The sequence below is a fragment of the Streptomyces sp. OZ13 genome, from assembly GCF_052068155.1.
Lineage (GTDB): Bacteria > Actinomycetota > Actinomycetes > Streptomycetales > Streptomycetaceae > Streptomyces.
In genome coordinates this window covers 1-57,671 of sequence record NZ_JBQHCZ010000024.1, presented here as the reverse complement: position 1 = coordinate 57,671, position 57,671 = coordinate 1, and the positions used below count along the sequence as shown (strand labels likewise).

Sequence of the window (57,671 nt, the reverse complement as noted above, 5' to 3'; positions counted from 1 at the left end):
TGGAACCGCCGCTCACCCTCGGCGAGCGGGACCTGCGCGACCGGAAGGTCGACGTGCTGCGATCGGTGCGGCTGCTGACCGACTACGACCTCGTGCAGCGCACGCGCCGCGCCCGCTACTCCTCCGGCCGGGTCGGCGACCACGACGTGCCCGCCTATGTCGACGAGGACGGTGTCGACGCGCGGCGCCGCACCGAGACCTTCGCCGAGATCGTGCTGGAACTCGACAACTGGCGCTGGGCGGGCACCCGGTTCCGACTGCGGAGCGGCAAGGCCCTCGGCAAGGACCGCAAGGAGGTCGCGGTGCGCTTCCGTTCCGTTCCTCACCTGCCCTTCGGGCAGGACAAGGACATCCGGCCCAACGTGCTGCGCTTCGGACTGGAACCCGAGAGCCTGACCATGGACATGACCGCGACCGGCTCGCGTGCCGAGACCCTCACACCGCTGTCACTGACCGCCGAGATGGACGCCCCCGAACTGCCGGCCTACGGCCGTCTCCTGCTGGACGTCCTCGACGGCAACCCCGCCCTGTCCATCCGCGGCGACGAGGCCGAGGAGTCCTGGCGCGTCGTCGAGCCGGTCCTGTCCGCCTGGGAAAGGGACCTGGTACCCCTGGAGGAGTATCCGGCCGGCTCGGAAGGGCCCCCTCCCCGCCACATCAGCCCTGAGCGGCGGGACGACTTGCTGCACGAGGGCACGGTCGTGCCGGCCGACTCCTGACAGCGCACCCACGACCGCCGTGCCGTACCGGTCACCGCACACCGGTACGGGAGGAGAGCCGATGACCCACCCTGCTGAGAGCCGTCCTCCGTGTGTCGTGGTCACCGGGGTGTCCGGGGCCGGCAAGTCGACGGTCGCCCGGCTGCTCGCCGCGCGCCTGGGGGTGCCATTCGCCGAGGCGGACGACTTCCACTCTCCCGACAACATCCGCAAGATGGCCTCGGGCGTTCCGCTGGACGACGGGGACCGCCGGTCGTGGCTGGAGTCCGTCGGACGCTGGCTGGGCGACCACGACGCCACCGGCAGTGGGGGAGTGGCGGCCTGCTCCGCCCTGCGGCGACGCTACCGGGACGTCCTGAGCTCGGCCTGCCCCGCCGTGTTCTTCTTCCAGCTCACGGCCGACCGCGAGGTGCTCGCGGAAAGGCTCGGCGGGCGCAGCGGCCACTTCATGCCCGAGACCCTGCTCGACTCCCAGCTGGCGACGCTCGAACCGCTCGAACCGGACGAGAGGGGAGCCTCCCTGGACGCCGCACCGCCTCCCGAGGACATCGTCCGAACGGCCACGCAACTGCTTCCCCGACGATGACCGGCCGGCTTCCGGCGGCCCCCGGCCGGTCAGGAGCCTTCACCGGCGACGCCCGGCCGCCACTGCCGGGCGACGCGGCCGCCGATCCCTCTTTCCCGCTCGGCGCCCCGCCCCTCCTACCGGTCCGCGTCCGTCGGTTGCGGAACGAGGGCGATGGGCGCGTCGGCGAAGTGGAGGGCCGCGTGGGCGACATGCCCCACATAGCGGCTTCGGGGTTCGGCGCGGCGCCCCACCACGAGGAGCTGAGCCGCCGCCGCCAAGGACACCAGCATCTCCGCCGTCGGACCCGCCTGGACATGTTCCACCACCGGGACCTGCGGATACCGCTCGCGCCACGGCGCCAGAAGGTCCGCGAGGTCATGACGGTGGACCTCCTCCCACCCACCGTGCTCGTCCGCGCGGCGCACCAGCTCGGGCTCGTAGGTGAACATGGCAGGCAGGTTCCAGGCGCGCGCCGCGCGCAGCGGGACACCGCGCGCGGCGGCCGCCCGGAAGGCGAAGTCCAGGACTGCGTCGGCCTCCTCCTCGCGGGGAACACCCGCCACGATCTCGCCGCCCCGCGGACGCCGGCCGGCCGTGCCGCCGCGGATCATGACCACGGGACAGACGGCCCGGCTCAGTACACGAAGTCCGACCGACCCGAGGAAGAAGCCCGTCACCGGCCCCGGCCGGCGGGAGCCGAGCACGATCGTCCGCGCGTCCCTGCCGCGCTCGACGAGCAACTCCGCCTCCGGCTGCACCACCAGGTCACCGCTCACCTCGACGTCGTCGAAGTGTTCCCGCACCCACGCCAGGGCGTCGTCGAGCAGTTGCCGCGCCGCGCGGCGCTCGTGGTCGATGTCGCCGGCGAGGACCCGGTAGAACCCCGGCTGCGGAACATGACCGTGAAGCAGCACCAGCGGCGCCCCGTGCCGTCGTGCCTCGCCGGCCGCCCAGCCCGCAGCGATCAGACTGTCGGAGGTGCCGTCCACCCCGGCGATGACGGGCCGTTGCATGAAGCGTCTCCTTGCGTGAGGGCCGGCTGGATCCGGGTGGTCCCAGGGCGAAGAAGCCGACGAAGGGCCCGGCCGCGCCCCCCTTCGGTCACAGCGGCACCGGGCACCGCCGGCCTCCGGGCCCGGTCCTTGGCCGGCGGGCCGGCGCCGGCGACATCCCGGCGGCCACCCCGTCGAGGACGGCGAAGCCGGCCGCCCGCAAGCCCCGACCGGCCGGACAACGGCGGATGGCCCGCCGGCCCGGCTCCCTGTGCTCCTCCGTGTCAGGCACCACCCGCACGACCCTATATCGAATCATCCCCATAACGGACTTTTGGGGTGTTGTGGGTGGGCTGCCTCGCCGGCCACGACCGCGTCCGCCCTCACTCGCCCCACCGCCCAACAGCCCTGCGACAAGCACCCGAAACCCTCGCGACGCCCCTCGCGACGTCCCAGCACAAGGGCCCGGACCGCCGACGCGGTCCGGGCCCTTGTGCGCGGGTGGCCGGGATCAGAGGTCCAGCGACTTCAGATACGCCCCGAACGACAGCAGGCCCGGGTGCTCGGCCCGCAGCGCGGGGATGTCCGCCCGGTAGCCGTGCTCCTGGAACCACTCGAACATCAACGCGATCTCCGGCGCGTTGGGGATGTACGGGTTCGCCGCCACCGCGTCCAGCGGCAGCTCCTCGAACCGGGCCGGCAGGCCCGTCCGCGCGGCGAACGCCTCGGCGACCTCCGTCGCGCTCAGCTCGTCGCCCGCCAGCTCCACCGCACGGCCCACGTACTCCGCCGGCCGCTCGAAGGCCTCGGCGGCGAAGAAACCGATGTCCTCCACCGCGATGAACTGCACACGGGTGTCCGGCTTCAGCGCCAGCTGCACCACCAGCGTCCCGTCGAGGTTCTGCGGACCGTGCGCGGCGAAATTGTCCATGAAGAACGACGGACGCAGCACCGTCACCGGCACGGAAAGCTCCTGCAGATACCGCTCGATGTGCCGCTTGGACTCGAAGTGCGGTACGCCGCTGTGCCGTTCCGCGCCACCCACCGAGCTGTACACGACATGCGCCACGCCGGCGGCCTTCGCCGCCCGCGCCACCGCGCGGCCCTGGCGGACCTCACCGCCCAGGCCCTTGGGCGTCATGAACGTCTGCACGGAGAACACCCCGTGCACACCCTCCATCGCCGAACGCAGCGACGCCTCGTCGTCCAGGTCGCCCCGTACCAGCGTCACGCCCAGGTCGGCCAGCGCGCGGGCAGCCTCGGAGGCCGGGTCGCGCACCAGCGCCGCCACCGGGCGCCCACGGCGCACCAGTTCACGCGCGGTCGCCCCGCCCTGAAGGCCCGTCGCACCGGTCACCAGGACCGTACCGCCGCCCTCGGTGCTCACACCATCACCTCCTCGGCGGCGAACAGCGCCGCGTTCGCCTCGGCCCACGCCCGGTAGCTGCGCGGCTCACGGCCGGTCAGCAGCCGCACCGCCGGCGTCGGCCGGGACCACGGAACCTCGGGGCTGTGCAGGGCGGCCACATTGGTCACCGCGGCCGGCCGGTCGCCGGTGATGCCCGCGAAGACCTCCACGACCTCCTCCTGCGGCGCGACCGAGAAGTCCAGCTCACGGCCCAGCACCTCGCCCAGGATGCGGGCCTGCTCCTTCGAGGTCAGCACCTCGGAGCCGGTCAGCACATACGCCTTGCCCCGGTGGCGCTCGTCGGTGAGCGCGGCCACCGCAGAGGAGGCGATGTCGTACTCGTCGATCGGCGCACCCGGGTTGTTGCCGATCCAGCAGCGCACCGCGCCGCTCTCCCGCACGGTCCTGATCCACCACGAGGTATTCGCGTGGAACGGGCCGGGCCGCAGGAACGTCGTGTCGACGCCCGACGCGGTGATGGCCTCCTCCGCCGCCCGGTGCTCGTCCGCGATGCCGTGCGGCAGCGGATGCAGCACGCTCGCCGACGACAGGAACACCAGGTGCCCCACGCCCGACGCCGCCGCGGCCGCGGCGACGTTGCGGGCCTCGCCCGCCACATCGCCGGACAGCACCACCAGCGCCGAACTCACCCCCGCGAACGCGGCCGCCAGCGACGCCGGGTCGGCGGGAGAGCCCGCCACCACCTCGATGCCGGCCGGCAGGTTGGCCTCCTCGGGGGTACGGCTCAGGGCCCGCACCCGGTGGCCCGCCGCGGCGAGCTGCGTAGCGGCCTCACGGCCCACCTTGCCGGTCGCTCCGGTGACGAGAATCATGACTCAGTCCCTCCAGCCGTTCGGCTCCGGCCACGGCGACCCGAGCTGCCGGTAGGTGCCCTGGTAGTCCGGCCAGTCACGGTGGTCACGGATCTTGCCGTCGACCAGACGGAGCAGATGAATCTGCTCCCCGGAGAAACGGCGCCCGGTCGGCGCCATGCCCACCAGGTTGCCGACATGACGGCCGTACAGGACCAGGTTGGCGCGCACCCAGTCGCCCCGCTCCTCGATGAGGACCTCCTCGAGGTACGCCTCCTCCGAGAAGGTCATCTTCAGCCACTTCACGGCCATCGCGAACGAGTCCGGACCCCGCAGGTCCATGTGCTCCATCGTCGCCGGATTCAGATAATCCGGGTGGATGAATTCCGCGACGTCATCGGTCTTTCCCGTGTTGTACGCCTCCACCATGCGGCGCACCGCCGCTATATGACTGCTCATCGCATTCCCTTTCGCCGGGCGCCCAGCAGAAATTCAGGACACTGGCCGACATTGTGCGGTGGCCGAAGAGGCCGGGCAAGCGGCGAATTGCCGCCGTCGACCGGCTCTCGATGGGCCCTCCACCACCACCCGGCCGGAAAGCCGCAGCATTCACCCTGAACAGATCCATGCCGCCACCACCCCCGGAGCTGACCGTGGACACCGCGACCACCTACAAGACGAAAGTCACCGCCGCCTTCAACAAGGCCGCTGCGGCCTACGACCGGCTCGGGGTCGAGTTCTTCACCCCCATGGGCCGCCGGCTCGTCGAGCACGCCCGCCCGCAGCCCGGACAGCGGCTCCTCGACGTCGGCTGCGGCCTGGGCGCCACCCTGCTGCCCGCCGCCGCCCGGGTCGGCCCCACCGGCCACGCGCTGGGCATCGACATCGCCGAGGCCATGATCGAACAGGCCGGCCAGGAGGCGCGGCGCCAGGGCATCGACAACGTCGAACTGCGGGTCATGGACGGCGAACACCCCGACCTGCCCGCCCGGTCCTTCGACCTCGTCATGGGCAGCTACAGCGTCATCTTCCTCCCCGACGCCCGCGCCGCCCTCGCCCGCTACGCCGGCCTGCTGCGCGACGGCGGCCGGATCGCCTTCACCAGCCCCGTCTTCCGCAAGGACGACTTCCCCTTCCTGCCGCCGCTGTTCAGCCGCTGGATCCCCATGTCGCTGCTCCAGCACCTGCCGCCCGCCTGGCACCCCGAGCAGCTGCGGCGCCAGCTGCACTCCTGGCTCGAGGACCCCGCCGACCTCGAAGCCGCCCTGCGGCAGGCCGGATTCACCGACACCGTCATCACCGACGAGGTGGTCGAGATGACCGCCGCGAGCGGCGAGGACTGGGTCGAGTGGTCCCACACGCAGGGCATGCGGCTGCTGTGGCAGCACCTGCCCGCCGACGAGGCCGCCACCCTGCGCGCCCGCCTGACCGGCGAACTCGACGCCCTGCGCGACACCGACGGCCTCATCCGCATCGACGTCCCGGTCCGCTACGTCACCGCCACCGTCGCCCGCTGACACCCTGCGGCCCTGCCGGCAACACAGCCCGCAGGGCTGCTCGGCAGGGCGGCGGTTTGCCCGCACGCCGGTGGTCCGCCCGCCCCGGCGGCGGTTGGCCCGCCCCGGCGGCGGACCGAGCGCACGTTGGTGGTCCGCCCGTACCGGCGGTCGTTTGCCCGCACGTTGCCGGTTCGTCCGCGCGCCACTGGCGGTCCGCCCACGAGGCGGCGGGCCGAGCAACGTTGGTGGGCGCACGGCGGCGGGCCGAAACGCACGTCGGTGGTCTGCCCGTACCGGCGGTCGTCTGCCCGCAGGTTGGCGGTTCGCCCGCGCACCTGGCAGCCCGCCCGCGCCAGCGGCGGTCTGCCCGCACGGGCGGTGGACCGAACGCACGTCGGCGGTGCGTCCGTACCGGCGGCGGTCTGCCCGAACGGGCGGCGGACCGAACGCAGGTTGGCGGGCCGCCTCACGGCGGCGGGAGCCGTACCTGAAGCGGCCCCCGGGGGAGATTTCCCGGGGGCCGCTTCAGGTGGGCGTGGTGGGCGTCAGGTCACCGACAGGGCGCCGTCCACCGCCACGACCGTGCCGTTGGCGTACCCGGCCTCCGGACGGGTCAACTGGACGATCCACCAGGCGATGTCCTCCGGCCGGCCCACCCGGCCCGCCGGGATCCGCTCCGCCATCTGCGTGAGGAACGCCTCGTACGCCTCCGCCGGCATCCCGGCCCGCACCCCCACACCGGTGTCCACGACACCGGGCGCGACACCGACCGAGCGGATGCCGCGCGGTGCGAGCTCGACGGCCCAGGTGCGGGTCAGGAAGTCGAGCGCCACCTTCGCCATCCCGTACACCGAGTTCTCCGGCCAGGCGCGGCGGCCCAGCGAACCCGCGGAGCTGACGTTCACCACGACCCCGCCGGCGGCCTCGAGCGCGTCCAGGGCCGCCTGCGTCAAAAAGACCGGCGCGAGCAGATTCGTGCCCAACTGCTCCCGCACACCGTCGCGTTCCAGAGCGTCCAGGGGCGCGAATGCGGTGACCGCCGCATTGTTCACGAGAACATCGAGACGGCCGAATTCTTCGAGCGCCGTCCGGACAATCAGAGCGGGCGCATCGTGGTCGTGGACATCGGCGACCAGAATGCGAATTCGGTCGTGCCCGTCCGCTGTTTCCTTCAGCGTCGATTCACTGCGTCCGACAATGAGCACATGCGCGCCGTCGTCCGCGAAAGCGCGGGCCGTGGCGGCGCCGATTCCCGTGCCGCCGCCGGTGACGACGACCGATTTCCTCACCTGGTCCGTCATCGCGGCCTCAGGAGCACAGGGCGGTGTTGACACCGCGGATGACGGCCTGCTCGGCCTCCGGGCCGAAGTCCTTGTCGCCGATCGTGAACGACAGCTGCACCCGGGCCGACCGGTCGCGGGTGGTGGCCGCGAACGTGGCGTAGCCGGGGATGCCGGCGCCGTGGCCCCACAGGTCCAGGTCGTCGTCGTTCTCCAGCTTCATGATGCCCAGGCCGTAGCCGATGCCCATCGGCAGGTTCTCGATCATCTCCGGCGGCAGCGGCGTCGTCATCTCGGTGAACTCCGGCTCGTTCAGCAGCGTCCCGTCGAACAGGGCGCAGAAGAACCGGTCCAGGTCCGCCGTGGTGGAGATGATCTCGCCCGCGCAGCCGGCCTCCGAGGGGTTCATCAGCGTCACGTCGACCGGCTCGCCGCCGATCTGCATGTAGCCGCGGGCGTGCGGGCCGGGGATGTTCGGGTCGTCGCCCGGCAGCGTCGTCTCCGTCAGCCCCAGCGGCTCGAGGACCCGCTCGGTGATCTCCTCGCGGTAGGAGCGGCCGGTGATCTTCTTGATGAGCAGGCCGACGATGAAGTAGTTGGTGTTGCAGTACGCGAACTTCGTGCCCGGCTCGAACTCCAGCGGCTTGGCCGCCGCGATGGCGATCAGGTCCTCGGGCTCGTAGTGCTTGTAGCGGTCGCGCAGGAACCGGTCGCCCGGCTTCTGGAACGAGTCCATGTAGTTGTACAGGCCGCTGGTGTGCTGCATCAGGTTCCGGACGGTGATCTTCTCGCCGTACGGGAGCAGCCCCGGCAGGTAGGACTCCACACTCCGGTCCAGGTCCAGGCGGCCCTCGGCGACCAGCTGCAGCACCACCACGGCCACGAACGGCTTGGTGATGCACGAGATACGGAACCGGCCGTCCGCGGGAACCGGCCGGTCCGAGCCCAGCTCCGCGATCCCGGAGGTGACGACGAAGGAGTTGTCCCCCCGGGTGACCCGGAACTGCACGCCGGCCGCGCCGGCCTGGACCAGCCGGTCCGCCGCTCCCTGCACGGCCTGCTGAAGAGCCGAGACCCCCGGCCGGTCGATCGTCGTCTGCGTCATGCGTGAAACCCCCATCGGGTGGCGAATCGGTCCGTGCGCGGGGCCCGGAGTGTCCGGCTGCGGCGCCGTCCGCCGCAAGGGCGGCACTTCGCGACACGACCCGGCTCCTGCGCAGGCAATGACGTACGCGGCCCAACGTGGCCGCCCGCGATGGAGGCCCGCCCGCACGCCGCTGGAGCGTTGCTCGCGCACCGGGCCCGCCCCGCCCCGTGCCGCTGGTGCCCCGGCGCCGTCCGCGCCTTGCCGAGAGACCGTCGAGCGGACTTCCACGGTTTCTCGAGCGCGGCGGCACAGCGTGGCATGCGACACCCGACCGGTGCCTGCCGGCGCTGGTGCCCTCCCGGCAGGCACAGCCGGTCGCGGCATCACGCCACCCGGAGGAGGACCACGCCGTGCCGCGATTCACGTATCCGGAACTGCCCCTGGACGGACTGCTGCGCCAGGCCGCCGTCCGGGATCCCGACGGCACCGCCCTGGCCCGCGGGCCGCACACCCTCACCTACGCCGAACTCGACGCCCGCGCGGACCGCGTCGCCCACTACCTCCTGCGCGCCGCGCCCCGGCCCACCACCGTCGGCGTGGCGAACACCCTCGACACCGCGTTCGCCGCCACCTACTACGGCACCAGCCGCAGCGGCCACACCATCGCCCTGGTCAACCCGCTCATCGGGGAGGCGGCGCTGCGGCACGTGTTCACCACAGCCGCGATCGAGATCGCGTTCGTGCCCCGCGCCACCGCCGAACTGCTCACCAAGATGCGCGAGGAACTGCCCCGCCTGCACACCCTCGTCGTCACCGACGCCGACGACGGCGTGGTCCCCGCCGACGCGACTCCCCTCCACGTCGCCCTGGACGGCGCCGGCGACGGGCCGGCCGCCCCCGCCCACGGGCCGGCCGACCCGTCCTCGACCGTGTGCCTGCAGTTCACCACCGGCACCACCGGCCGCCCCAAGGGGGTGCGCCTGACCCACCGCAACCTGGTCGCCAACGCCCACCAGATCGCCCTCGCCCACGGCCTCGGCCCGGCGTCCGTCACCCTCAACCACCTGCCGCTGTTCCACGTGATGCACCTCAACTCGGCCGTGTGCGCCGGCGCCGCGCAGGTGCTGTGCACCGACGGCGACCCCCTCGCCTCCCTCACCCTGGCCGCCCGCACCGGCGCCACCCACTACTACGGGCTCCCCGCCCGCCTGCACCGCCTCGCCGCCGACCCGCGCCTCACCGCCCCGGCCGCCGTGCCCGCCCTGCCCCGGCTCACCGCCGTCATGTCCGGCGGCACCGCCCTCGCGCCCGCCGCCGCCCGCCGGCTGAGCCGGGCGCTCGGCGTCCCCGTCGTCCAGGGCTACGGCATGGCCGAACTCTCCCCGCTCAGCCACAACCAGCGCCTCACCGACGACCCCCGCCCCGGCGCCGTCGGCCACCCCCTGCCCGGCACCGAGAGCCGCATCGTCGGCCTCGACTCCCGCAGGCCCGCCGAGCCGTGGACCACCGGCGAAGTACAGGTCCGCGGACCCCAGCTGATGGCCGGCTACCTCGACGACGACGAACCCTCCCGCATCGACGCCGACGGCTGGTTCTCCACCGGCGACATCGGCTACCAGGACACCGACGGCGCCCTGTTCCTCGTCGACCGGCTCGGCGACGTCTTCAAGTACGACAACGAACTCGTCTCACCCACCGCCGTCGAACGGATCATCGCCGATGACCCCCGCGTCGCCGAATGCGTCGTCGTCGGCTGGCCCGACGCCGTCCACGGCGCCGTCGTCTGGGCCGGCATCGTCCTGCGCGAGACACCCCGCCCCCCGCACCACGCCCCCCACGCCGTCCTCGACGTCCTCGACGCGATCACCGAGAAGGCCAACTCCCGCCTGGCCCACTTCGAACGCATCCGCCGCGTCGAAGCCCTCGAGACCGTCCCGCGCACCCCCACCGGCAAACCCCGCCGCACCGAACTGCGCACCCGGCTGCGCGCCCGCGCCACCGCAGAAGCAGCCGCCTGACCCCACCCCTTACCGACCTGTCGCAGGAGGCAGACCATGGTGACCTTCGTCAACAAGCTGACCGTGCACGGCGACCACGACACCTTCCTCGCCGTCCGCGCCCGCCTCACCGCCTACATGACCGCCCAGCCCGGCTACATCAGCCACCAGAACCTGCGCGCCGTGGGCCAGGACAACGTCCACCTCGAGATCGCCGTGTGGGACAGCCCCCAGGCCCACCGCGCCGCCGTCACCAGCGCCGGCTTCGCCGCCATCGTCGCCGACCTGAGGCCCCTGGTGACCGCCGAACCCGCCCTGTACACCGACGAGAGCGCCGACGCCCCGCTGGAGGCGGCCGGTGTCCGATGACCTGCGCCCCCACGTCCTGATCGCCGGCGCCGGCCCGGTCGGCCTGAGCGCCGCCCACGAACTGGCCCGCCGGGGCCTGCGCGTGCGCCTCGTCGACGCCGCCGCCGGCCCCGCCCGCACCAGCCGCGCCGTCGCCGTCCACCCGCGCACCCTGGAAACCCTCGACCAGATGGGCACCCTCGCCCCCGTCGTCGAAGCCGGCCGCACCAACCGGGCCTTCACCATGTACGCCTCGGGCCGCCGCCTGGTGCGCCTGGAGGCCGACTACCGCAGCATGCCCACCCGCCACCCCTACACCGTCATCATCGAACAGACCCGCACCGAAGCCGTCCTGCGCGACGCCGTCACCGCCCTCGGCGTCGACATCGAATGGGGCGTCCGCCTGACCGGCTTCGAACAGGACACCACCACGGTACGAGCCACCCTGCGCCACACCGACGGCACCGAGGAAACCTCCGAGACCGCCTGGCTCATCGGCTGCGACGGCGGCCACAGCACCGTACGCAAACACCTCGGCCTGCCCCTGATCGGCGAGAGCAGCGACACCTGGATCCTCGCCGACGCACCCGTGCGCACCGACCTCGAACCCGACAGCATCTACTGGGTCCACACCGGCAAACAGGCCCTGATGATGGTGCCCTACGCCCGCAGCGGCCACTGGCGGCTGCTCGACACCGCACCCGACAGCGCCGACGCGACCGGCGCCGCCGACCGCTTCGCCGCCCGCCTCACCAAGGGTCTGGGCCGCCCCGTCCACGTCGGCGACCCCGCATGGACCTCCGTCTTCACCTTCCAGCAGCGCATGGTGCCCCGCATGCACACCGGCCGCGTCTTCGTCGCCGGCGACGCCGCCCACGTGCACAGCCCCGCCTCCGGACAAGGCATGAACACCGGCATCCAGGAGGCCTACAACCTCGCCTGGAAACTCGCCATGGTCCACCACGGCCACGCCCGCCCCGCACTGCTGGACACCTACAGCACCGAACGGGTCCCCATCGGCAGGGCACTGCTCGGCTCCACCCGCACCGCCACCTTCCTCGTCGCCCTCAAGAACGCCCTCGCCTCCCTCGCCCTGCCCGTCGTCTTCACCGCCGTACGCAACCTGCCCCCGCTGCGCCGCGCCATCCAGCGCAAGGTCCTCGGCGGCATGTCCGGACTGCGCATCGACTACGCCGACAGTCCGCTGACCACCGGCGCCCGGCACGAGTACGTCCCCGTCGCCGACCCGCTCGCCGTGCCCGTCCCCATACCCCGGCGCCGCCACGTCCCCGGCCCCGGCGAACGCGCCGCCACCGCCACCGCCCGCCGGCCCGACTCGCCCGGCCCCCTTGCCCTCGCCGACGAACTGCGCGACGTCCGCTTCACCCTGATCCTCACCCCCGGCGACCGCACCACCACCTCCGAGCGCACCGCCGCCGACGCCGCCGCCCGCCACGGCACCTGGCTGTCCGTCCGCACCGTCACCGACACCGACACCGACACCGACACCGACACCGCAGGAACCCACGCCGACGCCGGCGCGGGCCCCCGCCCGCTGCCCGACCCCGACGGCGCCCTGCGCCAGGCCCTGGGCCTGGCCCCCGGCGCCTGGGTGCTGATCCGCCCCGACGGCTACCTCGCCGCCCGCGGCGGCCTGCTCACCCCCCGCGCCCTCGACGAGGCCCTGCGCCCGCTGTCCCTCGCCCCGCACCAGCCGCGCACCGCCCGCAGCCGCCGCGCCGACGCCGTTCTCCAGCAGCCCTCCTGCGGCCGTCGAGCGGACTTGGACACCGTCGGGACCACCGTCGGCACCACCGTCGTCGGCGCACCGCACAAGGAGGCAGCACGATGACGCCACCGCCCCCTCCACCGACACCGCCGGCCGCGTCGGTCGCCCTGGTCACCGGAGCCACCAGCGGCATCGGCCTCGCCGTGGCCCGCGACCTCGGCCGCCGCGGCCTGCGCGTCTTCATCTGCGCCCGCACCGCACAAGAGGTCAAACAGACCGTCGAGGACCTGCGCGACGAAGGCCTGGAAGTCGAAGGCACCGCCGCCGACGTCCGCTCCCGGGAGTCCGTCGCCGCCCTGGTGCGCACCGTCCTGGACACCTACGGACCCGTCTCCGTCCTCGTCAACAACGTCGGACGCAGCGGCGGCGGTCCCACCGCCGACATCGCCGACGACCTCTGGTACGACGTCATCGACACCAACCTCAACAGCGTCTTCCTGCTGACCCGCGAAGTCCTCAAGAACGGCGGCCTCGCCGACGCCTCCTGGGGCCGCATCATCAACATCGCCTCCACCGCGGGAAAGCAGGGCGTCCTGCTCGGCGCCCCCTACACCGCCTCCAAGCACGGCGTCGTCGGCTTCACCAAGGCCCTCGGCAAGGAACTCGCCCCCGCCGGCATCACCGTCAACGCGGTGTGCCCCGGCTACGTCGAGACCCCGCTGGCCGAACGCGTCCGCCAGGGCTACGCCGCGGCCTGGGACACCACCGAGGAATACGTGCAGGAGCAGTTCGAGGCCAAGATCCCCCTCGGCCGCTACACCACCCCCGAAGAGGTCGCCGCCCTGGTCGGCTACCTCACCACCGAACACGCCGCCTCCATCACCGCCCAGGCACTCAACGTCTGCGGCGGACTGGGCAACTTCTGAAAGAGGATGAGAGATGTCCGCTGAGCGAGTGCACGCAACGACGCACGAGGTGAACGTGGCCGCGCCCGCCGGCGTGGTCTACGGCCTGATCTCGGACGCCGTGCAGTGGCCGCTGTTCTTCCCGCCCAACGTCCATGTGGAGAGGCTCGAGTTCGACGGCGCCGGCGAGCGTCTGCGCATGTGGGCGACCGCCAACGGACAAGTCAAGTCCTGGACCTCCCGGCGGGTCCTGGACCCCGAGCGGCGCCGCGTCGAGTTCCGCCAGGAACTGCCCGCCCAGCCCGTCAAGTCCATGGGCGGCACCTGGATCGTCGACTCGCTGGGCGCCGAGAGCTGCAAGCTGACCCTCCTGCACGACTTCACCGTCGCCGACGACGCCCCCGACGACGTCGCCTGGGTCGAGCGCGCCACCGACACCAACAGCCGCGCCGAGCTGGCCAACCTCCGACAGCTCGCCGAACGCTGGAACCGGCTCGACGACCTCGTCCTGTCCTTCGAGGACTCCGTCCGCGTCGACGGCCCCGCAGAACTCGTCTACGACTTCCTCTACCGGGTGGGCGACTGGCCCGAACTCGTCCCCCACGTCTCGCGCCTGGACCTGACCGAGGACCAGCCCGGCGTGCAGGTCATGGCCATGGACACCGTCACCGCCGACGGCTCCACCCACACCACCGAATCCGTCCGCGTCTGCTTCCCCCACGCCCAGCGCATCGTCTACAAGCAGACCGCCACCCCGCTGCTGATGTCCGCCCACACCGGCGAGTGGTCTGTCGTCCCCGACGAGACGGGCGTCACCGTCACCTCGCAGCACTCCGTCGTCCTGCGCCCGGAGAACATCGAGCCCGTCCTCGGCCCCGACGCCGACGTCCAGACCGCCCGCCGCTACGTCCGCGAGGCCCTGGGCCGCAACAGCACCGCCACGCTCAACCTCGCCAAGAAGCACGCGGAAAGCGCGGTCCGCGTCCTTTGACACCGCCCGCACCGCACCGCCCGCACCGCACCCGCCCGGCCCCGCCGGGCGGGCCGCGCTGCGTCGGGGACCGGACCGCACGACGGACCACCGCTCCGCACACAGCTGCGGACTAAGAAACCGCTTGCGCGGTATGTAATTGAGGCTCGCTCGAGCCGTCGCAGCTTAGGGTGGGCGGGCGGGGGAGGTGATCAAGGCCCCCGAAAAAGCTTGTCAGGCAAGGGAAGTAGATGTTCCGCAGGTGGCGGGCGGTGCACGGGAAACAGGGCGGACGGTCCTATATTGACAAACCGTCCGCCCTGTTTTTTACTCGTTGCGCTGGAGGAGTACTCGCATACATGCGCGAACAGGGGAGACGGCGTGGATATCGAGGTGCTGGGGGAGTTCGGGGTGCGGGTGAACGGGGTGTCGGTGACGCCGACGGCACCCAAGCCGCGTCAGGTGCTGGCGCTGCTGGCGCTGCACGCGGACCGGGTGGTTCCGGTGGCGTCGCTGACGGAGGAACTGTGGGGACAGTGCCCGCCGCGCAGTGCCCGCACGACACTGCAGACATATGTGCTGCAGCTGCGGGACCTGATCTCAGGGGCGCTGGCGTCGGCCGGTGACGGCAGAACCGGCGACGGCGCGCCCGGCGGGGGAGGGTCGGCGAAAGAGGTGCTGGTGACGTCCCCGGGCGGCTACGTGCTGGTGTCGGGGGGCGGGACCAGCGACGTGGGGGAGTTCGAACTGCTGGCGGGGCGCGGCTACCGGGCGATGGACGCCGGGGACTTCGCGGGGGCGGCGCGGGTGCTGCGCCAGTCCCTGGAGCTGTGGACGGGCGGGGTGCTGGCCGATGTGCAGGCGGGGGCGCTGCTGCAGATGCATGTGCGGCGGCTGGAGGAGAGCCGGCTGTGCGCGCTGGACCAGCGGATCGAGGCGGATCTGCGGCTGGGCCGGCACCGGGAGGTGCTGGGCGAGCTGACGGTCCTGGTGAGCCGGTACCGCACGCACGAGAACCTGCACGGTCAGCTGATGCTGGCGCTGCACCGGTCGGGCCGGCGCAGCGAGGCGCTGGAGGTGTACCAGCGGCTGCGGGGGACGCTGGTACGGGAGCTGGGACTGGAACCGTCGGCCGCCCTGCGCCGCCTGCAGCGGTCCATCCTGACCGCCCAGGCCGACACCGTCCCCGACAACCCCGCCACCCGCACGGGTGAGCGGTTGTCCCGTGTGGCCGGCTGAGGCCCGGCCAGGACGTGCAGGGGCAGGAAGGAGACTGGGGATGCAGGCCAGGTCGGAGCGGACCCGTCGCGGGCTGGTGCACGCCGGGGCGCTGATGTTCGACCGTCACGGATTCGCGCAGGCGACGCTGGGCCAGATCGCCGGTGCCGCAGGAGTGACGAAGGGGGCGCTGTACTTCCACTTCGCCTCCAAGGACGCTCTCGCCGACGCGGTACAGGAACACGGCCGGCAGGCGCTGGGCGACTTCGTCCAGGAGCAGTGGCAGGCGGGCGCCGCGCCGGTGCAGACACTCATCGACCTGACGCACTGGCTGGCCCGGATGCTGCACGAGGACCCGGTGGTACGGGCCGCGCTGCGGATCGCGAACGAGTGCGCCGGCCGGCAGCCGCCCGTCGCCGACGTCCACCGGACGTGGACCACCGAGGTGCTGCGGCTGCTGGGCCAGGCCCGCGCGGCGGGTGACCTGAACGAGGACCTGCCCGCCGAGGGCTGCGAGACGCTGCTGTCGGCGGTCGTGTGCGGGATCGGGGTCCTGGCCTGCGCCACCGTGCCCCCGCCCCGCCCCGGCGAACTCGCCGACCGGGTCACCGCCCTGTGGCAGCCCCTGCTGCCCGCCCTGGTCCCACCCGGCCACACCACCCGCTACCGCACCCGGCCCCCCGCCGGCCGAGGCGTCACGGCCGAGGCGGCGTGAAACGGCCCGCCCGCGCGGCGAAGAGACCGTAACGAGCCCCGGCAGGAACCCGGGTCCGGCCGAAACGGCGGAGACCGGCAGTGCCGCGATCCACCACCGACACCTCTGTCACCCGGCCCGGCCGGGACGACACCCCTTGGAGCCACGCCATGCCCGCGGAACGCGACAGCGCACCCCGTACCGCCCCCGCCGCACCCACCGACGACGTGGTGAGCGAGCTCGTGACCATGCTCGCCGGCGTACTGCACCTGAAACCCGAGAAGATCGACCCCGAACAGACCTTCCGGGCCATCGGCCTGGACTCGCTGCTCGTCGTGGAGTTCGTGGCCACCCTCAACGCCCGCTACGGCACCGCCGTCAAGGCCGCCGCGCTCTTCGACCACCCCACACCGCTGGCCTTCGCCCGCCATGTGGCACGCGAACTGGGCATGCCCGGCCAGGCACCCGCCTCCACCGCCTCGGCGTCCGTCCCCCCCTCCCGCACCCCCGCGGCCGCCGCGCCCGCCGGTCCCGTCCTGGACGTCCTGCGCGAGGAACTGGCCCGCATCCTGTGCTGCGACCCGTGGGACATCGACACCACGGCCGCCTTCAACCTGCTGGGCGTCGACTCCATCCTCGGCTCGGAGTTCGTGGCCGTCATCAACCGCACCTACGGCCTGCGCGAGCGGCCCGTCACGCTGTACGACCACCCGAGCCTCGCCGCGCTGGCCACCCACATCAGCGGCCTGCTGCCCACCACCCCCACCCCGGCACCCCCCGCCCCCGTCGCCGTCGCCGTGCCCGACGCGGACACGGCCGCGGGACAGGCACCCTCCGCGGCGGAGGGCCGGACCGCGGAGCTGGGCGCGCTGCTGGACGCCGTACGCGGCGGGCGGATCTCGGTCGACGAGGCCCTCGGCCTGCTGTCCGCCCGGTCCTGAAACACCCAGGGGGGATCATGGACGAACGTGAAGTGCTGACCCGGTTCAAGGCCGGCACGCTGGAACGGGCCGACGCCGTGCGGCTGCTGGTGAACGCCGGCGCGCACACCCCGGACACCGGTCCGCCGCCCCTGCCCGCCGCCCACCCGGCCGGGCCCGCGCCCGCCGCCGGGGACGGCACGGGCGTCGCCGTCGTCGGGATCGCCGGCCGGTACCCGCTCGCACCCGACCTCGAGCGCTACTGGGAGAACCTGCGCGAAGGACGCGACACCTCCTCCGCCGGTCCCTCCCACCGCCCCGGCCCCCACCCGCTCACGACCGGACAGCGCGCCCACTTCCTCGACGGCGCCGCCGACTTCGACCCGGCCTTCTTCGGACTGAGCGCCGACGAGGGCGCGCTGATGGACCCGCAGGAACGCATCTTCCTGGAAGTCGCCTGGGAGGCCATGGAGAACGCCGGCTGCACCGGCGCCCGCCTCGACGCCCTGACCGGACCGGACGGGCAGGGCCGCAGCGTCGGCGTGTTCGCCGCCGTCACCACCGCCGACTACACGCTCCTGGCCGCCGAGGCCTGGGCGCACGGCGGGCGGCAGATGCCGCCCAGCGGCCACTGGGGCCTGCCCGGCACCCTGCAGACACTGCTGAAACTCACCGGCCCGGGACAGGCCGTCGACGCGGCCGCCTCCTCCGGACTCACCGCCGTGCACCTGGCCACCGAGGCACTGCGACGCGGGGAATGCGCGCTCGCCGTCGCCGGCGGGGTGGAACTGCTCCTCCACCCCTCCCGCGGACGCCACCACGCCGGCGAGGGCGCCGGAGCCGTGGTGCTCAAGCCGCTCGCCCGCGCACTCGCCGACGGCGACCGCATCCACGCCGTCGTACGCTCCACCCGCACCTGGTCCGGCCCCGGCGGCCCCTGCGCCCCCGAGGGCGACCTGCACGAGACACACCGCACGAGCCTGCGCCGGGTGGGCGACGCCGGGGCGGCCACCGGCCTCGCCGCCCTGACCTCCGCCGTCCTCCAACTGCGGCACGCCACACTCGCCCCCGCCGAACCGGACGGCACGGCCCGGCCGTGGCCGCGGCCCCGCGACACCCAGGGCCGTGAACAGCCACGCCGGGCCACCGTCGAGACCGCACCGGACGGCGGACCCGCGGCCCGAACCGTCCTCGAGGAACACCTGCCACCCCCACCGCAGCCGGCACCGGACGACGACGTCCGGCCCGGCGAGCAGATCCTGCTCTCCGCGCCCACCCCCGAACACCTGCGCGCCGACGCCGCACGGCTCGCCGACTGGCTGGCCGGCCACGAACACCGGTCCACGGACACACCCGCCACCCTGGCCGACGTCGCCCGCGCCCTGCGCGCCGGGCGCTCCTGCCGGCCGTGCCGGATCGCCCTGCCCGCCGACGACACCGACCACCTCGTCCACCGGCTGCGGGAGTTCGCCGGCACCACCGCCACACCCACCGGCCTCACCGACGCCACCGGGACACGCTTCGCCGACCTGCGCGACGCCACGCCGGACCCGCTGGGCATGGCACAGGCACCCGAGACCCGCGACTACCTCACGGCACTGTGGCGCGGCGGCCGCACCGAGACACTGACCCGGCTGTGGCTGTCCGGCCTCGACATCGACTGGGCCGCCCTGCAGCACCGGCCCGGCGCCGCCCCGCCGCCCCCACTGCCCCCCTCGGCGTTCCTGCGCCGCGAGTTGTGGCTCGGCCGGCCGCCCGAAGGGGAAGGCGCGGAAACCCGATGACCAGCCCCGCGACGGCGGACCTCCCCGAGGCCGCCCCGGGCGGAACCGAACCGGTCAAACTGTGGTTCTGCCCCAACGACGAACTCGCCCCCGTGATCGCCGCCACCCTGGCCACCCACTGGCTCGACGAACACGAACGGGAGATCGCCGCACGCTTCCTGTTCGAACGCGACCGGCGCCAGTACCTCGTCGCCCACACCCTGGTCCGGCGCGTACTCGCCCTGGAAAGCGGCGTCCCCGAGGCGGAGGCCGTCATCTGGCGCTCCTCACGCGGCCGGCCGTTCCTGCAAAAACCCGCCCAGGGACTGCCCCGCGGCGGCCGCGAACTCGACTTCAACCTGTCGCACGCCCACGGCCACAACCTGCTCGGCGTCGTCCGCCGCCACCGCATCGGGGTGGACGTGGAACGTCTCGACCGCGCCGACCGGGGACTTGCGACCATCGTGGAGACCTTCGCGGAAGAGGAACAGCGATGGGTGGCCGACGCCGCCCCCGGCCGGCCGCGCGACCGGCGCGTCCTGCGGCTGTGGACCCTGAAGGAGGCCTACGCCAAGGCACGCGGCCTCGGCCTCGGCCTCGCCTTCGACAGCTTCGCCTTCCACCTCGCCGAGGACATGGGCGTACTCGGCTTCCGCCCGCCCCCCGACGAGGCACCCGGACGATGGCGCTTCATGGAACTGGAACCCGTACCCGACGTGTTGGCCTCGGTGTGCGTGACCGCCGACACCGGCCGCTCCCAGACACTGCACCTCTACCACGGCTTCCCCTGGAGCCGCACGGCCCACCGGCAGCTCACCCTGCCCGAACCGGCGCCGGTACCGGTGGCGACGTCCCGGCCGTGAACGACCGGGCTCGTCGGCCCACTCTCTCCTCCCCGGCCCCAAGGCCGTCCTGTGGGAGAAGCCGGGTGAACCCACGCCGCACGGCGGCCGGTCGAGCGGGACTCCGGTGCAGGACCAGCGACGCCTCCGCCGCCCGGGGCAGACTCTCCCGCAGGACCGAAAAAAGGGGCCGTGCACGGCCCCGACGAGGCGGGGGGCGCCGATGGAGCTGGTACGGCGAGAGACCCAACTCGGCCTGCTCCGGCAGCTGCTGGCGACAGCCCGGCAGGGCGGGGCGGCCGCCGCCCATGTCACCGGCAGCCCCGGAACCGGCAAGAGCGTCCTGCTGCGCCGTTTCGCCGAACAGGCCGCCCACCACGGCGCGCTGGTCCTCAGCGCCTGCGCCACCCCCACCGAGACGGACCTGCCCCTGGGCGTGGCCGGCCAACTCCTCACCGGCGCCGGCCCCCACGACCCGGGCCCCCACGACCCGGGCCCCCGTGCCGGGGACACCGAGCTGCCCGGCACCGCCCCGGGCACCGCCGCCTCCGGCGCCGACGCCTCCCGGCTGCTGCACCACCGGCTGCGGGAACTCGCCGCCCGCCAACCCCTCGTCGCGCTCGTCGACGACGCCCAGCACATGGACGAGGCCTCCGCGCGCGCCCTGCTCTACCTGTGCGGCCGGCTCACCGCCTCCCGGATCCTCCTCGTCCTCGCCGGCCCGCACCCCGCCCGCCCCGCACCCCTCCCGCCACCCCTGGCCGAACTGCTCAGGCACCCCCACTGCACACCCGTGACCCTCGACGTCTTCGACGAGGCCGCAGTCGCCGCCTGCCTCGCCACCCACCCGCCCGGCCCGCCCGCCGCGCCGCTCCCGGCCGACCAGTGGCACCGCTTCAGCGGCGGCAACCCGCGCCTGCTGGCCGCCCTCGCGGAGGACCACCGGGCCTGCGGGCCCGTGCGCTCCGCACGCCCGGTGGCCGGAACCGCCTTCAGAGCGGCCGTCGTCGCCTGCCTGCGCAGCGCCGAACCCCTCACACAGGCCACCGCCCGCGCCCTGGCCGTGCTCGCCGACACCGCCACCCTCACCGCACTGGCCCGGCTGCTCGGCGTACCCGAACGCGCCGTCGGCCCCCACCTGGCCGAACTCGACGCGACGGGCCTGCTCGCGGACGGGCGGCTGCGCCACGCAGGCGTCCGCGCGGCGGTACTGGAGGACATGAGCGCCCAGGACGCCGCCGGCCTGCACCTGCGCGCGGCCGCCCTGCTGCACGAGGGCGGCGCCGGGCCCGGCGAGGTGGCCCGCCACCTTCTCGCCGCGGACGCCGCAGGCACCCCGGCACCCGGACCCGCCTGGGCCGCCCCCCTGCTGACCCGCGCCGCACAGCACGCCATGACGGCCGGCGGCCCCCGACAGGCCGCCGCCTATCTGCGCAGCGCCGCCCGCCGCAGCGGCGGCGGCAGCCGGCGGGACGCCCACCTGCTGGAAATGCTCGCCCGCGCCGAGTGGGAGAGCGACCCGGCCGCCGTGACGCGCCACCTCGACCCGCTCGAACAGGCCCTGACCGCAGGACTGCTGGAGGGCCCGCACCTCCTGGGCGCCGCCGGTCTGCTGCTGTGGCACGGACAGACCGACACACTGGCCCGGGCACTGGCCCGGCCTGCCGCCGGCCACGCCGCGCAGGAGGCGGCCGCCGCACTGGCCTTCGTCCGCCCCGGGACGGCCCCCGCCCTGCCCCGGCAGGACGATCCGCACCCTGCCGCCGAACGGGCCCTCGAGTCGATCGCCTACGACCACGCACCGCCGACCCCCGTCGCCGCCGTCCTCTCCGCCCTGCTGCACACCGCGGAAACCGGGCAGCCGGCCCGGTGGCGCACACTGCTCCCCGGAAGCGGCAGCAGCCGCCGAACCCCCGCCCGCCAGGCCGTCGCACAGGCGGCGGCCGCGGTGGTGTGCGCCCGCACCGGCGCCTACGACAGCGCCGCCGGCCACGCGGCGACGGCGCTGGCCCTGCTGCCGCCGCCCGCCTGGGGAACGGCCATCGGAATACCGCTGTCGGCGGCCGTGCTCGCCGCCACCCGGCGCGGCGACCTCGACGAGGCGGCACGGCACCTGGCCGTCCCCGTACCGGAGGCGATGTTCACCACCCGCGCCGGACTCCACTACCTCCTCGCCCGCGGCCACCACCAACTGGCCGCCGGCCGCCCGCAGGCCGCGCTCGGCGACTTCCACGCCTGCCGGGACACCCTGGAACGCTGGCAGCTGCACCCCGCCACCACAACCCTGGACTGGCGCACACCCGCCGCCGAGGCACTGGCCGCCGGCGCCGGCCACCACCCGCAGGACGGCCACCCGGCCCGCACGCTCACCGACGCCGAACGCCGGGTCGCCGTCCTCGCCGCCCGCGGCTCCACCAACCGGGCCATCGCGGCCCGCCTGTACGTCACCCCCAGCACCGTCGAACAGCATCTGACCCGCATCTACCGCAAGTTGCGCGTCACCTCCCGCGCCGACCTCGCCCACGTCGTGCCGGCGGACCCGCCCTAGGTGTATTGCCCTGTGAGGTGCCCGGCGGGAAGGCCCGTGTCGGTGTTGCCCATGCTTTTGTTACCTCTCCTGCTACGCGCTCTGGGAACACTGGGGTTTCGTAATCGGGGAGGTCTCCCTGGGCAAGGACTTCGAAGCACCGAGTGAACCGCTTTGGGCGTGGCGACGATCTGCTGGGGAGCGCGGTCGCGGTCTTCGTGATCTCTCGCCGTGCAGGGAGTCGCGCACTACGGCTTGATGTGGCTTGGCTGGAAGACGTACGGCTACACGCGGATACGCCGTCCGCTCGATCGAGGTCACGCCTCACCCCACCCAGGTGCCACAAACCGTCACCGACTCAACGGCGTTGAGCTGAACGGGTGGCGACCCGAGGACTCAGGACCACAAGATCATTCCGTGGCGGGTTCTACAGTCACCTTGGCTGGACCCCAAGACGGTGCACGGCTCCGGCGCCTACCGCCGCCTCGGCGTTCCAGATACCGCCTGAACTGCGGCGGGGTCTGCGGCCGGGGCCATTACGCCGTAAAGGTGAGTTGCCCGCGCGGGTGGCCGTCGCCTGCGGCCGTGGGCGAGCGGTCGTCGACTGCTGCGACGTGGCAAGGACGACCGAGGTGAGGGATGGTGGATGGCGGGGGCATTCTCCGAGACTCCGGAGCAACTATGGACCGCTACCCACCCATCGCGGAGCACGGCCTGGTGGGCGACCTGCAGACCGCCGCGCTCGTCTCGTCGCAGGGCGTGGTGGACTGGTTTGCCGCTCCAAGGTTCGACTCTCCCAGCATCTTCGCCTCCCTGCTCGACCACGACCGCGGCGGGTACTTTCGGCTGGCCCCCGAGGACCCCGACGCGGCCTGCAAACAGCTCTACTACCCCGACACGGCCATCCTGGTGACCCGGTTCCTGTCGCCGGACGGCGTGGGCGAGGTGGTCGACTTCATGCCCCCGGACCAAACCCGCACCGCCACGGACCGGCACACCCTGATCCGCGTGCTACGCGCCGTGCGGGGGACCGTCGACTTCACGCTCGAGTGCCGGCCCCGCTTCGACTACGGCCGGGCCGAGCATCAGCTCGAACTCGACGGCGACGGCGCCCTCTTCCGCGCTCCGGGAACCGATGCGCACCTGCAGACCACCTTCCCGCTGGAGCGGGACGGCCAGGACGTGCGCGGCAACGTGACACTGCGCGCCGGTGAGGCCCATGGCGCGGTCTTCACCGTCTGCGCGTCCGGCGGCAAGGCGCCAGTTTCCCCCACCGCCGACGGGCTGACCGAACAGTTCCAGGAAGTCGTCCGCTTCTGGCAGCGGTGGCTGAGCCAGTCCCGCTACCGGGGCCGCTGGCCCGAGCTGGTGCACCGCTCGGTCATCACCCTCAAGCTCCTCACCTATGCGCCCACCGGCGCCTTGATCGCGGCGGCCACGATGGGCCTGCCCGAGCAGGTCGGCGGAGAGCGAAACTGGGACTACCGGTTCACCTGGGTACGTGACAGCGCTCTGTCCGTGCGCGCCATGCTGGACCTCGGCTTCGCCGAGGAGGCCACCGCATTCGTCCACTGGCTGGTGGACAGGCTGCACGAGCGCGAGGGCAGGGACGGAGAGCCGCTGCAGACCATGTACCGGGTCGACGGTGACCCCGACCTGCCGGAGGAGACACTCGATCACTTCGAGGGCTACCGCGGTTCCTCCCCCGTGCGTATCGGCAACGGCGCTGCCGACCAGCTTCAGCTCGACATCTACGGCGAGGCGATATACGCGCTGGCGCAAGGGGGCGAGAGCGCGCGGCAGGCCAGCTTCCGGGGGTGGAAGGCACTGGCCAGAACGCTGGACTGGTTCGCCGACAACTGGGACCGGCCGGACGAGGGCATCTGGGAGACCCGCGGGGGCCGAAAGGACTTCACCTACAGCCGGGTGATGACCTGGGTCGCCTTCGACCATGGGCTGCGCCTGGCCGAGGCCTTCCGCAAGCCCGCCGACCAGGAGAAGTGGCGCAAGGCCAGAGACGCGGTCGTCGAGCAGGTCATGCAACGCGGCTGGAGCGAGAACGAGCGCGCCTTCATTCAGCACTACGACAGCGAAGTCCTGGACGCCTCCCTCCTGCTCATGCCCAGAGTCGGATTCATCGCCCCCACGGATCCCGTCTGGCTGTCCACGCTCGACGCGATGGACCGCAAACTCGTCTCCGACAGCCTTGTCTACCGCTACGACCCGGAAACATCACCGGACGGGCTGCGCGGCTCGGAAGGCACCTTCAGTCTGTGTACTTTCCTGTACGTGGACGCGCTCGCCCGGGCGGGCCGGCTGCCCCAGGCCCGCTACACCTTCGAAAAGATGCAGACCTACGCCAACCACGTCGGACTCTTCGCCGAGGAGGTCGGTCCAAGCGGTGAGCAACTCGGGAACTTCCCGCAGGCGTTCACCCACCTCTCGCTGATCATGGCCGCCACCACCCTCGACAAGGCACTCGACCAAGAACAGAGACGCTGATTATGGACACGCCGGCCTCTCCGGCGGGACCACCGCGGCTGAGCGCCACCGAATTCGCCGAACTCTACGCCCACTACTGGCGCCGGACCGCGCCCGCGCGGGCCGCCCGCCAGGCCGCAGTGGACAGCAGCGCGGACAACGCGCTCGCGGAGTCCTTATCAACGCGACCTGCAAGCGCGAGACGCTCCAGGACCGCCGGACCTTCGCCGACGAACGCGAGGCAAGGCTCTCCCTGTTCCGCTGGCTACACCGCTACAACACCGTCCGCCGTCACTCCACCCTCGGGCGCCGCAGCCCGATCGCCTACGAGACGGCACTCGACACACCATCAACTACGCTGGCCCCAGCGGCATAACCCGTGTCCAGGATTCAGGGTCAGGGCCCGTCAGCCGGAGCGCCCTCGGACCTGGCCGCCCGGAAGTCCGCAAGATCCGCCGCTACCTGGAGATTTTGAACCGGTCCCGGGAACCCGCGCCCTCACCGACATCGCTCAAGTCCCAGTCCGCCACTGGAGTTCGTGGCGGCGCCGGCGCCTGATCGCGAGCACGCCCTACTGTCGGTGTTCGCCGCCGCGACCCGGACCGGTCATCCCTCATCAGCGTGGCTCTGGACGTCCTCCGGATGGGGCTCGCGGTGCTCGCCGACATCGCCAGCTACGCGGGCGGTGGCGTGTACATCCGCAGGGTGCCGCATGACCACAGCGCGACCGTGCCGTCCTGGTACGCCGACGCGGGATTCTTCTTCGGCCCGTCCGGGAGCCGATTTGGTCACGTCGGGTCAGAAGACTTGCGGCGCGCGATCCTCATCGCGGCGAACGAGTGGCTCGGGACATGGCTGCGGTTACACCCGATCGGCCTCCGAGGGCAGGCGCATGCCCCGGAGCACGTCCGGGTCGAACCGCAGCATCGCGTCGAGGCCGGCGAGCTTGTAGCCATAGGTGTAGGTCGGAGTGCTGTAGGCCATCCGAAGTACGTCCTCGATGGTGGCCGTACCGTGGATCATCGCCTGACCGGTACCGACCAGTTCGGAGGCGATCTGGCTGATCACATGCACGCCCAGCAAGGCCCCGTCTTCTCTCCGGAACACCAGCTTCAGCAGGCCCTCCTCCCCAGCGATGAGACCGCGCGGGGTGGAGCCGAGCTCGCAACGGCCGATCTCGTAGGCAATGGCCGCCGACTTGCAGTCCTGCTCGCTCATACCCGCCCGGGCGACCTCGGGCATCCCGTAGACGGCACTGGCCGGAAGTTGGTCGACGTGGACGGAAAAATTCAGGTCGAAGGCTCCACAGACCGCCTGCCGCCCCTGATCGGTAGCGATCGACGCCAGCGCCGGGCCGGTGACATCTCCCGCGGCGAAGACCGAGGGGCAGCTCGTCTGCCCACGCTCACCGATCACCACCCGACCCCGCTCGTCGATCTCGATACCGGCAGTGTCCAGACTCAACGCCGTGACATCGACGCTGCGCCCCGCGGCGAAGAGCAAGGCGTCCGGCCGCAACTCCCGGCCGTCGGTCAAGATGGTGCGCAGTTGGTCGCCGTCTCGCTGCGTCGACGCCATCCCGGTGCCGGTGATGACCTCGGTACCGCGTCGTCGGAACACCTGTTCCAACCGTGCAGAGATCTCCTCGTCCATCATCGCCACCAATTGGGGAGCGGTGTCCACGATGGTTACCGGCACCCCGAGTGCCTGGAAGATCGTGGCGTATTCGACCCCGACTGGGCCGCCACCCACGATCAGGATGTGCCGGGGCCGTCCACTGATCTCCATGATCTCTTCGGTGTCGAAGACCCATGGGTCGTCGAATGGCACACTGGCCGGACGCAGTGGTCGTGATCCGGTTGCGAGGATGATGCGCTCGCCGTGCAGCCGCGTCTCCTCGCCGGTTGTGGAGCGCACCAGCACCGTGTGGCCGTCCTCCAGCCGGGCCGAGCCGGCCACCAGGTGCACACCGAAGGTCTGCAGCCGATCCAGTGTGGCCTGCTGCATGGCCGCGCTCACCTCGTGGGCCCGGGTGGTGAGCGGCCTGAACAGCACCTCGGGTGGGGCGGCCAGCGAGATCCCGTAGATGGCCTCCTTTTCGAACCCGTTCAGATACAGGGCGGCCTCTCGGAAGGTCTTCGTCGGTGCGCCGCCGCTCGTCACGACCGCTCCTCCGACGGTGTCGCGCTCGACCAACGCCACCGAATACCTCAGGTTCGCCGCCATCTGTGCTGCGGATTCCCCGGCTGGCCCGGCCCCGACCACGACAAGATCATAATGACTGGTCACGATTCTCACCCGCCTGACGACGTGATTCGGGGTCTATCGGTCCCTGCGCCTACCGAGCAGCAGCACATCGAGGTCACCCCGAATGAAGAATGTCCTCCAGTGCGCTCGAAACCGCGGGAAAGTACCTGTTCGCCAACCCCGTGCATCTGCATGTCGACCTCTCCGGTGGTGCCGGTGTACTGCCGCGCCACGCCGCCGAGCGAATCCCCTTCCTGATGAACCCGGTGTCGTCGACGACGAACACCCCCCGAGGATCCGGCCCCTACTGTCCGGCCGGCAGCGCGCGCAAGCCGAACTGGGCCCCGAACGGGTCGACGACCACGCCGATCCGCCCGAACGGCGTGTCCTCGGGGGGCCTGATTACCGCGCCGCCGCCGTCGCCGACCGCCTCCACCGCGGCGTCGATGTCCGCGACAGCGAAGTAGGCCCGCCAGTGCGACGGCGTGCCGGGGGGAGCGTCCATCATCCCGCCGATGCCACCGGCCGGGCGGCCACCGACGTGGAACGTCTCGTAGTCGCCGGGGACCTCACCCGCCGCCGGGCCGAGCGCCGCGTACTGGAAGCCGAACACGTCCGCGTAGAAGCGCTTGCCGGCGGCCGGATCCGTCAGGAGCATGTCGTCCCAGGCGAACGCCCCCGGCTCGTCCTGGACCTCGAAGCCGATCATGCCGGTCTGCTGCCATACGCCGAACACACCGCCGGTGGGGTCCGTGGCGGCGAGGACGCGGCCGCTCCCGGCGAAGTCCATCGGTCCGGCGAACACCGAGCCGCCGTGCTCGCCGATCAGCATCGCGGCGGCGTCCGCGTCGTCACTCGCCAGGTACACCGTCCAGGCCGACGGCCGGCCCTCCTGCATGGCGGGGTCGACGCCCGCGGCGGCGTGGCCGTCGACCTGGGCGATGAGGTAGCCGCCGTACTCCGCGCCGGTGTCGACGAATGTCCAGCCGACGACGCTCGTGTAGAAGGCGACGGCGCCTTCTACGTCAGGGACGTTGAGGTCGACCCAGCAGGGCGTGCCGGCGGGCCAGGGATCCGTACGGGTGGACATCGGAGCTCCTCCGTGGGGTGGGGGGACGATCACGCGCAGCCAGCGCCTCATGCCGCCCGCGGAGCTGCTTTCGCTCGCGGAGCTTTCACGATGAGCCCATAGATGTTGACGATGAGAACCCAGATCGGGAATGCCAGTTCGAGCAGCGGTATCATGCCGGCTGCGATCAACAAGAGAAGGCCGACCGCGGAGCCGATCAGCGCCAGCCATCGGGGGTACAGGCCTGTACGTAGGGCGAGCGTCGACGTGGTGAGTACAAACACGCCGGCCATGCGCGTCGCGTATATGCTCATAAGGTTGTAGGCGGTCGCGCGTCCGAATATCCACACGTCCATCAGCGGGCGGCCTTGATTTTCGGCAGCCAAGATGAGTAGTGCGCCAGTGAGCGCAGCCATCACGAACAGCATGCCGACGAACAGAAGGCCGCTGCCGAGGAAGAGCGTGGCGAAGAACTTGTCCTCCCTGACGCCCAGCTGATCACGAAGCGCGCCTATTGACCATAGGAAGAAGATTCCCGCGAATGGGACCAGGTTCAGCGCCAACACCACGGAGTCCCGCTGGGTTGAGCTGGTCAGCCACGTCCCCGCATCCGTCGGACTAAAGGGCACCGCCTGCAGGATCAATACGATGACGGCGCCGTACAGCACGGCGAACACGATGCCGGCGATGGCGGCAGCCCGCGGACTGCGAACTGCGCTGGGTGTGAGCTCGGCCTCTGCCATCACTGGCGCCTCCCAAGCTGGTAGTCGAGCCGATTCGGTCTGATGGCGATGCAGACCTGACCTGCTTGCTGACCGTCAGCCGCGCCCCGGCGGCTTTGGCGTGGGGCTGCTGGTGCACTTCCTGGATCGACGACACCGATCAGGCCCAGGTATTCAGGTCAGGTGCCCGGGTCGCCGAGCCAGCGCAGAGCCCGGATCCCGGGCTGGAAGCAGTACTCGCCGCCGCGGTTGACGACGAAAGTCGGCAGGCCCCGCAGGCGGCGGCGGATGGGCTTGCGTGGCAGTGTGAACTGCTCGTGCTCGTCGTGGGCGGCGATGAGCGGGTCGTGCTCGTCGGGCGCACCGATGAATTTGCCGTCGTTGGCCCATTGGGCCTGCACGAATTCGTACTGGCGCGCGAGGTTGGCGTTGACCGCGGCGAACAGGAGGCCGCGGTCGGCACCGTCGTCGTCGAGGACGCCTTCGGGGAGCGGCGGTCCGTAGGTGGCGCCGCGACGGAGCAGCCGGTGCAGTCGCACCTCGCCGGTGACCGCGGCGTCGCGGGGGTTCATCCGCCGCGCGTGGGAACCCACCGGACACATCAGACCCTGAGGATCGTCACCGTAGAGGAAGGCGTTGTTGCGGTCGGGGTCGGCACCCAGCTCGGGCTTGTCGTGGTCTGGAGCGAGGATCAGAGGGGCGCCGCTGGGCCAGCGTCCGAAAAGCTTGGCGGCGAGCAGCTCCTCCTCGGCCGGGCTCGTGGCCTGTTCATGGAGATACCGCCGGAACGCGGCCACGTCGGTGTAGAGCTTGCGGAAGACGAGGTAGCTCCCGTTGCGGCCGAGCACTTCCGGCTGCGGTGTCGGTGACACATCCCCGGTCTCGTTCAGGTAGCCCAGGACGAACTCGCCCGGCTTGAGCAGAGCCTCATGCGGGTTGCGGCCGGGAAGTCCGCTGCTCTCGATGCCGGGCTGGGAGATGCCGTCGTGGAAACCGAAAGAGTTCCGCCCGTCGAACGGGGAATAGACGTCCTGCCGCCAGACCCGCCTGATGCCGGGAAGTTTGTCCAGGGCGGTTCGGGCGGTCGCGAGGGTTGCCTCGAACCGTGCGACGTCTGGGGCGAGCAGCGTGAGCACCACGTGCACGTCGGAGGAGCCGAGTGGGTGTTCCCAGTGCGCGGGGGCATTCCGGCCGACGTCACCGAGTTCGTCCGCACGTGCTGCCATGCCCTGCTGGAACTCCGGTGCGAACGTGCCAAGGCTGTCCTGGGGCACGCCGAGGGCCCGAAGGCCGGCGAAGCTGAACGCGGCGCTGAGCGAGGCCTGGGCGAGAGGATCGAGGACGTCGGCGGCCGAACTCACCACCTCGGCCAGTCGGCGCACCAGTTCCTGGCCGTCGCGCCGGTCGTCGATGCGAAGTACCAGGTAGGCGCCGGCGTACGGGTCGGGGCGAGGCCGGAGCGTGCCTGCCTGTATGTCGTCCAGTTCGAGTGCAGTCAGGTCGGCGCTGGTTGGCGCGGTCGTACTGGTCATGGTCGTGTCCTGTCCGTCACTGCCCCGCCGGGGGCTGGTTGGCCGGCGCCAGGTATGGGAAGTCAATGCCTGCGGGGGTGGTCGCGGCGCGGACGCCGTCGCTGATCGGGGGACCCTGCCCGGCCGTGATGAGCAGCGTGTAGATCTTGTCCATCACGTCGTCGTTGAGGGAACGACCGCCGCAGGTGGCATGCGGGTGCCCGGCCAACATCGACTGCTCAATCTCGAAGAAGCTGTTGTCCGTATAGGGCTTCGAGATGTCGATGACGAGGTAGTCGCCGAGGATCAGCTCGGTCAACGGGTGGACGCCGTCTTCGGTGGCGGGCCAATCTACTTTGCCGTCGAGACTGTCGAAAACCGGAAGGTTCGCGTTGAGCCGTGTTCGGTAGGCGGCGCGGTAGTCCTTCCCCATGTGGAACGGATCCTCCAGATTGTACAAATCGCGCAGCTCTATGTCGCTGTTGACCGAGTCGTAGGTCTTCGGTGACAACATGACGTTCTTGACCTCAGGCCGGCCGGTACGCTCGAGCCTGATGGGCAGCGGACCCGAGACGACCGTCTCGGCGGCCACCGCGAACACCGGCCCATGCCCGCCGGTGAGCATGGGTGCGTAGTCAGCCTCGACCACGATGCCCAGCACATCTGTTCCCATCAGGGAGTTCGTGCCGGGGTAGGAGAAGGCGAGTTGCCCGCTCGTCATGGACCTCTGGAGGGCGGGTAGATCAATGAAGAAGGGGTCGGAACGCAGGCCGGCGTAGACGCTGAGGGCGTCGGTGTGCGCACCCGACGGGTCGTTAACCGTGACCGCGACGGGCTCACCGGAGATCGCGACACAGCGCCCGACTTGCCCCATCGCCGAGCCGTCACCGGGGGCCGGAGGAGCGAAGGAGAGGTCGAAGGCGATCTCCTCGGCTTCCGTGCCGACGGCGAGGTGCGTCCCCTCGTCGGGGATCGTGACCGGGCGCATCCGGAAGCGAAAGGTGATGGCGTCGGAGAACGCCGTGTCCGGCTTCGCGTTCGGGTGCACGGTCATCACCAGGACGATCCACCCCGGCCGCGAAGGGCTGGGGAACACGTAGAAGTCGCAGATGTCACCGGCGGGACCGGCAATGGCCCGGGGTCCGGAGAAATGGTCTGACATGGTATCGACCCTTCCGAGTCGAAACGGCGGCTGGAGCCGTATTAGGCAGGCGGCGCAAGGGGCGCCGCCTGCCTAAACCGCGCACCGAACTCGGCGTCAGTCGGCAGCCTCGTCGAGCAGCGGCTTGAGGGCCGGTTGCGCGAGCGCCGCCTGGGCGGCGGGGTCATCGAGGACCTGCTGGAACGCCTTGTTCACCCGCAGCGCCTTGGTGACTTGCGGCTGCGTCACGTCGCCGAAGAAGTCGAAAAATCCCGCGGCTTGTATCTGGCCCGACTGGAGGAACGCCTTGATGTCGGCATTGGTGACCGCGTCCACATCCTCGATCGTAAACTCATTGGTGTGCTGCAGCCAATCCGCCCACACCGGCAGGCCGATGATGGCGAGGGCGTCATCGACGTAGGGGTCCCACTCGCTCTCGAACGAGGTCAACCACATCAGCCGACTGTCGTCGTCGAACAGGACGAACCGGAGGCTACGCAGGCCGATCCTCTCGAGGTCCGACTGAGTGCGGGGGTCGCGCAGCCGGTCCTCAAACACCTGGATCGTTGCCTTCATGGGCTCCTTGTGGCCTTCCTTCACGCTCATGAGCGCGCTCAATTCCGAGACCACGCCGTGAACTCTGCCCTTTCCCGACTTCTTGCTGGTAGGTGTCGTCATGACTGGTCCTCCTAGATCCGGATCGTTCGCCTGTGTTGAGTCATTCGGCAGGCGGTCACCATGTCGTGGGATTCCTATGCCCTCGGCCGGCTGGTAGCGCGGTGGCGACGCACCTCCCCGCGACGATCTCCTCGAGCGATTTGGGGCGACCACGCCCCCGAAGTCGGTGTCCTCGACCTTGCAAGATCGCCCTCAGTCGAGCGTCCTGCCGGCACGTCCGGGATCCGCTTGGCACCTCGGTCTGCTTCGCCCCATGGCCTGAGCGCCGGCGAGTGGCAGTCACGCCGAAACGGCGGCCCGCTTCCTGGCGGTCAGTCCCTGCCGGACGGCGAACATAGCGCCGGCAACAATGGCCAGCGGGGAGGCGACGAGTATCGTGATCTTCAGCGTAGCATCCACAGAAGGACTGAGCCTCCCCACGACCTGCAGTGTGCGCTGTGTCCCGCGCCGACACCTCACCCACGGCGGGTGACTCAGCTCTCCGTTGCCAGCCGGCTCGATCGGGTGACGGCTCGGCCGGTGGCCGTTCACCCCGGCTCCTAGCGTCGCGGCGTACTCGGTCGCCGAGGTGGCCTGGGGCGAACACCCCCGGCGGGCCCGCGTCGCGCTGGTCGTCCTTGGCTGTGCCGGGGCGCGGCGGGTTCGTGTGCACGCCGGCGGGGGGCCCGCCACGGTTCGTCCGCGCAGCCTCGTGTAGATCATCCCGGCTGGACCGAAGGCCGCTGTGTGATCGGGCCGACTGACCGCCGCCGCCGGGGTCTCGGGCAGCGCGCTTACCTCGGTCGGAGGACCCGTCGGCAGGCCCGGTACGGCATCTTCCACCTCGGGGCGTCGCGCCGGACAACCGCCGAGCGCCGCCACGAGCGGTGCGAGCCTGGCGTTGGCGACGTAGCCGCCAACCCGAGCTCGCGACAGACCGACGCCATCTCGGAACCGGTGAACCCGACGCCATTGACCAGCTTGGCTGCTGCAGCCGGTCAGCGTCGTCGCGGGTGCGCAGCACGCACATCCTTCAGCGCCGCCTCTGCCGGTTTCGGCCATGCCGGGCGCGTATTCCGGTCGTGATCAGTGGGCGGTCGAGCCCGCATCTCGCCACCGGCCAAGTGCAGATGCTGGCCCGCCAGGTCCGGTTCCGTGGCGGGCACGCCGAGCCGCCACTCCGCTTCGACGTCATCGCGTCGCGGCGGCCCGGTGTGGCCCGCCGCTACCCACCCCTCGATCACCTGCTTGGACAGCGGCGGCCGGTCGTACGGCTCGTGGGTTCGTCCCCGATCAGAGTCAGCGAGCCGGTGAACCCCCTCGACGCGTGGTGGCGCAGCTGCCCGCAGCCCCGCGAGGGGCCTCGACGATCACGATCCGCCCGCTACGCAGGAACCCCTCATCGGCACCGTTTCGGCGGGGCCCCGGCCTGGCGCGCCCCGTTCCGACTGCCCACCCGGTCCAGGACGATGGCCTGCACCGGGCAGGCCGCCGCGGCCCGCAACGGACGATCACGCCGGCAGGTCTGCAGCAGCGCCTCGTCCCGTCAATCCTGTATGTGCTGGGGGCCGGAAAGCCACACTGTGCGTAGCCCTGGCACTGGGTGGGTCAACGACGAGCTTCATGCGGGGGCGTCCTCTCATGGTGGTCCCTCCGCGCTGGGCGGTCAGGCCGGTTCGTGCCAGGCGAGGCCGTTCGGGAGCAGCGCGTCGGCCTCCTTGGGCCCCCACGTGCCCCGCGGGTAGGAATGCACGGGAACGGCGTCGCCGAGCACGGGGTCGACGACGCGCCACGCGGCTTCGATGGTGTCCTGGCGGGCGAAGAGCACCCGGTTGCCGTCGAGGGCGGCGCCGATGAGGCGGTCGTAGGGGCGCATGTCCGAGCCGCGGTCTTGGGCGAACACGAGGTTCTGCAGCTCAGGCTCGCGTCCCGCGCCGGGCTTCTTCCCGGCGAGGGTGAGGCCGATCTCGCCGTTGGGCCAGATCCGAAATCGCAGCGCGTTGGCCAGTCGCGTGGGGCTGACGCCGAACACGTCGAAAGGCACGGGCCGGAACCGGATGCTGACCTCGGTTGCGGTGACCGGCATGGCCTTGCCGGCGCGGATGAGGATTGGCACGCCCGCCCATCGCCATGAGTCGAGCGTGAGCCGGACCGCGACATAGGTCTCCACTGTGGAGAGCGGGTCGACACCGTCCACGTCACGGTATCCCTCGTACTGGCCGCGCACGGCATGGGCGGGGGTCACCGGGCGGAGAGCGGACACCGCCCGGGCCTTCGCGTCCAGCCACGAGTCGAGTCCGGAGCCGTCCGGTGGATCGGCGGTGACGCTGGCGAGCACCTGCAGCATGTGGTTCTGAACCACGTCGCGGATCGCGCCGGTCTGGTCGTAGAACCGGCCCCGGGCGGCCACATCGAAGGCCTCAGCCATCGTGATCTGGATGCTTTCGACGTGGTCGCGGCCCAGCAGCGGTTCGAATATCGAGTTGGCGAAGCGGGCGACGAGGACGTTGTTGAGCGGCTCCAGGCCCAGCCAGTGGTCGACCCGGTAGATGGCGTCCTCCGGGAAGTACCGATGCATCGTGTCGTTGAGAGCCCGTGCACTGGCCAGGTCGGTGCCGAAGGGCTTCTCCACCATCACCCGGGCGCCGCCCTCGGCCCGTCCCGCGGTCGAGATGCCCTCGGCGATGCGGCCGAACAGGAAGGGGGGCACCTCCAGGTAGAACAGGGTGCGTCGGGCGTCGCCCATCTCCCGGGACATCGCCGCGTAGGTGGCGTCGTCGCCCAGATCGCCGTCGACGTAACGAAGCAGGCCGAGCATCCTCTCCGCCGGCGCCGAGCCCGGGTCGATGCGGTTGGCACGCAGGGACCGCGCGGCGTAGTCACGGAACTGGTCGAGGTCCCAGCCGCTCTTGGCGACCCCGACGACGGGGACGTCGAGTACTCCTCGTTCCACCAGTCCCACGAGGGCCGGGAAGGTTTCTAGCTTCGCCAGGTCACCTGTCGCCCCGAAGATGACCAGAGCGTCCACTCGGTGCGCAGCCATGGCGTGCTCTCCTGTCCGTCGGATGTGGTCATGAGTGGTCATCGAGGCGTTCGAAGACGTGATCACCGACACGCAGCGCGTTCGCCATCGCTGTCAGGGACACGTACACCGCACCGATGCTGGGAAAGAAGCTGATGTCGACGACATAGAGGTTGCCGTGCGCGCGGCAGTCGATGTCGAGCGCGGAACTCGGCGGGTCGGTGGCCGAACCGCACCGTGCCCGCCTGATGCGCCGTAGTGCCGATCGGCATGCCCTTGTGCATGTAATTGTAGGAGTAGCAGGTTCTCCTGCATCCCCAGGTCGCCGAGCCGGCCCCGCAGGGCGTGCCGCGGCGGCTTCAGGCCCTCGACGTTGTTCTTCTCGTCGATCGCGAGGTGGACGTCCGTCGCCGTCGAGCGTGAGCCGGTTCTCCGGCCGCAGGGGGTCCTCCCCGCAGAGCTAGAAGCAACGCCGTGTAGTCAGGTTTGCCGATCATCAACCCCCAGATTTGATCTCCGTGGTGATTCCGTGGCTGGCGGCGAGGTCGTGGAGGGCGTCCAGGTTGGGGAGTTGGTTTTCGGCGGGCTGGATGGTGTGGCCGGCGGCCTGGAGGAGTTGGCGGACATCGCGGATGCGCCGGTTGATGGTGAAGGGTGTGACGCCGTAGAGCCGGGCGATGACGGTTTGCGGGAGGCCGAGTCGCTGGTGGAGCAGGACGGCGAGGAGGCGGTCGGCGAGGGTGAGGACAGGTCGGCGGCCGGTGGTGCCGTCGCCCTTGATGCGGGGGCGGTGGCCGCGTCGCTGGTCGAGCCGGCCCTCGCGCTGGGTGTCGTGGAGGGTCAGGAGCCGTGTGATCAGGGTGTCCCTCGGCCGGGTCGAGCCCGGTGAACGCCGGATGCCGCAACAGCCGGGCGAGGTCGGGACTCCTCGAGGGCCTCGCCGCGCGCTTCCCCGCGCCGGCTGCCGAGTCGGTCAAGGAAGTGCCTACGGCGCCGGAAACCTTCACCGAGACACGCCGGCGGATCAGCCCCGGTCCCGTCCGCCTCACGCCGCGCCCCCTCAGCCGGCGGACGCGCCTCTTCGCCCACGTCACGCCGCCCCATGGCGAAGAGGGCGACACCAAGGCCCGCCCCCGCAGCGCAGGCCGCCGACTCGCGATTCGCCCACGGCCCGCTGGCCGTCATCGACGTCGCCGACGGGGAAGTGTCGGCGTACTGCCTGGGCGGCCCGGTCCTGGACGTCCCCGTCAAGTCCCTCCCGGGCGTGGTGGATTGGGCCCTGACGGAGGCGAGACTCGGTGCGTCGCGGCTGCACCGGTCCGGCTGTCCGACGACGAGCGCCGCGCCGGCCGCCTGCCCGAGAACCACCAGATCCTCCAGCAGCTGGAGAAGGCGAACTGGCAGCTCACTAGGCGCGGGTTCGGCCCGTGGGCCCGTATCTACCGCCCGGCGCAGGGATCGAAGCGCTCCTGCGTCCAGCTGTGCATCCTCGGCTGGAGCGCCCTCGACGAGCGTTCCTGGGGGCATGCGGCGCACCTGCCGGCGGCGGATCTCGCGAATCTGCTGGGGACCTACGCGGAGCGGGTGATGACGCCCCGCGGCTCGACCGCCGTTACCGGCCTGGAGTTGTTGACCGTCCTGTACCCCCCGACGCGCGGGAGTGAGCCGGACGAGACAGGCAAGCGGCACCGCGAGCACAACTCCGGCTCGCTCGGGCGACGGGCGTCTTCCTTCGCCGTTCACGCCGACCGGCGAACGCCCGACCGGCCCGGCCTGGTACGAGACCCCCACCGTCGCCTACGCGGTCGAACTCGGACACCAGGTGACACCGATCGAGGCGTACGTTCGGCCCGCCAACGGCCGCTACCTGGACGGCTGGTACAACCGGCTCCGCGACGCCTGCATCGCCACCATGGCCGACCTCGGCGTCACCACCAGCATGAGCCCCGAGGCGTTCCTCGCCGCGGTGGACGGCCACAAACAGGCCGACCCCGAGATGGCGATCGTCCTTGCGGCCATCAAGGCCACCGTCAAGGGCGGCATCGGCAAGCTCCGCGAGCGCCCGAGGGGCGGCGGCTGGCGGCCCGGCCAGCCGTGGCCCGCCCTCGGCCGACCCACCTGGCGACCCGACATCCGCGCCGCCGTCATCTCCACGGCACGCATCAACATCCACCGCAAGATGCTCAAGACCGCCCAAGCCACCGGCCGCTACCCGGTCACGGTCCTCTCCGACTGCGCCGTCTACGCTGCCGACGGACCCAGCCCGCCCGATACATCAAGGACGGCAACGTCGCCACCACCAGGGACACGGGGGAGTAGCAGATGGGCAAGCTCGGCGACAGCCTCGACAAAGCGGTCCAAGGCGCATTCACCCGCCCCATCCCCAAGGCCGCAGGAGCGCAGAAGCGCTACCTGGTCAAGCAGCCCAAAGGCACCAGAGCGACAGCCACAGCACTCGGCATCAGCCAACGCACGGTCGAGCGGCACGTGAAGAACCAGATCAGAAAGCCCCGAAGGGGCACTCGCCGCCCGCCTCGAACGCGAAGTCACCAGGAGGTGGCAGCCGCAGATCCGCGCGAAGGCCAAGCAGCAGGGCGCCACCACCGACGGCATCATCATCGACACCTTCGTGGCCGGGTTGCAACCAGTTGAGCGCTGACGCGGGTTGAGGCGGCAGAGGACTGTTGGTGGCTGGTGGCAGGATGCGGCTACCGTCCCCCGGATCCCGCGTCGCCCTGCACCACCTGCGCTCCGGAACCACCACCGACGACGGCTGGGCCCGCATGGTCCGCACCCTGCCCCGGATCACCGAAGCTCCGCTCTACATTAACGAGTCCACCGCAACGGCTCCACGCCACGATCGCCGTCGCCGGTCAACTCCACTACAGCAGCTTCATGGACAGGGTGCAGACCTGAACGCGCCCGGGAAGCGGCCCGCACGCCGCTCTCGCGGCCGATCTCTGCACCGAGCACCCCCGGGTCGCCCGGCGCAGCGATCGACAGAAACCCCGTGAAGATCGAGTCCCGTCTTGTGAAACGGAGACCCGTGTACGACTTCTCTGACCGGGCTCCTGCGGCGCCACGCCTGTGCCCAGCCGGGCCGGGTTCGCCGAACCCGGCCCGGCTGGGCCTCACCGTTGACGCACCGTCAACTACTGGGCATCAGTGGCGGTCACCGCCCCTGTCTCCGTTGTCATGGCCGTTGTCGTCCCCGTTGCCGCCGCGGCCGTTGTCGTCGTCGTGGTCGTCCCCGTTGCCGCCGCGGCCGTTGTCGTCGTCGTGGTCGTCCCCGTTGCCACCGCGGCCGTTGTCGTCGTCGTGGTCGTCCCCGTTGCCGCCACGGCCGTTGTCGTCGTCGTCGTCGTGGTGGTCCCCGTTGCCTCCGCGGCCGTTGTCGTCGTCGTCGCACCTGTCGTCGTGACGGTCCCAGTAGCCGTAGTCGCAGTCCTCGTACGAGGTCGAGTGCGACGAACTGGTGGCGCTCGCGACGCCGGCTCCACCGAAGGCGAGGGCCAATGCCGCGAACAGCGCGGCGAAGAGCTGGACAATCCTTGTCGTCTTTGCCCGCATGGTGTGATCCTTCCCGGGGGCGTAGACGGGGCCGATGGCCCGCAGAGGCGAAGCAGCACACGAGGTACAGCAGACATGATGCGTTCGCGATATGGGACCCGGTACATCGGTGTCGGGTGACTGGGAGCGCCACAACCAACTCACGCGCTGAACGCGCGGTATCGGGCAAACCCTGCCGCAGGCATCCGCCCCTCGGAATCGTTCAATTACGTCCCAAATTAGGCATAGAGTTGGATAAAGTCAAATGGTGCAAATCGCCTTGCGCTATGCCGGATCAGCCGACAGCGATGTTGCTGGTCGGGGCCGGTGGGCAGAGTGAAAGCGGCCGCGGCAATGCGCTCCGTAGCGAAGTGAGAACCGGCCGGAGTCACTCTCGGGGAAGGCCGTCCGAGCTGTCGGGCGGGCCCCCGGGCGCGCAGCGCAGAGCGAACGGCACGGTCGCCGCGTCGAGGGGATTGGTCGGCTGACACAGCCGGTTGAGCACCGTGTTCCGGTGGCAGTACTGCTCGTGTGTGGTCGCCGAGACGGACCCTGTCCGGCAGTAGTTGGCCACCGATGAGCCCCAGTCCCGAGTGCCGCACCAGCGTGCCTCCCACCGGCTTGCCGCGCTCCTGCAGAACGCGGTCGACGCGGCCGGCATGCCGCTGGAGGTGCTGGAGGCGGTGAACGTCGTCGTCCCGGACGGGATCTGATCCCCGACATCGTCGTCGCGGACTCGGAAGCCGCTGCCGATGTCGGCCTGAGCCTCAGCGCGCACGACGTCCGTGCTGGAAAGGGCCCGCGTGCCCCGTATCGGGCCGGGCCGGCCACGCGTCTGCCCCAATCGCGTGCGGGCTGACACAAGGCGTACGCCTCCCGCAAGAACCGCGCCTACCTGCGCCGCCGCGGGATCCGCTGCACCATCCCGGACAAGGCCGACCAGGCGCGCAACCGCCAAAGACTCGGCTCCCTGGCGGTCGTCCGCCGCATTTCGCCCCGGCCGACTACCGCGAGCGTCACGCGGTCGAGTGCGGGATCAGCCGCCTCAAGAGGCACTGCGCTGTCGCCATGCGCTACGACAAGCTCGCGGTCCGCTACGAGGCGACCGTCCTCGTGGCTGCCATCAACGGGTGGCTGTGACCCTCCGCCGTCACGTGGTGGGATCCACGTTCCACACCGCAGGCAGATCGCTGCCGCAGAAGACACAGACGAAGTCGTCCTCGCGCACGATGTTGTGTTCCTGGCAGTCGGGACACCGTCGGAATACCACCTCGTGGGTGAAGCCGGAGGGCCGCCCGAGCTCTACGTCGTCCAGAGCACGGGCGACTTCCGGCCAGGAGCTGATGTCCGGGCAGAATCCGGTGGACTGATTGCTGACCTCGCTCACGAGCCACCGGTCTGCCTCGCGCATGAAGCCAATCTCGCCGGCACTCAGAACCATGTCCCCGCCGGCGCAGGCCACGTGCTCGCTTCGTCGCGGCGCCGGTCGAAGCACACCGTCCATACCGACCACGAAGGTGAACGGTTCGGCCAGCTCCGCAGCCGATTGCTCAGCGATCCAGCTGCCGAAGTCAGCCGCCGAGCTGATACGGCACCGCCGCCACCAGGCCGGACCGCAGTCTTCAGCTCGACCGGTCCGACATATCTGTAACTCCGCCCCCGCGCACTCACGTCAGCCAACCCAGAGCACTTCCGACACACGCCCTCGGCCCTGTCCGGGCACGGCGGGCCGGGTCCGCGACGTCACCGGGTCAGCGGCGGGCGGCCGCCGTGCGCAGACCGCGGCCGTTCTTGCGGCCGAGCAGACCCGCGGCCACCAACTGCTCCAGCGCCGGCGAGGGACGGTACTCCGGCGTCCGGAACCGTTCGTGAAGCCGGTGCTGGATGGCCAGCGACACATCGAGACCGATGGTGTCCAGCAGCGCGAACGGGCCCATGGGGAAACCGAATCCGTGCTGGACGGCCGCGTCGATCGCCTCGATGTCGCACCCGGGCCGCTCCAGCAGCGCCAGCGCCGCACCCAGATAGGGGAACAGCAGGCTGTTGACGATGAAGCCGGTACGGTCCGGGCACTCGACGACCGTTTTGCCCAGCGCGTCGCAGAAGGCGCGCGCGGTGGACCACACACCCGGGTCCACCACCTCGGTGCGCGCCAGCTCCACCAGCCGCATCACCGGGGCCGGGTTGAAGAAATGCATGCCGACCACGTCCGCCGGCCGGCCCGACGCCTCGGCGCACGCGGTGACCGACAGGGAGGAGGTGGTGGTGGCCAGCACCGTGCCCGGCGCGCACACCTCGCCCAGCCGTGCGAACAGCGCACGCTTGACGTCGAGATCCTCCGCGACCGCCTCGATCACCAGGTCGCAGCCGGCCAGGGCCGCCACGTCGTGCGTCCCTTCCAGGAGTTGGCAGGCCGAGGCCTTCACCTGCGCCGTGACCTTGCCGCGGCGCACCGCGCGGGTCAGGGATTCGGCCACGCCGGCCAGCGCCTCCTGCGCCTTGTCGGCCGAGCGGGCCACCAGCACGGTCGGATGCCCGGCCGCGGCCGTCACCTCCGCGATGCCGCGCGCCATCGCACCCGAGCCCAGCACGCCCACCCGGCCGACCGGCCCGGCGCCCGCACCGCCCGCCGCACCGGCGGGGGCCGCCTCGAGCCGCTCACCGCGCTCGTCGTAGGCGTAGAAGCCGTCCCCCGTCTTCACCCCCAGCCGCTCGGCCGCGACCATCCGGCTCAGGAGCGGAGCGGGCTCGAAAGCACTGTCACCGGTGCGCCGCCACAGGCCGGTCAGCGCACGGTGGGCGGCGTCCAGGCCGATACGGTCGAGCAGTTCCAGCGGGCCCGCGGGCAGAGCGCAGCCGAACCGCATCGCGGTGTCGATCGCGTGCTGCGTGGCGTATCCCTCGTCGAGGAGGATCACCGCACGGTTGAGGAACCCGAGCACCAGCGCGCCGGCGTCGTCCGCCGCGCGCGCCCCGGCCGTGACCGGCGTCAGACCGGTGTCGGTCACCAGCGCGTCGAGCGCGGCCGCGGCCTGCGGCGAGGTCAGGGCGGTGCGGTGCGGCCGGACGGGAGCCGCGGGCAGGGGCGGCGTGAACAGGTGCAGTGCCGCGACATCGGCCGGCCGGCCGCAGGCGAGGGCCAGGCCGGTCACGGACAGCTCCGCCGTGGTGGTGAGCAGGGGAGTGCCCGGCGGGCAGGCGGCGACGATCTGCGCCAGCGCGGCCGACTTGGCGGCCGTTTCGTCCGGCACGCACTCGATCACCAGACGGGCGTCGCGCAGCAGCGTGTGGTCGGCGGTGAAGGTGACCGGCGCACGGCCCGGGCCGTCGCCGGCGATCGCCTTGAGCCGCCGGGCGGCCCGGGCCAGGACGTCCAGGTCGGTGTCGACGGCGACGACCGGCCGGCCCGCGTCCACCACACGGTGCAGCAGGGCCTCGCCGGCCGACCCCAGGCCGACGATCCCCGTGACGGGGACGGGGACGGGGACGGGAACGGGTTCTGTCATGAGACCTTGGCCTCCCCTTCGCGGAAACGGTTGATGGCGTCGATGTGCTTCTCACGCATCTCCGGGTCACGCACACCGAGGCCCTCCTCGGGGGCGAGCGCGAGGACACCGACCTTGCCCTGGTGGAGGTTGCGGTGCACGTCGTACGCGGCCTGCCCGGTCTCCTCCAGCGCGTAGACCTTCGACAGGGTGGGGTGGATCCTGCCCTTGGCGATCAGGCGGTTGGCCTCCCACGCCTCGCGGTAGTTGGCGAAGTGCGAGCCGGTGATCCGCTTCAGCGACATCCACAGGTAGCGGTTGTCGTACTCGTGCCGGAAGCCCGTCGTCGACGCGCAGGTCACGATCGTGCCGCCCTTGCGGGTGACGTACACACTCGCGCCGAACGTCTCGCGGCCCGGGTGCTCGAAGACGATGTCGACGTCCTCGCCGCCGGTGAGCTCACGGATACGGGCGCCCAGCCGCTTCCACTCGCGCGGGTCCTGGGTCTGCTCGTCCTTCCAGAACCGGTAGCCCTCCGCGCTGCGGTCGATGACCGCCTCCGCGCCCATCTTCCGGCAGATGTCCGCCTTCTGGCCGCTGGAGACGACACAGATCGGGTTGGCGCCGCCGGCCAGGGCCAACTGCGTGGCGTAGGAGCCCAGACCGCCGCTCGCACCCCAGATCAGCACGTTGTCGCCCTGCTTCATCCCGGCCCCGTTGCGGGAGACGAGCTGCCGGTACGCGGTGGAGTTCACCAGACCCGGGGCCGCCGCCTCCTCCCAGGTCAGATGCTCGGGCTTGGGCATCAGCTGGTTCGACTTGACCAGCGCGATCTCGGCCAGCCCGCCGAAGTTGGTCTCGAAACCCCAGATCCGCTGCTCGGGGTCGAGCATCGTGTCGCCGTGGCCGTCCGCCGACTCCAGCTCCACCGACAGACAATGCGCCACCACCCGGTCCCCGGCCTTCCAGCGGTTCACACCGGGGCCGGTGCGCAGCACGACACCCGCCAGGTCGGAGCCGAGGACGTGGTACGGCAGGTCGTGGCGGGCGGCGGCGGGGGAGAGCCGCGCGTAACGCTGAAGGAAGCCGAACGTCGGCAGCGGCTCGAAGACCGACGACCAGACGGTGTTGTAGTTCACCGACGACGCCATCACCGCCACCAGCGCCTCGCCGGCCGAAGGCATCGGCACCGGCACGTCCTGCAGATGCAGCGACTTGCGCGGATCCTTGTCCGCGAAGTCCATCGCCTCGAACATGCCGGTGTCCTCCTTGCGGACCACGGCACCGCGGTAGCTGTCGGGAAGCGGCACAGCCGCGAAGTCCTGCGGCGTCGCATCCTCACAGAGAAGGGCACTGATGATCTCGTCCACGTGAATTCCCTGGTTTCTCTCGGGAGTCGAGGAGCGCGCAGCGCGCCGGGGCACGGCCGGAGGGACGCGGCACAGGCACACGGCAGGCACTGCGCCGAGCCTGCGCCACCACGGCCGGCACCGGTAACCCCCGACGCCCCCCTACATCCGCCGGCGCCCCGAGCACAGGGGGATGTCAGGGGAAGCCGCAGCGGCCGGCGAACACCGATCGTGGTCTCAAGCCCTGCTCGTGACCGGCTAGGAGAGACCCGATGACCGCCCTTACGGGAGACACCCCCTGGTTCAGGAACTACCGACCGGCCCCCGACGCACCCCTGCGGCTGGTCTGCCTGCCGCACGCCGGCGGCGCGGCCACCTTCTACCACCCCGTCGCCCAGGCGCTGTCCCCGCGCATCGAGGTCCTGGCCGTCCAGTACCCGGGCCGGCAGGACCGGCGCGAGGAACCGGCCGTCACGGACATCGCCGTGCTCGCCGACACGATCGCCGAGGCCCTCGCACCGCGGACCGACCGGCCCTACGCCCTGTTCGGGCACAGCATGGGCGCCACCGTCGCCTTCGAGGCCGCACGCCGCCTCGAGGCCGCCGGCCACGGGCCCGCCGCGCTGTTCGTCTCCGGCCGCCGCGCCCCCTGCCTGGATCGCGAGGGAGACCTCCAGCCGCGCACCGACGAGGAAGTCGTCGCCGAGATCCGCGCCTTGAACGGCACCGGCGCCGAACTCCTCGACGACGCGGAGGTCCTGGACATGATCCTGCCCGCCCTGCGCGCCGACTACGCGGCGGTGCGCCGCTACCGCTACAGCGACGGACCCGCGCTGCGCTGCCCCGTCACCGCCTTCACCGGCGACAGCGACCCCAAGGCATCCGCGGCCGACGTCGGCGCCTGGGCCGGGCACACCGGCTCCGCCTTCGAACTGCGGGTCCTGCCCGGCGGCCACTTCTTCCTCGTCGACCAGCAGCACGCGGTCCTTCGCACCGTGGAGCACCACCTCACCGCGGCAGCGGCGGTCGCCGTCTGAGAACGTGCACCGGGCCGCAGGCCCGGGGCCGCCGCGCTCAGCGGGCCCGCGCCCGCGGCGGCTGCAGCCCCTCGGCCACCATCGCCTCGAACCTGCGCACCAGCGCCTGCTGCTGAAGGCCCAGCTCGTCGATACGGCGCTGCAGCCGGGCGATCTCGCCCCCCAGATCCACCACGCCGTCCCACCCCACCACACCGTCCCACCCCACCGAGCCGTCCGGCGCCACCACGCCGTCCCGTCCCGCCGCGCCGTGCGGCCCCACCGGCCGCGGTGGTGCCACGGCCGCCGGCGGGGCCGACAGGCCGGGCGCATGATGGAGAATCGCCTCCATCCGGCCGCGCAGCGCCGGACCCGGTTCGATCCCCAGCGCGTCCACCAGCCGGCGCCGCGCCCGCTCGTACACACCCAAGGCCTCGGCCTGCCGGCCACTGCGGTACAGGGCCACCATGAGCAGGTCGTAGAGACGTTCCCGCAGCGGATGGTCGGCGGTCAGTTTCTCCAGCTCCCCGGTGATCTCACCGTGCTGGGCACAGCGCAGGCTCGCGTCGTACAGCGTCTCCAGCGCGGTGAGCCGGTTCTCCTCCAGCCGGTCGGCCTCCGAACGGCAGATCGGCCCGTAGCAGCTGTCCTGCAGCGCCGGCCCGCGCCACAGCGCCAGGGCCCGGCGCAGCAGTTCCGCCGCCTGCCCGGGATCGGAGGCGATGGCCGCACGGCCCTTCGCGGACAGCCGGTGGAAGGCCTGCACGTCGGTCGTGGCCCGGCCCAGGCTCAGCAGATAACCGGTCGGCAGCGTGCTGATCCACTCGTGACCCGCCGCCCCCGGCCCGTCCGCGGCGGGCAGCAGCCGCCGCAGCCGGGCCACATGGGCCTGCAGCGCGTTCGCGGCGTTCGCGGGCGGCTCGTCGCCCCACAGCTCCTCCGCCAGCCGGTCCACACTCAGCAGCCGGCCCGCGTGGATCACGAACGCGGACAGCAGTGCACGCTGCTTCGAACCGGGCGGCGCGATGTCCGCGCCGGTGAGCCCGTCGCGTATCTCCACCGGCCCCAGCAACCGGAACTCGGTGGGCGCCGTGCTCCGCGCCGCGGGCGGCGCGGGGCGGACCGGCGCCGGCACGGTCAACGGGGCACCGCGCGCACGGCGCCGTCCAGGGCCAGGGCGCAGTGGACGTCATCGGCGATCTGCCCGGTCAGCGCGGAGGGATCGTCCTGGAAGTAGAAGTGCCCGCCGTCGAACAGATGCAGGCCCACGAAACGCGTCGACCGCTCGGCCCAGCCGGCCAGCCGCCCCGGCGGGGCCACCGCGTCACGAGTGCCTCCGAAGACCGACAGCGCCACGGGCAGCGGCTCGGTCTGCGGCTTCGGACGCCAGGTCTCCACCAGCCGCAGATCGCCCCGGATGGCCGGCGCGAACAGCTCCCACAGCTCCGCGTCCTCCAGCACCGCCGCGGGCGTGCCGCCCATCGCGGCCAGCTCACGGCGCAGCCCGGCGTCGGACAGCAGATGCCTGCCGCTGTTCTCGCCCTGCGGCAGCGGCGTGCTGCGCGCCGACAACCCCAGCCACAGCGGCGGCCTGCGCCCCAGATCCAGCAGCCGCCGGGTCAGCTCGTAGGCCACCAGACCGCCCATGCTGTGCCCGAACAGTGCGTAGCGGCCCTGGAGTTCGGGCCCCAGCTCGTCGAGGAAGTGGTCCACGAGCCGGTCCGCGTCCCCGATCGCGGGACGGTCGGACAGCAGACCGCGGCCGGGGGCGTCCACCAGCCGCACGTCCCAGCCGGCCGGGAAACGGCCGGGCCAGTCGCGGTACAGCAGATGCGAACCACCGGCGTGGTGGAACACGAACAGGCGCAGCTCCATGGTGCCTCCGTGGTGCCCGTCTCGACGGTCCCGTGTGCGGAACCACGGACGATAGCCGCCCGGCAAGGACGGTGTTCAGCCGTCCGAGTCTTCTTCGACCACCCGTACAAGCGTTCTCGATCGAACGGCTCCTTCCGCCGAAGTGCCTTGTTGGAGGGCTGCTCAAGCACGGGTCGAAATCTCGGGGCCGTCCTTCGAACGCGACTAGCGTGCTGCGCGCCGACGGCTTTGAGCCATCGAGGGAACTCGACCAGGTAACGGGAGGAAACCGTGGAGATTCAGGTTCTGGGTCCGTTGAGCGCACACGTCAACGGAATGTCGATCGTTCCGACCGCGGGCAAACCACGCCAGATTCTGGCGCTGCTCGCCTTCTACCCGGGGCGGGTCATGCCGGTGCCGACCCTGATGGAGGAGATCTGGGGCACCGAACTGCCCCAGAGCGCCATGACCACCCTGCAGACGTACATCCTTCAGCTGCGCCGCCGGCTGGGCACCGCGATGGGCCCCGACGCGCCGGGCACCGCGAAGGAGGTACTGGCGACCCGGCACGGCGGCTACCTGCTGCAGATCCCGCCGGAGGCCGTCGACGTGCACCGCTACGAACAGCTGGTGTCGGCGGGCCAGAGCGCCTTCGAGGACGGCGAGGACGAACGGGCCGCGCACCTGTTCCGCGACGCGCTGGCGATGTGGCACGGGCCGGGACTGGTGGACGTGCGGGTCGGCCCGATCCTCGAGATCGAGGTCCTGCGGCTGGAGGAGAGCCGGCTGGTCACCGTGGAGCGGCGGATCGACGCCGACCTGCGCCTGGGCCGGCACAGCGAACTCATCGCCGAACTGACCGACCTGACCGCCCGCCACCCGCAGCACGAAGGGCTCCACTCGCAGGCCATGGTGGCCCTGTACCGCTCGGGCCGGCAGGCCACCGCGCTGGACATCTACCGCAGGCTGCGCACACGGCTGATCGAGGAACTGGGCGTGGAGCCCTCGCCCCAGCTGCAGCGGCTGCACCACGCCATGCTCACCGTCGACCCGGCGCTGGACGTGGTCAGCGGCCCGCGCCGCGGCTCCACGTTCGGCCTCTACGCCGCCTGAGCCCGAGCGGATCTCGAGGCGCGCAGGCGATCCTGGTACCGGCGCACCCGGCCCCAGGGCGCCCCAGGAGGAGGGACGACAGATGTCGGACGCACAGCAGGTACGGCTCCACTGCTTCGCGCACGCGGGAGCCGGTGTCTCCTCCTTCCACGGCTGGCCGGCCGAGCTGGGAACGGGCGCCGTGCCCGTGCCGCATCTGCTGCCGGGCCGTGAGGCCAGGCGCCGCGAGCCGCGCATCACCGGCCGTGAGGCCCTGCTGAGCGATCTGCTGGGCATCTTCACGCACGAGCCGCCCGGCCCGTACGTGCTCTACGGCCACAGCCTCGGCGCGATGGTCGCCTACACCCTCACCCGCGCCCTGCACGAGGCCGGCCTGCCGGGGCCCGCGCTGCTGGCCCTCGGCGCCAGCCCGCCACCTGACGCCGCCTCCGACCTCGCCGACGCCTGCCGGGACGGCGACGAGCGGCTGCTGGCACTCCTCGGCGAGCTGGGCGCCCTGCCGGAGGGCGCCCTGCCCGGCGGGTTCTGGCACCGGGCCGTGATGCCGGTCCTGCGTGACGACCTGCTGCTCGCCGACGCCCTGCGCACCGCCGCCCGCGAGCCGGCCCCGGCCGGGCCGCCGCACGTTCCGCTGCTCATCGTCTCCGGCGTGGACGACCCGCTGGCGCCGGCCGCGGTGATGGAGGGCTGGCGGGCCTGGAGCGCGGGGCCCGCGGTGTCGCGGACCGTGCCCGGGGACCACTTCTTCGTACGCGGCAAGCACCTGCCGCGGCTCCTCGGCCGTGCCTGCCGCATCGTACGGCGCACCGCGCAGGCGGGCCCCGTGCCGGCCGCATCCCCCGCCTGACCGCACCCGCGCGGGTGCGGGGCGGGCCGTGCATCGGCGCCAGGACCCGCGGGGCGGCTCCCGGCACCGGACGGCAACGGGCCGGTGCACCGGCGGCCCACGAGCGCGGGGCTGCCCGGCCGGCGCCCGGCGTGCACGGGCCGCGGCGCGAGGCGGCGCGGGGCCGGTGTCCGTGCGCGGGCAGGGGAGTCGCGCGGTCGGTGCCGTAATCAGGTACGCCGAGCGGCGGCCCACGGGCCGCGCGGGTGCCCGCGGGCCGGCACGGGAGTCGCGTGGCCGTCGGTGCGGCGGTACCAGGCGCGGCGGGCGAGGCGCCGGGCGGGTGCCCGTGGGCTCGGGAGTCGCGCGGCGGTCAGTGCAGTGGTACCAGGCGCGGCGGGCGGTCGGACACCGCGGCCACGACCGCGTCCGTGTCCTCGTCCGTCCAGTCCAGCAGGAACCAGCCCCCGTACACGGCCGGCCGCACCGGTCCGCCCGAATCCGGCGGCAGCGCGGACAGGTCGATCAGATCGAGTCGCTCCAGCCGCCCCAGACCGGCCTTCACCAGTGCTTCCTTGCGCACCCACTGCCGCAGGAACGCCCGGCCCGGCCGGGAACTGGCGCGGACCGCCCGGGCCTCGGCCGGCCGCAGCACCCGCGTCATGAGCCGCTCCTCGACCGGGCCCAGCGTAAAACCCGCGGCGCTCTCCACATCGACCGCGACCGGTGAGGCGCCGACCACGGCGGCCACGACCCCGCCGCTGTGCGACAGGCTCACCGACAGGCCGGGGAACTGCGCCACCGACGGCCTGCCGTGCCCCGAACCACCGCACCGCTCGCATTCCTGACGCAACGTCACACTGGTGGTGGCCGGCAGGCGGGCGAAGCGCCGCACACAGTGGCGCGCCAGCAGATGGGCGGCGACGAAGTCACGGCGCTGCGGCCGGTGCCGCAGGGACGCCGCACGCCGCCTCTCGTCGTCCGTCAGCTCCGCCGCACCGCCGCCGCCCTGCTGGGCGGCACGCAGCACGACGGCGGCCCGCTCCAGCATCACCAGGGGCCGCCGGGCGGCGGCACCGTTCTGCTCGGGCACGGCGATGGCGGTCTCCGGACGGGGCGTCGAAGAGGAAGAAGAGGGAGGGGATCTGTCTCCCGGCGATCGGGAGTGCAGCGGACTGTGAAGAAACGAGAACGCCCCTCAGCTTTCCCCGAATGCGCCCCGGCGGACAAGTGACGCCCGTCCGGGCCGAATCAGGAACCGCTCGAGAACCACTCGAGAGGCAATGGGGATCGGACCGGGAATTGCGGCACCCCGACACAGGCCGGGCCGACGGGACTTGACAGTGAAAGAGACCGGCAAAGAAGCTGACGCAGGACTACGTGGACTGCGCCTTTTCCGTATGCGTCACGGGGCCCCTGCGCACCGCGCAAGAGAGACGGCCCGATTGCGGATTGAGTGAGACCAAAGGCTGCGCTGCTACCAATTGGTCCACCCCGTCTCCGGCATTCCCCGACCTGTGCGGCCCTGCCCTGCGACAGCCAAGGAGTGGCATGAATCCCCATCCGACACCCGTGTCCGTCCGCGACGACCACACGGTGAGCCCGTGGCACCTGGCGCTCCTGGCCGGTCCCGGCGCAGCGGACCTCGATGCCGGGATCGCCGCGCTCCGGTCCCGCTCCGCGTGCCCCGTCACGACCCACGACGCACTGGTCACCGTCCACACCGCCGGCGATGCGGCCGCGACGGCCGGCCTGCGCCGCGCCGCCCTGCTGACCGCCGCCGGCGACGAGAGCGGCACCGCCGAGATACGCCCCCAGGACGCCGCGACCGTGCCCGCCGCCGGGCGGCCGGTCGCGTTCATGTTCCCCGGCCTCGGCGACCACTACGTCGGCATGGGGCAGGGCCTGTACCACCACTTCCCGGTCTTCCGGGAGCACCTGGACCGCTGCGCCGACCTGCTCGCCGCGGAGCTGGACCTCGACATCCGCGACGCCCTGTTCCCGCAGGACCAGGCCCCCGGCGCACCGGCGCCGGCCATGGACCTGCGGCAGATGCTGGGCCGCGACAGCGGCACCCAGAGCGACGCCGAGCGCCGCCTGAACCGCACCGGTGTCGCCCAGCCGGCCCTCTTCGCCGTCGAGTACGCGCTGGCGAAGCTGTGGGAGTCGTGGGGCCTGCGCCCGAAGGTCATGATCGGCTACAGCCTCGGCGAGTACGTCGCCGCCACCCTCGCCGGGGTGCTGACCCTCGAGGGCGCCGTCAAGCTCGTCGCCCAGCGCGCCCGGCTGATCGACCGGTCGCCGGAAGGCGCCATGCTCGCCGTCATGCTCCCCGAGGAGCAGGTCGCGGCCCTGATCGGCGAGAAGCTGTCGCTCTCCGCCGTCAACGGACCCGAGTTCTGCGTCGTCGCCGGCCCCGGCGCGGCCGTGGACGAGCTCCACACCCGCCTCATGGAACAGGGCGTGGCCGCCCGCCGGGTGAAGTCCACCCACGCCTTCCACTCGGTGATGATGGAGCCGCTGGCCGCCGAAGTCACCCGGCTGGCCGCCACCTTGGACCTCAAGGTGCCGAGCATCCCCTACATCTCCAACGTGACCGGCCGGCAGATCACCGACGAGCAGGCCACCGACCCGGCGTACTGGGCCCGCCACCTGTGCAGCCCGGTGCGGTTCGCCGACGGGCTGGCCGCCCTGGGCGCCGAGCCGCTCCTGCTGGAGACCGGCCCCGGACAGACCCTCAGCAGCCTCGCCGCCGCCGCCCGCGACGGCGACACCGCCGCCATCGTCGCCTCCATGCGCCACCCGATGGAGCCGCAGGACGACACCGCCGTCCTCCTGAAGGCCCTCGGCCGGCTGTGGACCGGCCACGCACAGGCCGGCTGGGACACCTTCCCCGCCGCCGGCATCCCCGCCGCCGGCCACACCGCCACCACCGCCGCCGTCCCGCAGGGCGCCCCGGAGCTGACCGACACCCAGGCCCGGCTGCACACGATCTGGTCCCGGCTGCTCAAGTCGGACGCGCTCCCCACCGACATCGGCTTCTTCGAACTGGGTGGCAACTCCCTGCTCGCCACCCGCCTGATCCTGCGCATCGAGCGCGAGTTCGGCGTCGAGCTCACCCTGCGCCGCGTCTACGAGATGCCCAGCATCGTCCAGATGTCCGCCGCCATCGACGCGCTGCTCACCGGCGACGAGCCGACCGCCGCCGAAACGGCCGCCTGGACCGCCGCGGCCGACGCACGCCCCGCCTACCGGCTGCCCAACGGCCTGATGGTCCACCACCAGAACGAGGCCGAGACCAAGCACTTCTACGAGGACATCTTCGACCACCGCACCTACGCCAAGAACGGCATCACCATCGAGCCCGGCGCCACCGTCTTCGACGTCGGCGGCAACATCGGCCTGTTCACCCTCTTCTCCCACTACGAGGCCGACAACGTCGAGATCTACACCTTCGAACCGGCCCCGCCCATGTTCGAACTCCTCAGCCGCAACGTCGCCGAACACGGCGTGAACGCCAAGCTGTTCAACATCGGCGTCTCCGACAGCGAGACGGAGGCCGACTTCACCTTCTACCCGCGCAGCTCCGGCATGTCCTCCTTCCACCCCGACGAGGACGAGGAGAAGCGCAACCTGCGCACCATCATCGCCAACCAGCGCGCGGCCGGCGAGGCGGAAGAAGGCATCGAGAAGCTCGACGCCTACGCCGAGGAACTCATCGACGTCCGCTTCGACGCCGTCCCGTTCAAGGCATGGCTGCGTCCCCTGAGCGCCGTCATCGCGGAACAGGGCGTCGAACGGATCGACCTCATCAAGATCGATGTGCAGAAGAGCGAGCAGCAGGTCCTCGACGGCATCGCCGACCACGACTGGCCCAAGATCCGCCAGATGGTGCTCGAGGCCCACGACGGCGACGGCCGGGTCGCCCACCTGACCCGGATGCTGAGCAGCCGCGGCTTCACCGTCCACGCCGAACAGGACGAGATCTACGTCGGCACGGACATCTACAACATCTACGCCCTTCGCAGCGACCAGTAAACGGAGTCGACGGACCATGGAATTCAAGACCGTAGGGGTACTCGGCGCCGGGGTCATGGGCGTCGGCGTGGCGCAGAACCTCGCCCAGACCGGACACCGCGTCGTCCTCGTGGACATCTCCGAGGACGTCCTCGAACGCGCCCGCAAGGAACTGCGCACCAGCCTGCGGACCTACGCCCTGTTCAACAGCAAGGAGAAGGTCGACTTCACGGCGGTCCTGGAGAAGATCGAGTTCACGGTCGACTACGAGCGGCTCGCCGACGCCGACTTCGTCGTGGAGAACGTCACCGAGGACTGGGGCATCAAGCAGCAGGTCTACGAACGCATCGACAAGATCTGCCGGCCGGGCACCGTCTTCGCCGTCAACACCTCCGCCATCTCCATCACCCGGGTCGGCTCCGCCACCGGCCGCCCCGAGCGCGTCGTCGGCATGCACTTCATGAACCCGGTGCCGATGAAGCCGCTCGTCGAGGTCATCCGCGGCTACCACACCACCCAGGAGACCCTGGACACCGCGGCACGCTTCCTCGCCGAACTCGGCAAGGAATGCATCGTCGTCCAGGACGTCCCCGGCTTCGTCTCCAACCGCGTGCTCATGCTGACCGTCAACGAGGCCGTCTTCCTCGTCCAGGACGGCGTCGCCTCCGCGGCCGAGGTCGACCGCATCTTCAAGGGCTGCTTCGACCACCGCATGGGCCCGCTGGAGACCGCCGACCTCATCGGCCTCGACACCATCCTCAAGTCCGTCGAAGTGCTCTACGAGAGCTTCAACGACGACAAGTACCGGCCCGCCCCGCTGCTCAAGAAGATGGTCGCCGCCGGGCTGCTGGGCCGAAAGAGCGGCCAGGGCTTCCACAGCTACGCCTGAGCGGCACGGGGCCGCGGCCGCCCGCGGCCCCGCCGCACCCGACCCACCGGACGAGTCCACCAGAGACAGGGAATGACATGAGCACGGACATCAAGCCCCGGATCGCGCACTACCTCTCCCGCTTCTTCCCCGTGCACGACCTCAAGGACGACGACGACATCTTCCAGCTGGGCTTCGTCAGCTCGATGTTCGCCATGCAGCTGGTCGCCTTCGTCGAGCACGAGTTCGGCATCACCGTCGAGAACGACGACCTCGAACTCGACCACTTCCGCTCCGTCAGCGCCCTCGAGGCCTTCGTCAACCGCAAGCTGTCCGCAGCCGTGCCCCAGTGAGGCGACCCGTGTCCCTGACGACCCAGCCACCCGCCGGGCACACCGAGGCCCGGGAGGAATTCCAGGAGTTCGCCCAGCGTGTCGTCGCGCCGGCCGCGGACTCGATCCACCGTGCCCAGCACACCCCGCCGGAGCTCGTCCGCGCCCTGGCCGACAGCGGATACCTCGGCCTGGCCGTCCCGCGGGAGTACGGCGGAGGCGGCAGGGACGCGGTCACCCTCGGACTGCTGGCCGCGGAGCTCGGACGCGCCTGCTCCTCACTGCGCAGCCTGCTCACCGTGCACACCATGGTCGCCCACGCGATCATGCGCTGGGGCAGCCGCGCCCAGAAGGACACCTGGCTGCCCCTGCTCGCGACCGGCGAACGCATCGCAGCACTCGCCGTCTCCGAACCCGGCGCCGGCAGCGACGCCGCCGGCGTCACCAGCCGCCTCACCCGCACCGGCGACGGCCACCTTCTCGACGGCCACAAGAAATGGATCACCTACGGCCACGTGGCCGACCTGTTCCTGACGGTCGCCCGGACCGAGGAAGGACCCACCGCGGTCCTCGTCGAACGCCCCGCCCCCGGCCTCAGCACCTCCCTGATCACGGACCTCATCGGCATCCGCGCCTCGATGACCGCCGACGTGCGCTTCGAACAGACCCCGGTGCCCGAGCAGAACATCCTCGCCCGCCCCGGCCTCGGCATCTCGCACGTCGTCGGCGCCGCCCTCGACCTCGGCCGCTACACCGTGGGCTGGGGCAGCGTCGGCATCCTCGACGCCTGCCTCGACGCCTGTCTCGCCTACGCGGGCGAACGCGAACAGTTCGGCGCGCTCATCAAGGACCACCAACTCGTCCGCCGCATGATCAGCGACATGTACACCGAGGCCCGCGCGGCCCGCCTGCTGTGCATGGACGCCGGCCGGCTCCGCGACGAGCGCGACCCCGGAGCCCTCGCCGCCACCTCACTGGCGAAGTACTTCGCCTCCCGCGCCGCCGTACGCGCGGCGACCGACGCCGTACAGATCCACGGCGCCAACGGCTGCAGCTCCGCATACCCCGTCCAGCGGTACCTCGGCGACGCCAAAATCATGGAAATCATCGAGGGAAGCACCCAGCTCCACCAAGTCGGCCTCGCCGAATACGCGTTCCAGGATTTCACCCTCGGCCGCCATCAGCTGCGCACCACGAACAGGGGAAATTGATGACGATCACCGTGAAATGCGTGGTCTGGGACCTCGACAACACCGTATGGGACGGAGTGCTCCTCGAGGACGGAGACGTCAAACTCCGCCCGGGAATCGTCGACGTTCTGCGCACCCTCGACGAGCGGGGAATTCTCCACTCCATAGCCAGCCGAAACGACCACGACGCCGCCATGGCCCGACTCGAAGAATTCGGCATCGCCGAATACTTCCTCTATCCCCAGATCAACTGGGGCCAGAAGTCGGACTCGGTGAAGGCGGTCGCCGAAGCGATCAACATCGGCATCGACACCCTCGCCTTCGTCGACGACCAGCCCTTCGAACGCGACGAGGTCGGCTTCACCCACCCCCAGGTGCTGTGCATCGACGCCCTCGACGCCGAACGCATCCCCGACCTGCCCCGCATGCAGCCGCGGTTCGTCACCGCGGACTCCCGCGAACGCCGCCACCTGTACCGGGCCGACGCACAGCGCAAGGCCGCGGAGGAGTCCCACACCGGCGCCTCCGAAGAGTTCCTCGCCTCCCTCGACATGCACTTCACCATCGCCCCCGCACGGGAGGACGACCTCAAGCGCGCCGAGGAACTCACCGTACGCACCAACCAGCTGAACGCCACCGGCTACACCTACTCCTACGAAGAGCTCGACGCGTTCCGCTCCTCGTCCGACCACGAACTGCTCGTCGCCTCACTCGACGACAAGTACGGCACCTACGGCAAGATCGGCCTCGCCCTCGTCGAACGCTCCGCCGACGTATGGACCCTGAAACTGCTCCTGATGTCCTGCCGCGTGATGGCCCGCGGCGTCGGCTCCGTCCTCCTGGGCCACCTCATCCGCAAGGCCCACGACGCCGGCGTGACACTGCGGGCGGAATTCGTCTCCACCGACCGCAACCGGACGATGCTCGTCACCTACAAGTTCGCCGGCTTCCGCGAAGTGGCCAAGAACGGCGACGTCTCCGTCCTCGAACACGACAACTCCCACATCCCCAGCTTCCCCCCGTACATGGAAGTCGTCGTCGAAGACTGATCCGCCGGTGCGGTACGGCCGCGCCCCCGGGCGACCCTCCGGCCGTACCGCACGCTCCCGTCCAGGCCGGATGCCTCACATGGAGAACCGATGAACGCCAACGCCACCAACGCCGCCGACACCACCGCGAACGAAGAGCGACTGCGGCGCGCCATGGCGGCCGTTCTACAGCTCCAGAAGCGCAACGCGGAACTCGAGGCGCAGCGTTTCGAACCCGTCGCCATCATCTCCATGGCCTGCCGGCTCCCCGGCGACATCGAGACCCCCGAGGACTTCTGGAACGTCCTCGCCCAGGGCAGGGACACCACCGGACCCCTGCCCGCCCGCTGGGACGGCCTGGACCTGTACGACCCCGATGTGACAGCCCCCGGCAAGAGCTACTCCCGCGAAGGCGGATTCCTCACCCGCATCGAGGACTTCGACGCCGCGTTCTTCGGCATCAGCCCGCGCGAGGCCCAGTCCATGGACCCGCAGCAGCGCCTGGTCCTTGAAGCGTCGTGGGAGGCGCTGGAGCGCGCCGGCATCCGGCCCGGCACACTCACCGGCAGCCGCACCGGCGTCTACCTCGGCGCCATGCGCTCCGACTACGAAACCGCCCAGGCCGACTACGAGATCCTCGACGGATACCAGGGCACCGGCATCGCCGGCAGCGTCCTGTCCGGACGCGTCTCCTACGCGCTCGGCCTCCAGGGCCCCGCCATGACCATCGACACCGCCTGCTCCTCCTCCCTCGTCGCCCTCCACACCGCGGCCACGGCCCTGCGCAACGGCGAATGCGACCTCGCACTCGCCGGCGGCGTGACCGTCATGACGACCCCCGGCCTCTTCGTCGAGTCCAGCAGGCTCGGCGCCATGGCCCCCGACGGCCGCTGCAAGAGCTTCTCCGCCCAGGCCGACGGCGGCGGCTGGTCCGAAGGCGCCGGCATGCTCGTGCTCAAGCGTCTGTCGGCCGCCGAACGCGACGGCGACCGCGTCCTCGCCGTGATCCGCGGCTCCGCCGTCAACCAGGACGGCGCCAGCAACGGCCTGACCGCCCCCAACGGACCATCCCAGCAGCGCGTCATCCGCGACGCCCTGGCCGCCGGCGGCCTCACCCCCGCCGACATCGACGCGATCGAGGCCCACGGCACCGGCACCTCGCTGGGCGATCCCATCGAAGCGGGCGCTCTCGCCGAAGTCTTCGGCACACGCCAGGTGTTCCTCGGATCCTCGAAATCCAACATCGGCCACACGCAGGCCGCCGCCGGCGTCGTCGGCGTGATGAAGATGGTCCTGGCCCTCCAGCACGAGACACTGCCCCGCACCCTGCACGCCGACGAGCCCAGCCCCCACATCGAGTGGGACAGAAGCGGCCTGACACTCCTTCAGGAACCCCGGCCCTGGCACAAGGGCGAGCGCACCCGCCGCGCCGGCGTCTCCTCCTTCGGCCTGAGCGGCACCAACGCCCACGTCGTCATCGAGGAAGCTCCCGCCCCCGCCGCGACGGTCGAGCCCTCGGCACCCGCGCCCTCGCCCGTGGTGCTGTCCGGCACGAGCCGGGCGGCGATGCGCGAGCAGGCCGGACGCTGGGCCGACTGGCTGGCCGCCCACCCCGAAACGCCCCTGCGGGACATCGCCGCCACCGCCGCCACCGCCCGCACCCACTTCACCGAACGCGCGGGCGTCGTCGCCGACGACACGGCCGCCCTCGCCCACGCCCTGCGGACCCTGGCCGACGGCCTGCCCCACCCGGACGTCGCCGAAGGCTCGGCGGGGGAGCACGGCAGGACCGTGTTCGTCTTCCCCGGTCAGGGCAGCGAGTGGGCGGGGATGGGGCGCGAACTGCTGGAGCAGTCGCAGGCGTTCGCGGACGCGGTGCGTGAGTGCGATGAGGCGCTGGCGCCGTATCTGGACCG

General features: G+C 71.5%; 45 protein-coding genes and 5 pseudogenes (1 of these 50 running past the window's edge). 28 read left to right on the top strand and 22 right to left on the bottom strand.

What is annotated here, in order from left to right:
• Nucleotides 1-719 carry the 3' portion of a glucose-6-phosphate dehydrogenase gene (locus tag ACTMTU_RS34090; protein WP_441267298.1) on the top strand. It extends 709 nt beyond the left edge of the window, so the window shows 719 of its 1,428 coding nt (coding positions 710-1,428); its start codon lies off the left edge, out of view; it ends in the stop codon at nucleotides 717-719.
• 61 nt (nucleotides 720-780) lie between these two features.
• Entirely contained in the window at nucleotides 781-1,305 is a 525-nt protein-coding gene (locus ACTMTU_RS34085; protein ID WP_441267297.1) for a gluconokinase, read from the top strand.
• A gap of 116 nt (nucleotides 1,306-1,421) precedes the next feature.
• Here the strand turns inward: ACTMTU_RS34085 and ACTMTU_RS34080 are convergent, their stop codons facing one another.
• From ACTMTU_RS34080 to ACTMTU_RS34065, 4 genes are all read right to left on the bottom strand, one after another.
• On the bottom strand, nucleotides 1,422-2,300 hold the full coding sequence (locus tag ACTMTU_RS34080; RefSeq protein ID WP_441267296.1) for a universal stress protein: 879 nt from the start codon (nucleotides 2,298-2,300) through the stop codon (nucleotides 1,422-1,424).
• A gap of 490 nt (nucleotides 2,301-2,790) precedes the next feature.
• Complete coding sequence (locus ACTMTU_RS34075) at nucleotides 2,791-3,666, bottom strand: NmrA/HSCARG family protein (RefSeq protein ID WP_441267295.1); 876 nt, start codon at nucleotides 3,664-3,666, stop codon at nucleotides 2,791-2,793.
• A complete protein-coding gene (locus tag ACTMTU_RS34070; protein ID WP_441267294.1) occupies nucleotides 3,663-4,520 on the bottom strand; it encodes an SDR family oxidoreductase in 858 nt (285 codons plus the stop codon). Before ACTMTU_RS34070 ends, ACTMTU_RS34075 begins: the two co-directional genes overlap by 4 nt.
• Nucleotides 4,521-4,523: 3 nt before the next feature.
• Entirely contained in the window at nucleotides 4,524-4,958 is a 435-nt protein-coding gene (locus ACTMTU_RS34065) for a SnoaL/DnrD family polyketide biosynthesis methyl ester cyclase (RefSeq protein ID WP_441267293.1), read from the bottom strand.
• 194 nt (nucleotides 4,959-5,152) lie between these two features.
• Between ACTMTU_RS34065 and ACTMTU_RS34060 the strand changes: the two genes are divergently transcribed.
• Entirely contained in the window at nucleotides 5,153-6,016 is an 864-nt protein-coding gene (locus tag ACTMTU_RS34060; protein WP_441267332.1) for a class I SAM-dependent methyltransferase, read from the top strand.
• A 527-nt stretch (nucleotides 6,017-6,543) separates the two neighbouring features.
• Here the strand turns inward: ACTMTU_RS34060 and ACTMTU_RS34055 are convergent.
• The gene (locus ACTMTU_RS34055; RefSeq protein WP_441267292.1) at nucleotides 6,544-7,299 is read right to left on the bottom strand and encodes an SDR family NAD(P)-dependent oxidoreductase; all 756 of its coding nucleotides are present in this window, start codon (nucleotides 7,297-7,299) and stop codon (nucleotides 6,544-6,546) included.
• Between the two features lie 7 nt (nucleotides 7,300-7,306).
• Complete coding sequence (locus ACTMTU_RS34050) at nucleotides 7,307-8,383, bottom strand: serine hydrolase domain-containing protein (RefSeq protein ID WP_441267291.1); 1,077 nt, start codon at nucleotides 8,381-8,383, stop codon at nucleotides 7,307-7,309.
• A 392-nt stretch (nucleotides 8,384-8,775) separates the two neighbouring features.
• On the opposite strand from ACTMTU_RS34050, the gene ACTMTU_RS34045 reads away from it, so the two are divergent.
• From ACTMTU_RS34045 to ACTMTU_RS33985, 13 genes are all read left to right on the top strand, one after another.
• Nucleotides 8,776-10,383, top strand: coding sequence for a class I adenylate-forming enzyme family protein (locus ACTMTU_RS34045; protein WP_441267290.1), 1,608 nt, complete (start codon nucleotides 8,776-8,778; stop codon nucleotides 10,381-10,383).
• Nucleotides 10,384-10,419: 36 nt separating this feature from the next.
• Nucleotides 10,420-10,731, top strand: coding sequence for an antibiotic biosynthesis monooxygenase family protein (locus tag ACTMTU_RS34040; protein WP_441267289.1), 312 nt, complete (start codon nucleotides 10,420-10,422; stop codon nucleotides 10,729-10,731).
• Nucleotides 10,721-12,562, top strand: a complete 1,842-nt coding sequence (locus tag ACTMTU_RS34035; RefSeq protein ID WP_441267288.1) for an FAD-dependent oxidoreductase — start codon at nucleotides 10,721-10,723, stop codon at nucleotides 12,560-12,562. Before ACTMTU_RS34040 ends, ACTMTU_RS34035 begins: the two co-directional genes overlap by 11 nt.
• Nucleotides 12,559-13,365: a 3-oxoacyl-ACP reductase FabG gene (gene fabG / locus ACTMTU_RS34030; RefSeq protein ID WP_441267287.1), complete on the top strand. Its 807-nt coding sequence runs from the start codon at nucleotides 12,559-12,561 to the stop codon at nucleotides 13,363-13,365. Before ACTMTU_RS34035 ends, fabG begins: the two co-directional genes overlap by 4 nt.
• Nucleotides 13,366-13,378: 13 nt before the next feature.
• Entirely contained in the window at nucleotides 13,379-14,335 is a 957-nt protein-coding gene (locus ACTMTU_RS34025; RefSeq protein ID WP_441267286.1) for an aromatase/cyclase, read from the top strand.
• 360 nt (nucleotides 14,336-14,695) lie between these two features.
• A complete protein-coding gene (locus ACTMTU_RS34020) occupies nucleotides 14,696-15,553 on the top strand; it encodes an AfsR/SARP family transcriptional regulator (protein WP_441267285.1) in 858 nt (285 codons plus the stop codon).
• Between the two features lie 40 nt (nucleotides 15,554-15,593).
• Nucleotides 15,594-16,247 (top strand): ScbR family autoregulator-binding transcription factor, encoded by a 654-nt coding sequence (locus tag ACTMTU_RS34015; protein WP_441267284.1) that lies wholly within the window; start codon nucleotides 15,594-15,596, stop codon nucleotides 16,245-16,247.
• An 80-nt stretch (nucleotides 16,248-16,327) separates the two neighbouring features.
• Complete coding sequence (locus tag ACTMTU_RS34010; protein WP_441267283.1) at nucleotides 16,328-17,167, top strand: acyl carrier protein; 840 nt, start codon at nucleotides 16,328-16,330, stop codon at nucleotides 17,165-17,167.
• Nucleotides 17,168-17,184: 17 nt separating this feature from the next.
• A complete protein-coding gene (locus ACTMTU_RS34005; protein WP_441267282.1) occupies nucleotides 17,185-18,930 on the top strand; it encodes a polyketide synthase in 1,746 nt (581 codons plus the stop codon).
• Nucleotides 18,927-19,772: a 4'-phosphopantetheinyl transferase family protein gene (locus tag ACTMTU_RS34000; RefSeq protein ID WP_441267281.1), complete on the top strand. Its 846-nt coding sequence runs from the start codon at nucleotides 18,927-18,929 to the stop codon at nucleotides 19,770-19,772. Before ACTMTU_RS34005 ends, ACTMTU_RS34000 begins: the two co-directional genes overlap by 4 nt.
• A 202-nt stretch (nucleotides 19,773-19,974) precedes the next feature.
• Nucleotides 19,975-22,299 carry an AAA family ATPase gene (locus ACTMTU_RS33995; protein ID WP_441267280.1) on the top strand — a complete coding sequence of 775 codons (2,325 nt, stop codon included), beginning with the start codon at nucleotides 19,975-19,977 and terminating at the stop codon, nucleotides 22,297-22,299.
• Between the two features lie 660 nt (nucleotides 22,300-22,959).
• On the top strand, nucleotides 22,960-24,780 hold the full coding sequence (locus tag ACTMTU_RS33990; protein ID WP_441267279.1) for a glycoside hydrolase family 15 protein: 1,821 nt from the start codon (nucleotides 22,960-22,962) through the stop codon (nucleotides 24,778-24,780).
• A 52-nt stretch (nucleotides 24,781-24,832) separates the two neighbouring features.
• Nucleotides 24,833-25,135 carry an integrase core domain-containing protein gene (locus ACTMTU_RS33985; protein ID WP_441267331.1) on the top strand — a complete coding sequence of 101 codons (303 nt, stop codon included), beginning with the start codon at nucleotides 24,833-24,835 and terminating at the stop codon, nucleotides 25,133-25,135.
• Between the two features lie 485 nt (nucleotides 25,136-25,620).
• Here ACTMTU_RS33985 and ACTMTU_RS33980 read toward each other — a convergent pair whose 3' ends face one another.
• From ACTMTU_RS33980 to ACTMTU_RS33940, 9 genes and pseudogenes are all read right to left on the bottom strand, one after another.
• Nucleotides 25,621-27,048 (bottom strand): FAD-dependent oxidoreductase, encoded by a 1,428-nt coding sequence (locus ACTMTU_RS33980; protein WP_441267278.1) that lies wholly within the window; start codon nucleotides 27,046-27,048, stop codon nucleotides 25,621-25,623.
• 262 nt (nucleotides 27,049-27,310) lie between these two features.
• Nucleotides 27,311-28,096 (bottom strand): VOC family protein, encoded by a 786-nt coding sequence (locus tag ACTMTU_RS33975; protein WP_441267277.1) that lies wholly within the window; start codon nucleotides 28,094-28,096, stop codon nucleotides 27,311-27,313.
• Between the two features lie 47 nt (nucleotides 28,097-28,143).
• On the bottom strand, nucleotides 28,144-28,818 hold the full coding sequence (locus tag ACTMTU_RS33970) for a hypothetical protein (RefSeq protein WP_441267276.1): 675 nt from the start codon (nucleotides 28,816-28,818) through the stop codon (nucleotides 28,144-28,146).
• A 158-nt stretch (nucleotides 28,819-28,976) separates the two neighbouring features.
• On the bottom strand, nucleotides 28,977-30,329 hold the full coding sequence (locus ACTMTU_RS33965) for a Dyp-type peroxidase (RefSeq protein ID WP_441267275.1): 1,353 nt from the start codon (nucleotides 30,327-30,329) through the stop codon (nucleotides 28,977-28,979).
• Between the two features lie 16 nt (nucleotides 30,330-30,345).
• The gene (locus tag ACTMTU_RS33960; RefSeq protein ID WP_441267274.1) at nucleotides 30,346-31,470 is read right to left on the bottom strand and encodes a DUF4331 family protein; all 1,125 of its coding nucleotides are present in this window, start codon (nucleotides 31,468-31,470) and stop codon (nucleotides 30,346-30,348) included.
• 96 nt (nucleotides 31,471-31,566) lie between these two features.
• On the bottom strand, nucleotides 31,567-32,127 hold the full coding sequence (locus tag ACTMTU_RS33955) for a hypothetical protein (protein ID WP_441267273.1): 561 nt from the start codon (nucleotides 32,125-32,127) through the stop codon (nucleotides 31,567-31,569).
• 1,645 nt (nucleotides 32,128-33,772) lie between these two features.
• On the bottom strand, nucleotides 33,773-35,149 hold the full coding sequence (gene zwf / locus ACTMTU_RS33950) for a glucose-6-phosphate dehydrogenase (protein WP_441267272.1): 1,377 nt from the start codon (nucleotides 35,147-35,149) through the stop codon (nucleotides 33,773-33,775).
• A 28-nt stretch (nucleotides 35,150-35,177) separates the two neighbouring features.
• Nucleotides 35,178-35,378, bottom strand: a complete 201-nt coding sequence (locus ACTMTU_RS33945) for a GMC oxidoreductase (RefSeq protein ID WP_441267330.1) — start codon at nucleotides 35,376-35,378, stop codon at nucleotides 35,178-35,180.
• A 246-nt stretch (nucleotides 35,379-35,624) separates the two neighbouring features.
• Nucleotides 35,625-36,054: pseudogene (locus ACTMTU_RS33940) on the bottom strand (transposase family protein); the annotation flags it as partial.
• Nucleotides 36,055-36,359: 305 nt separating this feature from the next.
• Between ACTMTU_RS33940 and ACTMTU_RS33935 the strand changes: the two are divergent.
• Nucleotides 36,360-37,400, top strand: a pseudogene (locus ACTMTU_RS33935) (hypothetical protein); the annotation flags it as partial.
• Nucleotides 37,401-37,450: 50 nt separating this feature from the next.
• Nucleotides 37,451-37,754 (top strand): annotated as a pseudogene (tpg, locus tag ACTMTU_RS33930) (telomere-protecting terminal protein Tpg); the annotation flags it as partial.
• Between the two features lie 536 nt (nucleotides 37,755-38,290).
• On the opposite strand, the gene ACTMTU_RS33925 reads toward tpg, so the two are convergent.
• Nucleotides 38,291-38,698: a hypothetical protein gene (locus ACTMTU_RS33925; protein ID WP_441267271.1), complete on the bottom strand. Its 408-nt coding sequence runs from the start codon at nucleotides 38,696-38,698 to the stop codon at nucleotides 38,291-38,293.
• Nucleotides 38,699-39,462: 764 nt separating this feature from the next.
• Between ACTMTU_RS33925 and ACTMTU_RS33920 the strand changes: the two are divergent.
• A pseudogene (locus ACTMTU_RS33920) lies at nucleotides 39,463-39,817 on the top strand (transposase); the annotation flags it as partial.
• Nucleotides 39,818-39,827: 10 nt separating this feature from the next.
• On the opposite strand, the pseudogene ACTMTU_RS33915 reads toward ACTMTU_RS33920, so the two are convergent.
• From ACTMTU_RS33915 to ccrA, 3 genes and pseudogenes are all read right to left on the bottom strand, one after another.
• Nucleotides 39,828-40,348: pseudogene (locus ACTMTU_RS33915) on the bottom strand (hypothetical protein).
• Nucleotides 40,349-40,428: 80 nt separating this feature from the next.
• Nucleotides 40,429-42,183 (bottom strand): 3-hydroxyacyl-CoA dehydrogenase family protein, encoded by a 1,755-nt coding sequence (locus ACTMTU_RS33910; RefSeq protein ID WP_441267270.1) that lies wholly within the window; start codon nucleotides 42,181-42,183, stop codon nucleotides 40,429-40,431.
• Nucleotides 42,180-43,532 carry a crotonyl-CoA carboxylase/reductase gene (gene ccrA, locus ACTMTU_RS33905; RefSeq protein ID WP_441267269.1) on the bottom strand — a complete coding sequence of 451 codons (1,353 nt, stop codon included), beginning with the start codon at nucleotides 43,530-43,532 and terminating at the stop codon, nucleotides 42,180-42,182. Before ccrA ends, ACTMTU_RS33910 begins: the two co-directional genes overlap by 4 nt.
• Nucleotides 43,533-43,783: 251 nt before the next feature.
• Between ccrA and ACTMTU_RS33900 the strand changes: the two genes are divergently transcribed.
• Nucleotides 43,784-44,548, top strand: a complete 765-nt coding sequence (locus ACTMTU_RS33900) for a thioesterase II family protein (RefSeq protein ID WP_441267268.1) — start codon at nucleotides 43,784-43,786, stop codon at nucleotides 44,546-44,548.
• 37 nt (nucleotides 44,549-44,585) lie between these two features.
• Here ACTMTU_RS33900 and ACTMTU_RS33895 read toward each other — a convergent pair whose 3' ends face one another.
• Both ACTMTU_RS33895 and ACTMTU_RS33890 read right to left on the bottom strand, forming a co-directional pair.
• Complete coding sequence (locus ACTMTU_RS33895; protein WP_441267329.1) at nucleotides 44,586-45,662, bottom strand: AfsR/SARP family transcriptional regulator; 1,077 nt, start codon at nucleotides 45,660-45,662, stop codon at nucleotides 44,586-44,588.
• A 2-nt stretch (nucleotides 45,663-45,664) separates the two neighbouring features.
• Nucleotides 45,665-46,402 carry a thioesterase II family protein gene (locus tag ACTMTU_RS33890; RefSeq protein ID WP_441267267.1) on the bottom strand — a complete coding sequence of 246 codons (738 nt, stop codon included), beginning with the start codon at nucleotides 46,400-46,402 and terminating at the stop codon, nucleotides 45,665-45,667.
• A 270-nt stretch (nucleotides 46,403-46,672) separates the two neighbouring features.
• Here ACTMTU_RS33890 and ACTMTU_RS33885 point away from each other — a divergent pair, with 270 nt between their 5' ends.
• Together ACTMTU_RS33885 and ACTMTU_RS33880 are read left to right on the top strand one after the other, a co-directional pair.
• On the top strand, nucleotides 46,673-47,494 hold the full coding sequence (locus ACTMTU_RS33885) for an AfsR/SARP family transcriptional regulator (RefSeq protein WP_441267266.1): 822 nt from the start codon (nucleotides 46,673-46,675) through the stop codon (nucleotides 47,492-47,494).
• Between the two features lie 82 nt (nucleotides 47,495-47,576).
• Nucleotides 47,577-48,341 carry a thioesterase II family protein gene (locus ACTMTU_RS33880; RefSeq protein ID WP_441267265.1) on the top strand — a complete coding sequence of 255 codons (765 nt, stop codon included), beginning with the start codon at nucleotides 47,577-47,579 and terminating at the stop codon, nucleotides 48,339-48,341.
• A 352-nt stretch (nucleotides 48,342-48,693) separates the two neighbouring features.
• On the opposite strand, the gene ACTMTU_RS33875 is transcribed toward ACTMTU_RS33880, so the two are convergent.
• Nucleotides 48,694-49,413 carry a 4'-phosphopantetheinyl transferase family protein gene (locus tag ACTMTU_RS33875; RefSeq protein WP_441267264.1) on the bottom strand — a complete coding sequence of 240 codons (720 nt, stop codon included), beginning with the start codon at nucleotides 49,411-49,413 and terminating at the stop codon, nucleotides 48,694-48,696.
• Nucleotides 49,414-49,871: 458 nt separating this feature from the next.
• Here ACTMTU_RS33875 and ACTMTU_RS33870 point away from each other — a divergent pair, with 458 nt between their 5' ends.
• From ACTMTU_RS33870 to ACTMTU_RS33845, 6 genes are all read left to right on the top strand, one after another.
• A complete protein-coding gene (locus ACTMTU_RS33870) occupies nucleotides 49,872-52,358 on the top strand; it encodes an FkbM family methyltransferase (RefSeq protein ID WP_441267263.1) in 2,487 nt (828 codons plus the stop codon).
• Nucleotides 52,359-52,374: 16 nt separating this feature from the next.
• Complete coding sequence (locus ACTMTU_RS33865) at nucleotides 52,375-53,226, top strand: 3-hydroxyacyl-CoA dehydrogenase family protein (protein ID WP_441267262.1); 852 nt, start codon at nucleotides 52,375-52,377, stop codon at nucleotides 53,224-53,226.
• Between the two features lie 77 nt (nucleotides 53,227-53,303).
• A complete protein-coding gene (locus tag ACTMTU_RS33860) occupies nucleotides 53,304-53,558 on the top strand; it encodes an acyl carrier protein (protein WP_441267261.1) in 255 nt (84 codons plus the stop codon).
• An 8-nt stretch (nucleotides 53,559-53,566) separates the two neighbouring features.
• Nucleotides 53,567-54,748, top strand: coding sequence for an acyl-CoA dehydrogenase family protein (locus tag ACTMTU_RS33855; protein WP_441267260.1), 1,182 nt, complete (start codon nucleotides 53,567-53,569; stop codon nucleotides 54,746-54,748).
• Nucleotides 54,748-55,776 (top strand): HAD-IIIC family phosphatase, encoded by a 1,029-nt coding sequence (locus ACTMTU_RS33850; RefSeq protein ID WP_441267259.1) that lies wholly within the window; start codon nucleotides 54,748-54,750, stop codon nucleotides 55,774-55,776. The genes ACTMTU_RS33855 and ACTMTU_RS33850 overlap by 1 nt, the downstream gene beginning before the upstream one ends.
• A 90-nt stretch (nucleotides 55,777-55,866) precedes the next feature.
• Nucleotides 55,867-57,671: type I polyketide synthase (locus tag ACTMTU_RS33845; protein ID WP_441267258.1), on the top strand; the 1,805-nt coding region annotated here is incomplete at its 3' end.

What these genes read in the sequence shown, in the direction of transcription:
- ACTMTU_RS34085 (WP_441267297.1), top strand. Translation starts at nt 781, where the DNA reads ATGACCCACCCTGCTGAGAGCCGTCCTCCGTGTGTCGTGGTCACCGGG.
- ACTMTU_RS34080 (WP_441267296.1), bottom strand. Translation starts at nt 2,300, where the DNA reads ATGCAACGGCCCGTCATCGCCGGGGTGGACGGCACCTCCGACAGTCTG.
- ACTMTU_RS34070 (WP_441267294.1), bottom strand. Translation starts at nt 4,520, where the DNA reads ATGATTCTCGTCACCGGAGCGACCGGCAAGGTGGGCCGTGAGGCCGCT.
- ACTMTU_RS34065 (WP_441267293.1), bottom strand. Translation starts at nt 4,958, where the DNA reads ATGAGCAGTCATATAGCGGCGGTGCGCCGCATGGTGGAGGCGTACAAC.
- ACTMTU_RS34055 (WP_441267292.1), bottom strand. Translation starts at nt 7,299, where the DNA reads ATGACGGACCAGGTGAGGAAATCGGTCGTCGTCACCGGCGGCGGCACG.
- ACTMTU_RS34050 (WP_441267291.1), bottom strand. Translation starts at nt 8,383, where the DNA reads ATGACGCAGACGACGATCGACCGGCCGGGGGTCTCGGCTCTTCAGCAG.
- ACTMTU_RS34040 (WP_441267289.1), top strand. Translation starts at nt 10,420, where the DNA reads ATGGTGACCTTCGTCAACAAGCTGACCGTGCACGGCGACCACGACACC.
- fabG (WP_441267287.1), top strand. Translation starts at nt 12,559, where the DNA reads ATGACGCCACCGCCCCCTCCACCGACACCGCCGGCCGCGTCGGTCGCC.
- ACTMTU_RS34025 (WP_441267286.1), top strand. Translation starts at nt 13,379, where the DNA reads ATGTCCGCTGAGCGAGTGCACGCAACGACGCACGAGGTGAACGTGGCC.
- ACTMTU_RS34015 (WP_441267284.1), top strand. Translation starts at nt 15,594, where the DNA reads ATGCAGGCCAGGTCGGAGCGGACCCGTCGCGGGCTGGTGCACGCCGGG.
- ACTMTU_RS34005 (WP_441267282.1), top strand. Translation starts at nt 17,185, where the DNA reads ATGGACGAACGTGAAGTGCTGACCCGGTTCAAGGCCGGCACGCTGGAA.
- ACTMTU_RS34000 (WP_441267281.1), top strand. Translation starts at nt 18,927, where the DNA reads ATGACCAGCCCCGCGACGGCGGACCTCCCCGAGGCCGCCCCGGGCGGA.
- ACTMTU_RS33995 (WP_441267280.1), top strand. Translation starts at nt 19,975, where the DNA reads ATGGAGCTGGTACGGCGAGAGACCCAACTCGGCCTGCTCCGGCAGCTG.
- ACTMTU_RS33990 (WP_441267279.1), top strand. Translation starts at nt 22,960, where the DNA reads ATGGACCGCTACCCACCCATCGCGGAGCACGGCCTGGTGGGCGACCTG.
- ACTMTU_RS33975 (WP_441267277.1), bottom strand. Translation starts at nt 28,096, where the DNA reads ATGTCCACCCGTACGGATCCCTGGCCCGCCGGCACGCCCTGCTGGGTC.
- ACTMTU_RS33970 (WP_441267276.1), bottom strand. Translation starts at nt 28,818, where the DNA reads ATGGCAGAGGCCGAGCTCACACCCAGCGCAGTTCGCAGTCCGCGGGCT.
- ACTMTU_RS33965 (WP_441267275.1), bottom strand. Translation starts at nt 30,329, where the DNA reads ATGACCAGTACGACCGCGCCAACCAGCGCCGACCTGACTGCACTCGAA.
- ACTMTU_RS33960 (WP_441267274.1), bottom strand. Translation starts at nt 31,470, where the DNA reads ATGTCAGACCATTTCTCCGGACCCCGGGCCATTGCCGGTCCCGCCGGT.
- ACTMTU_RS33955 (WP_441267273.1), bottom strand. Translation starts at nt 32,127, where the DNA reads ATGACGACACCTACCAGCAAGAAGTCGGGAAAGGGCAGAGTTCACGGC.
- zwf (WP_441267272.1), bottom strand. Translation starts at nt 35,149, where the DNA reads ATGGCTGCGCACCGAGTGGACGCTCTGGTCATCTTCGGGGCGACAGGT.
- ACTMTU_RS33925 (WP_441267271.1), bottom strand. Translation starts at nt 38,698, where the DNA reads ATGCGGGCAAAGACGACAAGGATTGTCCAGCTCTTCGCCGCGCTGTTC.
- ACTMTU_RS33910 (WP_441267270.1), bottom strand. Translation starts at nt 42,183, where the DNA reads ATGACAGAACCCGTTCCCGTCCCCGTCCCCGTCCCCGTCACGGGGATC.
- ACTMTU_RS33900 (WP_441267268.1), top strand. Translation starts at nt 43,784, where the DNA reads ATGACCGCCCTTACGGGAGACACCCCCTGGTTCAGGAACTACCGACCG.
- ACTMTU_RS33890 (WP_441267267.1), bottom strand. Translation starts at nt 46,402, where the DNA reads ATGGAGCTGCGCCTGTTCGTGTTCCACCACGCCGGTGGTTCGCATCTG.
- ACTMTU_RS33880 (WP_441267265.1), top strand. Translation starts at nt 47,577, where the DNA reads ATGTCGGACGCACAGCAGGTACGGCTCCACTGCTTCGCGCACGCGGGA.
- ACTMTU_RS33870 (WP_441267263.1), top strand. Translation starts at nt 49,872, where the DNA reads ATGAATCCCCATCCGACACCCGTGTCCGTCCGCGACGACCACACGGTG.
- ACTMTU_RS33865 (WP_441267262.1), top strand. Translation starts at nt 52,375, where the DNA reads ATGGAATTCAAGACCGTAGGGGTACTCGGCGCCGGGGTCATGGGCGTC.
- ACTMTU_RS33860 (WP_441267261.1), top strand. Translation starts at nt 53,304, where the DNA reads ATGAGCACGGACATCAAGCCCCGGATCGCGCACTACCTCTCCCGCTTC.
- ACTMTU_RS33850 (WP_441267259.1), top strand. Translation starts at nt 54,748, where the DNA reads ATGACGATCACCGTGAAATGCGTGGTCTGGGACCTCGACAACACCGTA.